Source organism: Streptomyces hawaiiensis (assembly GCF_004803895.1).
In the GTDB taxonomy this organism is placed as follows: Bacteria; Actinomycetota; Actinomycetes; order Streptomycetales; family Streptomycetaceae; genus Streptomyces; species Streptomyces hawaiiensis.
In genome coordinates this window covers 1710005-1766086 of sequence record NZ_CP021978.1, presented here as the reverse complement: position 1 = coordinate 1766086, position 56082 = coordinate 1710005, and the positions used below count along the sequence as shown (strand labels likewise).

General features: G+C 71.7%; 54 protein-coding genes and 6 tRNA genes (2 of these 60 only partly in view). 38 read left to right on the top strand and 22 right to left on the bottom strand.

Translation table 11 applies throughout. From position 1 onward, the window contains the following. Positions 1-179: the 5' end (the start) of a DUF6215 domain-containing protein gene (locus tag CEB94_RS08170; RefSeq protein ID WP_175431527.1), read on the bottom strand. 514 nt of this gene lie to the left of the window's left edge; only the first 179 of its 693 coding nucleotides appear in the window; it begins with the start codon at positions 177-179; its stop codon lies off the left edge, out of view. Between the two features lie 172 nt (positions 180-351). On the opposite strand from CEB94_RS08170, the gene argC reads away from it, so the two are divergent. Genes argC through CEB94_RS08145 form a run of 5 tightly spaced genes read left to right on the top strand, consistent with a single transcriptional unit; the run spans position 352 to position 5197 of the window. Further along, the gene (gene argC, locus CEB94_RS08165; protein WP_175431526.1) at positions 352-1380 is read left to right on the top strand and encodes an N-acetyl-gamma-glutamyl-phosphate reductase; all 1029 of its coding nucleotides are present in this window, start codon (positions 352-354) and stop codon (positions 1378-1380) included. Continuing rightward, a complete protein-coding gene (gene argJ, locus CEB94_RS08160; protein WP_175431525.1) occupies positions 1377-2528 on the top strand; it encodes a bifunctional glutamate N-acetyltransferase/amino-acid acetyltransferase ArgJ in 1152 nt (383 codons plus the stop codon). Before argC ends, argJ begins: the two co-directional genes overlap by 4 nt. Next, positions 2525-3439, top strand: a complete 915-nt coding sequence (argB, locus tag CEB94_RS08155) for an acetylglutamate kinase (RefSeq protein ID WP_175431524.1) — start codon at positions 2525-2527, stop codon at positions 3437-3439. The genes argJ and argB overlap by 4 nt, the downstream gene beginning before the upstream one ends. Then, complete coding sequence (locus tag CEB94_RS08150; protein WP_175431523.1) at positions 3436-4644, top strand: acetylornithine transaminase; 1209 nt, start codon at positions 3436-3438, stop codon at positions 4642-4644. Before argB ends, CEB94_RS08150 begins: the two co-directional genes overlap by 4 nt. 7 nt (positions 4645-4651) lie before the next feature. Then, complete coding sequence (locus tag CEB94_RS08145; protein WP_031142079.1) at positions 4652-5197, top strand: arginine repressor; 546 nt, start codon at positions 4652-4654, stop codon at positions 5195-5197. 180 nt (positions 5198-5377) lie between these two features. Here CEB94_RS08145 and CEB94_RS08140 read toward each other — a convergent pair whose 3' ends face one another. The 6 genes from CEB94_RS08140 to CEB94_RS08115 form a co-directional block, all read right to left on the bottom strand. Further along, entirely contained in the window at positions 5378-6181 is an 804-nt protein-coding gene (locus CEB94_RS08140) for an FAD:protein FMN transferase (RefSeq protein WP_381109889.1), read from the bottom strand. Then, positions 6174-7232 (bottom strand): FMN-binding protein, encoded by a 1059-nt coding sequence (locus CEB94_RS08135; protein WP_175431522.1) that lies wholly within the window; start codon positions 7230-7232, stop codon positions 6174-6176. The genes CEB94_RS08140 and CEB94_RS08135 overlap by 8 nt, the downstream gene beginning before the upstream one ends. Positions 7233-7272: 40 nt before the next feature. Continuing rightward, positions 7273-8655, bottom strand: a complete 1383-nt coding sequence (locus CEB94_RS08130; RefSeq protein WP_175431521.1) for a ferredoxin reductase family protein — start codon at positions 8653-8655, stop codon at positions 7273-7275. Between the two features lie 127 nt (positions 8656-8782). Then, positions 8783-9484 (bottom strand): L,D-transpeptidase family protein, encoded by a 702-nt coding sequence (locus CEB94_RS08125; RefSeq protein ID WP_175431520.1) that lies wholly within the window; start codon positions 9482-9484, stop codon positions 8783-8785. 3 nt (positions 9485-9487) lie between these two features. Next, positions 9488-10075, bottom strand: a complete 588-nt coding sequence (locus CEB94_RS08120; protein ID WP_175431519.1) for a pyridoxamine 5'-phosphate oxidase family protein — start codon at positions 10073-10075, stop codon at positions 9488-9490. A 140-nt stretch (positions 10076-10215) separates the two neighbouring features. After that, complete coding sequence (locus CEB94_RS08115; RefSeq protein WP_175431518.1) at positions 10216-11160, bottom strand: hypothetical protein; 945 nt, start codon at positions 11158-11160, stop codon at positions 10216-10218. Between the two features lie 284 nt (positions 11161-11444). On the opposite strand from CEB94_RS08115, the gene argH reads away from it, so the two are divergent. From argH to CEB94_RS08095, 4 genes are all read left to right on the top strand, one after another. Then, positions 11445-12878, top strand: a complete 1434-nt coding sequence (argH, locus tag CEB94_RS08110) for an argininosuccinate lyase (protein ID WP_175431517.1) — start codon at positions 11445-11447, stop codon at positions 12876-12878. 169 nt (positions 12879-13047) lie between these two features. Further along, entirely contained in the window at positions 13048-14019 is a 972-nt protein-coding gene (locus CEB94_RS08105) for an aldo/keto reductase (RefSeq protein ID WP_175431516.1), read from the top strand. An 85-nt stretch (positions 14020-14104) separates the two neighbouring features. Continuing rightward, positions 14105-14656 (top strand): TetR/AcrR family transcriptional regulator, encoded by a 552-nt coding sequence (locus CEB94_RS08100; protein ID WP_246111753.1) that lies wholly within the window; start codon positions 14105-14107, stop codon positions 14654-14656. After that, positions 14653-16188: an MFS transporter gene (locus CEB94_RS08095; protein WP_175431514.1), complete on the top strand. Its 1536-nt coding sequence runs from the start codon at positions 14653-14655 to the stop codon at positions 16186-16188. The genes CEB94_RS08100 and CEB94_RS08095 overlap by 4 nt, the downstream gene beginning before the upstream one ends. A gap of 376 nt (positions 16189-16564) precedes the next feature. On the opposite strand, the gene CEB94_RS08090 is transcribed toward CEB94_RS08095, so the two are convergent. Then, the gene (locus CEB94_RS08090) at positions 16565-17239 is read right to left on the bottom strand and encodes a lysophospholipid acyltransferase family protein (RefSeq protein WP_175436932.1); all 675 of its coding nucleotides are present in this window, start codon (positions 17237-17239) and stop codon (positions 16565-16567) included. 385 nt (positions 17240-17624) lie between these two features. On the opposite strand from CEB94_RS08090, the gene CEB94_RS08085 reads away from it, so the two are divergent. The 3 genes from CEB94_RS08085 (at position 17625) to CEB94_RS08075 (ending at position 19925) form a co-directional block, all read left to right on the top strand. After that, positions 17625-18785 (top strand): glycerophosphodiester phosphodiesterase, encoded by a 1161-nt coding sequence (locus CEB94_RS08085; protein ID WP_175431513.1) that lies wholly within the window; start codon positions 17625-17627, stop codon positions 18783-18785. A 90-nt stretch (positions 18786-18875) separates the two neighbouring features. After that, positions 18876-19370, top strand: a complete 495-nt coding sequence (locus CEB94_RS08080) for an RNA polymerase sigma factor (RefSeq protein WP_175431512.1) — start codon at positions 18876-18878, stop codon at positions 19368-19370. 57 nt (positions 19371-19427) lie between these two features. Beyond that, entirely contained in the window at positions 19428-19925 is a 498-nt protein-coding gene (locus tag CEB94_RS08075; protein WP_175436931.1) for a GNAT family N-acetyltransferase, read from the top strand. A 69-nt stretch (positions 19926-19994) separates the two neighbouring features. Here the strand turns inward: CEB94_RS08075 and CEB94_RS08070 are convergent, their stop codons facing one another. Both CEB94_RS08070 and CEB94_RS08065 read right to left on the bottom strand, forming a co-directional pair. After that, positions 19995-20423: a hypothetical protein gene (locus CEB94_RS08070; RefSeq protein WP_175431511.1), complete on the bottom strand. Its 429-nt coding sequence runs from the start codon at positions 20421-20423 to the stop codon at positions 19995-19997. After that, a complete protein-coding gene (locus CEB94_RS08065; RefSeq protein ID WP_175431510.1) occupies positions 20404-20763 on the bottom strand; it encodes a hypothetical protein in 360 nt (119 codons plus the stop codon). The genes CEB94_RS08070 and CEB94_RS08065 overlap by 20 nt, the downstream gene beginning before the upstream one ends. Before the next feature lie 69 nt (positions 20764-20832). Here CEB94_RS08065 and CEB94_RS08060 point away from each other — a divergent pair, with 69 nt between their 5' ends. From CEB94_RS08060 to CEB94_RS08015, 10 genes are all read left to right on the top strand, one after another. Further along, positions 20833-21483: an HAD family hydrolase gene (locus CEB94_RS08060; protein WP_175431509.1), complete on the top strand. Its 651-nt coding sequence runs from the start codon at positions 20833-20835 to the stop codon at positions 21481-21483. Between the two features lie 375 nt (positions 21484-21858). After that, on the top strand, positions 21859-22893 hold the full coding sequence (locus CEB94_RS08055) for a methionine ABC transporter ATP-binding protein (RefSeq protein ID WP_175431508.1): 1035 nt from the start codon (positions 21859-21861) through the stop codon (positions 22891-22893). After that, positions 22890-23597: a methionine ABC transporter permease gene (locus CEB94_RS08050; protein WP_175431507.1), complete on the top strand. Its 708-nt coding sequence runs from the start codon at positions 22890-22892 to the stop codon at positions 23595-23597. Before CEB94_RS08055 ends, CEB94_RS08050 begins: the two co-directional genes overlap by 4 nt. Positions 23598-23660: 63 nt before the next feature. Further along, positions 23661-24485, top strand: coding sequence for a MetQ/NlpA family ABC transporter substrate-binding protein (locus CEB94_RS08045; protein ID WP_175431506.1), 825 nt, complete (start codon positions 23661-23663; stop codon positions 24483-24485). Between the two features lie 139 nt (positions 24486-24624). Continuing rightward, positions 24625-25257 carry a GNAT family N-acetyltransferase gene (locus tag CEB94_RS08040; protein WP_175431505.1) on the top strand — a complete coding sequence of 211 codons (633 nt, stop codon included), beginning with the start codon at positions 24625-24627 and terminating at the stop codon, positions 25255-25257. Positions 25258-25402: 145 nt separating this feature from the next. Further along, on the top strand, positions 25403-26623 hold the full coding sequence (gene cbiE, locus CEB94_RS08035; RefSeq protein WP_175431504.1) for a precorrin-6y C5,15-methyltransferase (decarboxylating) subunit CbiE: 1221 nt from the start codon (positions 25403-25405) through the stop codon (positions 26621-26623). Between the two features lie 367 nt (positions 26624-26990). Continuing rightward, positions 26991-31247 (top strand): nicotinate-nucleotide--dimethylbenzimidazole phosphoribosyltransferase, encoded by a 4257-nt coding sequence (gene cobT, locus CEB94_RS08030; RefSeq protein ID WP_175431503.1) that lies wholly within the window; start codon positions 26991-26993, stop codon positions 31245-31247. 186 nt (positions 31248-31433) lie between these two features. Beyond that, the gene (gene cobA / locus CEB94_RS08025; RefSeq protein ID WP_175431502.1) at positions 31434-32675 is read left to right on the top strand and encodes a uroporphyrinogen-III C-methyltransferase; all 1242 of its coding nucleotides are present in this window, start codon (positions 31434-31436) and stop codon (positions 32673-32675) included. Positions 32676-32739: 64 nt separating this feature from the next. Beyond that, complete coding sequence (locus CEB94_RS08020) at positions 32740-33558, top strand: TrmH family RNA methyltransferase (RefSeq protein ID WP_175431501.1); 819 nt, start codon at positions 32740-32742, stop codon at positions 33556-33558. Between the two features lie 9 nt (positions 33559-33567). Beyond that, positions 33568-33960, top strand: a complete 393-nt coding sequence (locus CEB94_RS08015) for an NUDIX domain-containing protein (RefSeq protein ID WP_175431500.1) — start codon at positions 33568-33570, stop codon at positions 33958-33960. Positions 33961-34000: 40 nt separating this feature from the next. On the opposite strand, the gene CEB94_RS08010 is transcribed toward CEB94_RS08015, so the two are convergent. After that, a complete protein-coding gene (locus CEB94_RS08010; protein WP_175431499.1) occupies positions 34001-35464 on the bottom strand; it encodes a serine/threonine-protein kinase in 1464 nt (487 codons plus the stop codon). A gap of 195 nt (positions 35465-35659) precedes the next feature. Here CEB94_RS08010 and CEB94_RS08005 point away from each other — a divergent pair, with 195 nt between their 5' ends. From CEB94_RS08005 to CEB94_RS07990, 4 genes are all read left to right on the top strand, one after another. Beyond that, positions 35660-35899: a hypothetical protein gene (locus CEB94_RS08005; protein WP_031112035.1), complete on the top strand. Its 240-nt coding sequence runs from the start codon at positions 35660-35662 to the stop codon at positions 35897-35899. Between the two features lie 235 nt (positions 35900-36134). Then, positions 36135-36341 (top strand): hypothetical protein, encoded by a 207-nt coding sequence (locus tag CEB94_RS08000; RefSeq protein ID WP_175431498.1) that lies wholly within the window; start codon positions 36135-36137, stop codon positions 36339-36341. 647 nt (positions 36342-36988) lie between these two features. Further along, positions 36989-37924 carry a phosphotransferase family protein gene (locus CEB94_RS07995; RefSeq protein WP_175431497.1) on the top strand — a complete coding sequence of 312 codons (936 nt, stop codon included), beginning with the start codon at positions 36989-36991 and terminating at the stop codon, positions 37922-37924. 79 nt (positions 37925-38003) lie between these two features. After that, positions 38004-38303: a TFIIB-type zinc ribbon-containing protein gene (locus tag CEB94_RS07990; protein WP_175431496.1), complete on the top strand. Its 300-nt coding sequence runs from the start codon at positions 38004-38006 to the stop codon at positions 38301-38303. 55 nt (positions 38304-38358) lie between these two features. Here CEB94_RS07990 and CEB94_RS07985 read toward each other — a convergent pair. From CEB94_RS07985 to CEB94_RS07965, 5 genes are all read right to left on the bottom strand, one after another. Next, positions 38359-38430 (bottom strand) — tRNA-Val (locus CEB94_RS07985). A 43-nt stretch (positions 38431-38473) separates the two neighbouring features. Next, a tRNA-Val gene (locus tag CEB94_RS07980) sits at positions 38474-38545 on the bottom strand. A gap of 24 nt (positions 38546-38569) precedes the next feature. Beyond that, a tRNA-Val gene (locus CEB94_RS07975) sits at positions 38570-38641 on the bottom strand. Position 38642: 1 nt separating this feature from the next. Next, a tRNA-Cys gene (locus CEB94_RS07970) sits at positions 38643-38716 on the bottom strand. A 37-nt stretch (positions 38717-38753) separates the two neighbouring features. After that, positions 38754-38826, bottom strand: a tRNA-Gly gene (locus CEB94_RS07965). Positions 38827-39005: 179 nt separating this feature from the next. Here CEB94_RS07965 and CEB94_RS07960 point away from each other — a divergent pair. From CEB94_RS07960 to CEB94_RS07950, 3 genes are read left to right on the top strand one after another with little or no spacing between them, the layout of a single operon-like run. After that, a complete protein-coding gene (locus tag CEB94_RS07960) occupies positions 39006-40049 on the top strand; it encodes a chorismate-binding protein (RefSeq protein WP_175431495.1) in 1044 nt (347 codons plus the stop codon). Further along, positions 40046-40867 carry an aminotransferase class IV gene (locus tag CEB94_RS07955; protein ID WP_175431494.1) on the top strand — a complete coding sequence of 274 codons (822 nt, stop codon included), beginning with the start codon at positions 40046-40048 and terminating at the stop codon, positions 40865-40867. The genes CEB94_RS07960 and CEB94_RS07955 overlap by 4 nt, the downstream gene beginning before the upstream one ends. A 55-nt stretch (positions 40868-40922) precedes the next feature. Continuing rightward, positions 40923-41747 carry a GNAT family N-acetyltransferase gene (locus CEB94_RS07950; RefSeq protein ID WP_175431493.1) on the top strand — a complete coding sequence of 275 codons (825 nt, stop codon included), beginning with the start codon at positions 40923-40925 and terminating at the stop codon, positions 41745-41747. A gap of 31 nt (positions 41748-41778) precedes the next feature. On the opposite strand, the gene CEB94_RS07945 is transcribed toward CEB94_RS07950, so the two are convergent. Beyond that, positions 41779-42303, bottom strand: a complete 525-nt coding sequence (locus CEB94_RS07945; RefSeq protein WP_175431492.1) for a DsbA family protein — start codon at positions 42301-42303, stop codon at positions 41779-41781. 173 nt (positions 42304-42476) lie between these two features. Between CEB94_RS07945 and CEB94_RS07940 the strand changes: the two genes are divergently transcribed. After that, entirely contained in the window at positions 42477-42914 is a 438-nt protein-coding gene (locus tag CEB94_RS07940) for a hypothetical protein (protein WP_175436930.1), read from the top strand. Positions 42915-43069: 155 nt separating this feature from the next. After that, positions 43070-43267, top strand: coding sequence for a hypothetical protein (locus CEB94_RS07935; protein ID WP_175431491.1), 198 nt, complete (start codon positions 43070-43072; stop codon positions 43265-43267). Between the two features lie 83 nt (positions 43268-43350). On the opposite strand, the gene CEB94_RS07930 is transcribed toward CEB94_RS07935, so the two are convergent. Together CEB94_RS07930 and CEB94_RS07925 are read right to left on the bottom strand one after the other, a co-directional pair. Beyond that, entirely contained in the window at positions 43351-43911 is a 561-nt protein-coding gene (locus CEB94_RS07930; protein WP_175431490.1) for a CGNR zinc finger domain-containing protein, read from the bottom strand. 290 nt (positions 43912-44201) lie between these two features. Beyond that, positions 44202-44615, bottom strand: a complete 414-nt coding sequence (locus CEB94_RS07925) for an SsgA family sporulation/cell division regulator (protein WP_004002642.1) — start codon at positions 44613-44615, stop codon at positions 44202-44204. 191 nt (positions 44616-44806) lie between these two features. Here CEB94_RS07925 and CEB94_RS07920 point away from each other — a divergent pair, with 191 nt between their 5' ends. The 7 genes from CEB94_RS07920 (at position 44807) to CEB94_RS07890 (ending at position 53291) form a co-directional block, all read left to right on the top strand. Then, positions 44807-45265 (top strand): TIGR02611 family protein, encoded by a 459-nt coding sequence (locus CEB94_RS07920; protein WP_175431489.1) that lies wholly within the window; start codon positions 44807-44809, stop codon positions 45263-45265. Between the two features lie 46 nt (positions 45266-45311). Next, a tRNA-Val gene (locus CEB94_RS07915) sits at positions 45312-45383 on the top strand. Positions 45384-46669: 1286 nt separating this feature from the next. Further along, on the top strand, positions 46670-47959 hold the full coding sequence (locus tag CEB94_RS07910; protein ID WP_175431488.1) for an ABC transporter substrate-binding protein: 1290 nt from the start codon (positions 46670-46672) through the stop codon (positions 47957-47959). After that, the gene (locus CEB94_RS07905; protein WP_175431487.1) at positions 47959-48960 is read left to right on the top strand and encodes a carbohydrate ABC transporter permease; all 1002 of its coding nucleotides are present in this window, start codon (positions 47959-47961) and stop codon (positions 48958-48960) included. The genes CEB94_RS07910 and CEB94_RS07905 overlap by 1 nt, the downstream gene beginning before the upstream one ends. Continuing rightward, complete coding sequence (locus CEB94_RS07900; protein WP_175431486.1) at positions 48957-49844, top strand: carbohydrate ABC transporter permease; 888 nt, start codon at positions 48957-48959, stop codon at positions 49842-49844. Before CEB94_RS07905 ends, CEB94_RS07900 begins: the two co-directional genes overlap by 4 nt. A gap of 7 nt (positions 49845-49851) precedes the next feature. Then, positions 49852-50442 (top strand): hypothetical protein, encoded by a 591-nt coding sequence (locus CEB94_RS07895; RefSeq protein ID WP_175431485.1) that lies wholly within the window; start codon positions 49852-49854, stop codon positions 50440-50442. 113 nt (positions 50443-50555) lie between these two features. Further along, complete coding sequence (locus CEB94_RS07890; protein ID WP_175431484.1) at positions 50556-53291, top strand: exo-rhamnogalacturonan lyase family protein; 2736 nt, start codon at positions 50556-50558, stop codon at positions 53289-53291. 98 nt (positions 53292-53389) lie between these two features. Here CEB94_RS07890 and CEB94_RS07885 read toward each other — a convergent pair whose 3' ends face one another. From CEB94_RS07885 to CEB94_RS07875, 3 genes are all read right to left on the bottom strand, one after another. Further along, a complete protein-coding gene (locus tag CEB94_RS07885; protein WP_031139070.1) occupies positions 53390-53596 on the bottom strand; it encodes a hypothetical protein in 207 nt (68 codons plus the stop codon). Between the two features lie 12 nt (positions 53597-53608). After that, entirely contained in the window at positions 53609-54964 is a 1356-nt protein-coding gene (locus tag CEB94_RS07880; protein WP_175431483.1) for a type III PLP-dependent enzyme domain-containing protein, read from the bottom strand. A 249-nt stretch (positions 54965-55213) separates the two neighbouring features. Continuing rightward, positions 55214-56082, bottom strand: partial view of a helix-turn-helix domain-containing protein gene (locus tag CEB94_RS07875; protein ID WP_175431482.1) — the 3' portion only. 793 nt of this gene lie beyond the right edge of the window; only the last 869 of its 1662 coding nucleotides appear in the window; its start codon lies off the right edge, out of view; it ends in the stop codon at positions 55214-55216.

Genomic DNA, 56082 nt, shown 5'->3' with positions numbered 1-56082 from the left:
CCCTTCGGGGCCGGGCTCTCCCCGTCGGAGCAGGTGGCAGGCTTCGGCTCGCTCTCCGCGGCCGACGTCTTCGCCAGCCCCCAGAAACCGACGCTGAGCGCCCCCACCAGCGCCACGGCGGCGAGCGCCTGCCCCCACGCGCTCGCGCTCTTCATGGACGCGTCGTTTTCCTTGGCCATGTCCCCCACCCACCGTGATCCCCTGAAATGTGCCCGGGGACCTTAACCTGTGGTCATGGCCAGGACAAAGCCGGTTTCCGGGGCCGACGCCGCGGCAGTCGCGCCGCCCCTGCATGGGATTGCATAAACGTGCAGAGAAACGTATAGTCATGCCCTCTGAGGAGGAGGATCCATGGCGGTACGTGCGGCAGTGGCCGGAGCGAGTGGGTACGCGGGCGGGGAACTGCTGCGTCTGCTCCTGGCACACCCAGAGGTCGAGATCGGCGCTCTGACGGGCAACTCGAACGCGGGACAGAAGCTCGGTGCGCTCCAGCCGCACCTGCTGCCCCTGGCCGGCCGCGTGCTCCAGGAGACCACCCCGGACGTCCTCGCCGGTCACGACGTCGTCTTCCTCGCACTGCCGCACGGGCAGTCCGCCGCCGTCGCCGAGCAGCTCGGCCCGGACGTACTCGTCGTCGACATGGGCGCCGACTTCCGGCTGACGGACGCCGCCGCCTGGGAGCGCTTCTACGGCTCGCCGCACGCCGGAACCTGGCCCTACGGCCTTCCCGAACTGCCGGGCGCCCGCGCCGCGCTGGAGGGGTCCAAGCGCATCGCGGTGCCCGGCTGCTACCCGACCGCCGTCTCCCTGGCCCTCTTCCCGGCGTACGCCGCGGGCCTGGCCGGGCCCGAGGCCGTGATCGTCGCCGCGTCCGGCACGTCCGGCGCGGGCAAGGCACCCAAGCCGCACCTGCTGGGCAGCGAGGTCATGGGGTCGATGTCCCCCTACGGCGTCGGCGGCGTCCACCGGCACACGCCCGAGATCACCCAGAACCTCAGCGCGGCCGCGGGGGAGCCGGTCTCCGTGTCCTTCACGCCGACCCTCGCGCCGATGCCCCGCGGCATCCTCGCCACGTGCAGCGCCAAGGCCGCCGACGGCGTCACGGGCGAGTCCCTGCGCGCCGCCTACGACAAGGCCTTCGCCGACGAACCGTTCGTGCACCTGCTTCCCGAGGGCCAGTGGCCCGCGACAGCGTCCGTCTACGGTTCGAACGCCGTTCAGGTGCAGGTCGCGTACGACGCGGCCGCCGGCCGGATCATCGTGATCAGCGCCATCGACAACCTCACCAAGGGCACCGCGGGCGGTGCCGTCCAGAGCATGAACATCGCCCTGGGTCTCGACGAGACCACCGGACTGACGACGATCGGAGTCGCGCCGTGAGTGTGACGGCAGCAAAGGGATTCACGGCGGCGGGCATCGCCGCCGGGATCAAGGAGAACGGCAACCCGGACCTGGCCCTCGTGGTCAACACCGGGCCCCGCCGCGCCGCCGCCGGCGTCTTCACCTCCAACCGTGTCAAGGCCGCGCCGGTGCTGTGGTCCGAGCAGGTGCTGAAGAGCGGTCAGGTCTCCGCGGTCGTCCTCAACTCCGGTGGGGCCAACGCCTGTACGGGCCCGAAGGGCTTCCAGGACGCGCACGCCACGGCCGAGAAGGTCGCCGAGGTCCTCGGGCGGGGCGCCATCGAGGTCGCCGTCTGCTCGACCGGTCTGATCGGCCTCCTGCTCCCGATGGACAAGCTGCTCCCGGGCGTCGAGACGGCCGCGGCCCAGCTCTCCGAGCACGGCGGGGAGAAGGCCGCCATCGCCATCAAGACCACCGACACCGTCCACAAGACGTCCGTCGTCACCAAGGACGGCTGGACCGTCGGCGGCATGGCCAAGGGCGCGGGCATGCTCGCCCCCGGCCTCGCCACCATGCTCGTCGTCCTCACCACCGACGCCGACCTGGACAACGACGTCCTGGACAAGGCCCTGCGGGCGGCCACCCGGACGACCTTCGACCGGGTCGACTCCGACGGCTGCATGTCCACCAACGACACCGTCCTGCTGCTCGCCTCCGGCGCCGCCGGTGTCACCCCGGACCACGCCGAGTTCGCCGAGGCCGTCCGCCAGGTCTGCGACGACCTCGGCCAGCAGCTCATCCGGGACGCCGAGGGCGCCAGCAAGGACATCAAGGTCGAGGTGGTCAACGCCGCGACCGAGGACGACGCCGTCGAGGTGGGCCGCTCCATCGCCCGCAACAACCTCCTCAAGTGCGCCCTCCACGGCGAGGACCCCAACTGGGGCCGCGTCCTGTCCGCGATCGGCACCACTCGGGCCGCCTTCGAGCCCGACCGGCTCAATGTCGCCATCAACGGCGTCTGGGTCTGCAAGAACGGCGGCGTCGGCGAGGACCGCGACAAGGTCGACATGCGCTACCGCGAGGTGCACATCGTCGCCGACCTCGCCGCCGGGTCCGAGACCGCCACCATCTGGACCAACGACCTCACCGCCGACTACGTCCACGAGAACAGCGCGTACTCCTCATGAGCACCGGATCGACTCGTAAGCACACCGCGCTGCCCAAGGCGCAGATCCTCATCGAGGCGCTGCCCTGGCTGGTCCGGCACAACGGCAAGACGGTCGTCATCAAGTTCGGCGGCAACGCCATGATCGACGAGGACCTGAAGGCCGCCTTCGCCCAGGACGTGGTGTTCCTGCACCACGCCGGCCTCAAGCCCGTCGTCGTGCACGGCGGCGGACCGCAGATCAGCGCCGCCCTCGACCGGCACGGCATCGTCAGCGAGTTCAAGGCGGGCCTGAGGGTGACCACCGAGGACGCCATGGACGTCGTACGGATGGTGCTGGCCGGACAGGTCCAGCGCGAACTGGTCGGCCTGCTCAACCAGCACGGGCCGCTCGCCGTCGGCCTGACCGGCGAGGACGCGCACACCATCACCGCCACCAAGCACCAGCCCGAGATCGACGGCGAGCTCGTCGACATCGGGCGGGTCGGCGAGATCACCGCGATCGACACGGGCGCGATCCAAGCCCTGCTGGCCGACGGCCGCATTCCGGTCGTCTCGTCGATCGCCCGCTCCCAGGACGACGGACATGTCTACAACGTCAATGCTGATACGGCGGCTGCGGCACTCGCTGCTGCACTGGACGCCGAAACCCTCATGGTCCTCACGGACGTCGAGGGCCTCTACGAGGACTGGCCCCACAGCGACGAGGTGATCAGCCGCCTCACCGCCGTCGAACTGGAGCGGCTGCTGCCGGACCTGTCCTCCGGCATGGTGCCGAAGATGGAGGGCTGCCTGCACGCCGTCCGCAACGGCGTCACCACCGCCCGCGTCATCGACGGGCGGGTCCAGCACTCGATCCTGCTGGAGATCTTCACCGACGAAGGCATCGGCACGATGGTCGTGCCCGACGAGCAAGAGGGGGATGCCGTATGACCGCCCATCAGGAGTACGCCGAGCGGTGGCAGGGCGCGCTCATGAACAACTACGGCACCCCGCTGCTGCCCCTGGCACGCGGCGAGGGCACGCGCGTCTGGGACGCCGACGGCAATTCCTACCTCGACTTCGTCGGCGGCATCGCCACCAACGCCCTCGGCCACGCCCACCCGGCGGTAGTGGAGGCCGTGACCCGGCAGATCGGCTCCCTCGGCCACATCTCCAACTTCTTCATGGCCGAGCCGACCGTCGCCCTCGCCGAGCGGCTGCTGCGCCTCTTCGGCCGGGACGGCAAGGTCTTCTTCTGCAACTCCGGAGCCGAGGCCAACGAGGCCGCCTTCAAGATCGGCCGGCTGACCGGGCGGACCCACATCGTGGCCACCGAGGGCGCCTTCCACGGGCGGACCATGGGCGCCCTGGCCATGACCGGCCAGGCCGGCAAGCGCGAGCCGTTCCTGCCGCTGCCCGGCGACGTCACCCACGTGCCGTTCGGCGACGCGCAGGCTCTGGCCGCAGCGGTCACCGAGGAGACCGCGCTCGTCATCCTCGAACCGGTCCAGGGCGAGCTCGGAGTCGTCGTCCCGCCCGCCGGCTACCTCAAGGCCGCCCGGGCCATCACGGCGGCGACCGGGGCGCTCCTCGTCCTCGACGAGGTGCAGACCGGCATCGGCCGGACCGGGCACTGGTTCGAGTACCAGGCCCACGAGGGCGTCCTGCCCGACGTCGTCACGCTCGCCAAGCAGCTCGGCGGCGGGCTGCCGCTGGGCGCCACCGTCGCCTTCGGGCGCGCGGCCGACCTGCTCCAGCCCGGCCAGCACGGCACGACCTTCGGCGGCAACCCCGTCGCCTGCGCCGCCGGACTCGCCGTCCTCGACACCATCGAGAACGAGGGGTTGCTGGAGAACGTCAAGCGGCAGAGCGAGAGGTTGCGGGACGGAATCGAGGGCCTCGGCCATCAGTTGATCGATTTCGTCCGGGGTACGGGACTACTCCTGGGTATCGTGCTCACCGAGCCGCTCGCGCCCCAGGTGCGCCAGGCGGCTCAGGAGGCCGGATTCCTGGTGAACGTGCCCGCCCCCGACGTCGTCCGGCTGATGCCGCCGCTGAACCTCGGCGACGACGAGGTGGACGCGTTCCTGGGTGCACTGCCCGGCATCCTCCAGGCAGCGAGCGGGGACGGACGATCCGGGGGATCCAGGGAATGAGACGACGATGAGCCAGGCGCAGGACCACGAGCAGCCGGGGGCGAACGGGCCCGCCGTGCCGCAGACCCGCACCGCACGCCACCGCCGGATCGTGGACATCCTCAACCGGCAGCCGGTCCGGTCGCAGAGCCAGCTGGCGAAGCTGCTCGCCGACGACGGGCTGAACGTCACGCAGGCGACGCTCAGCCGGGACCTGGACGAGCTGAACGCGGTGAAGATCCGCAACGCCGACGGTGACCTGATCTACGCGGTGCCCAGCGAGGGCGGGTTCCGTACGCCCCGGGCGCCGCTGGGCGGGTCGGCGAAGGAGGAGCGGATGCGGCGGCTCTCGCAGGAGCTGCTGATCTCCGCGGAAGCCTCGGCGAATCTCGTGGTGCTGCGTACCCCTCCGGGGGCGGCGCAGTTCCTGGCCTCGGCCATCGACCAGGCCGAGCTGCACGACATCCTGGGGACGATCGCCGGTGACGACACGTTGCTGCTGATCAGCAGGGAGCCGACGGGTGGGCAGGCGCTGGCTGATCATCTGCTGAGGCTGGCGCAGAACGGGCACTGAGCGCCGTGGGCGTGCCGGTGGTGGTGTGTGCGGGTGCGCCGCGGCTGGTCGCGCAGTTCCCCGCGCCCCTGGGTCGGTTCCGCCTGGCTGCGGGCATGCGTGCCGCCAGGGGCGGCACGGGTGGGCCCAGCGGCACCCCGCTATGCCGGACTGCGGACCCCCCCGCCCTCCAGCCACATCTCACCCCAGCCGCGCCGCCAACCCCCCGGTACAGCGCACCTCGTCCCCGGCCGTGATCAGCAGCGCCTCAACACCCGGCAGCGACTCCAGCCACGCCAGGCCCTCCCGCGAGCCCATCGCGAACGCCGCGGTCGCCCAGCAGTCGACCCACGTCAGCCGGGGCCCCACCACCGTCACGGCGACCAGGTCGGTCACAGCCGAGCGCCCGGTCCTCGGGTCGACGATGTGGTCGCCCCGTTCCGCCGTACCGGACGTGGCCACGGACAGCTCCTCCACCCCGGCCGCGGAGATGACCGCCGCCAGGCCTCCCGGCCGCAGCGGGTCGGCGACCCCCACCCGCCACGGCCGCTGCGCCCCCGGCGTACCGAGGAGCTGCACGTCCCCGCCGCCGTTGAGGTTCACTCCGCACACCCCGGGCACCGCCGCCAGCCGCCGCGCCGCCCGCTCGACCGCCCAGCCCTTGACGATGCCCGTCGGATCGAGGCGGCCCCGGTACGACGTGCTGAACCAGCCGTCGCTCAACCGTTCCGCCTCGGCGGCCAGTTCCAGCACCTCGGCGACCTCGGGATCGCACTCCTCGACCGTCAGCTCCCCGCGCTGCAGCCGCGAGATCTGGCTGTCCTCGCGGTACGTGCTGAAGACTTCGTCGACCCGGTGCAGCCCGGCGACGGCCTCGTCCAGGGCCGCGCGCACGATGGCCGGTTCCCCGCCGCGGACGTCGAAGGAGAAGACGGTCCCCATCGTCTCCTCGGCATGACGTACCGCGGCGGGAGCCTGTGCGGAGTCGGCCACCGTGTCAGCCACCGGCCTGGTCCAGCGCGGACTGGAGGGACTGCTTGTAGCCGGCGCTGGTGTACGTCGCCCCGGACACGGCGTCGATCTGCGCGGTTCCGGCTGCCACGGCCGCCTGGTTGAGGCGGGGGACGGAGGAGGAGGTGATCTGGTCGCTGCGGCCGCCCTTGGGGGCCTGGACCGCCTCGGCCTTGGTGATCTTCCCGCCCGCGACGGTCACCCGTACCTGGACCGGCCCGTACTGCGTCTGCGCCACACTGCCGGTGAGCGTCTGCGTCGCGGCCTGGCCGCCCCCGGAACCCGCGGCCTGCGAGGAACCGCCCCCGGCCGGAGCCTTGTCCAGGGCCGACTGGAGGGACTTCTTGTAGCCGGCGCTGGTGTACGTGGCGCCGGAGACCGCGTCGATGTCGGCGGTTCCGGCCGCGACGGCCGCCTGGTTGAGGCGGGGGACGGAGGAGGAGGTGATCTGGTCGCTGCGGCCGCCCTTGGGGGCCTGGACCGCCTCGGCCTTGGTGATCTTCCCGCCCGCGACGGTCACCCGTACCTGGACCGGCCCGTACTGCGTCTGCGCGACATCGCCGGTCAGCGTCTGCGCGCCGCCCGAACCCTGCTGCGATCCGGCCGACGCCTTCGCCTTGTCCAGGGCCGACTGGAGGGACTTCTTGTAGCCGGCGCTGGTGTAAGTGGCGCCGGAGACCGCGTCGATGTCCGCGCTCTGCGCCGCCACCACCGCCTGGTTCAGGCGCGGCACCGAGCTGGCGGTGATCTGGTCGCTGCGGCCGCCCTTGGGCGCCTGGACCGCCTCGGCCTGGGAGATCTTGCCGTTGTTCATCGTCAGGCGGACCTGCACCGCGCCGTACTGCGTCTGCGCCGCGTCGCCGGTGACCGCGCCGTTCACGCCGCCCTGCGGGGCCTGCCCGGCAGCCGCGGGCGGCAGCTGGCCGTCCGCCGCCTGGGCGGAACCCGGGTCGGACGCCGGCTTCAGCGACAGCAGCAGCACGATCCCGGAGACGGTGGCTGCGCCGGCGAGCACGGCACGCCGGACGGGGTGAGACTTCCTCATCGTTTCCCAAACTCCTGAAGGGGCGTTGGTGTCCCGTCGCTCACATCTCGAACGACTCGTGATGGATACGGCGGGCGGGGACTCCCGCTCCGCGCAGTGCCTCGTAGACCGACTGCGCGAAGCCGGGCGGCCCGCACATGAAGACGTCGTGGTCGTCGATGTCCGGGATCTTCCGCTGGAGGGACTCCGCCGAGATGTCGGGGCGTTCCCCCTCCGGGCTGTTGACCGCGTACATCAGCCGGGCGCCGCGCTCGTCGGCGATCTTGGCGAGCTCGCCCCACAGGGCGAGGTCCTGGGTGCTGTTGGCCCGGTAGAGGAGCGTGATGTCACCGGACGCGCCCGGCAGCGTCTCGAACAGGGCCCGCATCGGGGTGATGCCCACCCCGCCCGCCACCAGCAGCACCTTGCCGCGGCTGCGGCGCTGCGCGGTCATCGCGCCGTAGGGGCCCTCCGCCCACACCTTGGTGCCGGGCGTCAGTTCGCGCAGCCGCTCGGTGTGGTCGCCGATCGCCTTGACGGTGATCCGCAGCATGTCCGGGCGGGGCGCCGCCGACAAGGAGTAGGGGTGCGAGCTGAAGCGCATGCCCGGCGCCATGAACCGCCACCGGAAGAAGTGCCCGGCCTCCGCGCCCATCCGGTGCAGCTTGCGCCCGCTGATCAGCACGGACACGATCCCGGGAGTCTCCTCGATGACCGCCTCCACCCGCATGCGGTGCCGCAGGTTCAGCCGGATCGGGGTGAGGATCCGGTACCAGACGACCAGCGCGGTCACCACGCCGTACAGCCCGTACCAGAAGGTCTTCGCGGCCGGCTCGACGGCGAACTCGTTGCCCGTCGTGATCTGGTGCCAGAACGTCATGTACACCGAGGCGTACGTGAGCAGGTGCACGTGGTACCAGGTGTCGTACCCGATCAGGCGGCGAACCCCGCCGATCGAGAGGATCCCGATGACGAACAGCAGGCCCGTGCCGATGGCGGCCTTGCCCATGTCCGGCAGCTGGTTGATGGAGTCCGTCGTCTGCTGGACGATGTCGCCCAGCCCCTTGCCCGCCTGCAGGGCATAGCCCCACATGATGAGGAAGACGTGGGCGAGGACCAGGCAGAGCGTGTAGCGGCCGGTCATGGCGTGCCAGCGCGCGACCCGGTCGGTACCCACCCGCCGCTCCAGCGCGGGCACCCTGGCCATCTGGAGCACCACCAGCGCCATGAGGTAGCCGGCGAGCAGTCCGGTGATCCGGCCCGCGGCCAGGATCTTGCTCGTGTTGTCCGCGAGGGACGGTGTGTTGTCCCACCACAGCCACAGCACAGCCGCCGCACCGGCCCACAGGGCGATCAGCAGCGGGACGGCCGGGGAGCGGCGCGGGCGGATGCGGCGCATCGTCTGGCGGCGGGCGGCACGTCCGCCTGCGAGCGTGGTGGTCACGGTTCCTCCGTGGGGACTTGACCCTTGGCCCACAGATACGTGCCGGGACACGGGAGTGTTCAGCCGCGTGCCGAGTCGGGTGCGGACAGGAGTGACCGCCGGTAACACGCACACGGCCGCCGGTCCGTCACAGGCGGGTGACGGCCGTGTTCCCGCTCTTCGTGCCGATGGCGATGTGCGGCCGCCGCGCGGGGTCGGCCCAGCCGAGGATCCGCCGCATGGCCTCCTCGGACACGGAGACACAACCTGCCGTCGCACCCCGCCCGTTGACATGGAGGAAGATGCCCGCGCCGCGCCCTCGCACGGGGCGCCCGTAGTTGAAGCCGATGACGAGCGCGTGCGCGTACTGCGCGCGGTAGGTGATCAGGTGCTCGGACTCGGCGGCCCGGCAGTCGGCCGCGCGCGGCTCGGTCCAGCGGTTGTAGGAGCGGGAGTCGTTGTCCTGGCACCACCAGGAGCCCCGGTGCACCCTGCGGTAGGTGTACGCCGTCCCGCGCGGCGCCGCCTTGATGCCGAAGGCGTACGGCAGGCCGTACAGGCCGGTGGGTGTGGTGTTCGTGCCCTGCTTGCGGAAGACGCCGGCGACGAGCCCGTTCGCTCCGAACCGGGCAGGCGTGGAGCCCCTCTTCACCCAGCGCCCGTCCGCTCCGCGGTCCCACCAGGTGACCCTGCCCGTCGTCGAGGCCCGCTTCGGGGCCACCGCGGTGATCAGCTGGGTGCCGCCGCCGGTGTCCGCCATCCGGGCCGGCAGCGGCGGCCCGGGGGCGGGCGGCCCGGCGCCGAGCGCGACCAGGGGGGAGACGGCGAGAGCGACGGCACCAAGGCGCATGCCTCAGACCGTAGAGGGCGGCAGCGGCAACGGCAGCCCGGGTAGTCCGTCCAGGCTGGTGGCGATGTGCTCCTTCTTGCCGAAGTACGCGCTGAGCGAGGCGTCGTCCTCCCGGGCGAACCGCTTGCCGTGCAGGTCCCGGTCCTCCTCGTACGCCATGAAGGGGACCGCGTAACCGCAGGTGTCGCGGACGAGTTCGGCGGTGACGACGATGATCGCGCGCAGGCCGTGCTGCGTCGGGTCGATGTCCGGGAAGTGCGCGAGCAGGTCCCCGAATCGGGGGTCGTCGCGGAAGACCGGTTCACCCCTGCCGTGCACGCGGACGATGTTCGGCGGGCCCTGGAAGGCGCACCACATCAGGGTGATCCGTCCGTTCTCCCGCAGGTGGGCGATGGTCTCGGCGTTGGAACCGGCGAAGTCGAGATAGGCCACCGTGAGCTCGTCGAGCACCGCGAAGGAGCCCGTGAGGCCCTTGGGGGAGAGGTTGACGGTGCCGTCGGCGGCCAGGGGCGCGGTGGCGGTGAAGAAGACCGGCTGCGCCTCGATGAACGTGCGGAGCCGGCCGTCTATGCGCTCGTGAGTCTTTCCCATGTCGAACGATTATGGCCGCAGGTCTTTCGACTGTCTAAGGAATTGCGGGATCCGGTCACCTCTGCCGGATCCCGCCTCCAGGCGTCGTCCGTGGCCGCCCCGGCCGGCGCTCCCACGGGGCGGCCACAGCGCCTGTCACCTCACTTGGTGAGCGTGCAGGCGGCCAGGGAGTCCAGGCCGGCCGGCTTCTCGGCCGTGCGGCCGATGGCCGTGGCGATGCGGTTGACGGTGGAGATCCGCTTGTCCTCCAGCGGGCCGAGGATGGCGTTCTGGACGAAGTTGGGTCCACCCTGGCCGACCGTGTCGACCAGGCGCTTGTTGGCCTCGGCGACCTGCGTGTCCAGCAGGGTCAGGTTCCGGTCGACCTCGGCCTGGGCCGACGCGGGGATCGCCGGCAGCTGGGAGGCGACGTCCGGGCAGCTGATCGTGCCGGCACCGGCGTTGCCCGCCTCGCCCGCACCGGCGCCGCCCTCCTGGGCACCCTCGCCGGCCTCCGCGCCGGCGCCCGCCTCGGCACCCGCGCCGCCCTCTTCGGCACCCGCGCCGGCTCCCGCCTCGGCACCCGCCTCCGCGCCGGCTCCGGCCTCCGCGCCGGCGCCCGCCTCGCCACCCGCCGCCTCGCCCGCTCCGGCGTCACCGCCGGCGTTGAGCTGGCAGGCCGCGAAGGCCTCCAGGCCCTCCGGCTTGTCGGCGGCCCGCCCGATGGCCGTCTCGATGCGGTTGAGGGCGGCGACGCGCTTGTCCTCCAGCGGGCCGAGGATGGCGTTCTGGACGAAGTTGGGCCCGCCCTGGCCGACCGTGTCGACCAGGCGCTTGTTGGCCTCCTGGATCTGCGTGTTCAGCTGGGCGAGGTTGCGGTCGACCTCCGCCTTCGCCGAGGCGGGGACCGCGGGCAGCTGGCCGGTGACGTCCGGGCACGTGATGGTGCCGGGGCCCGCCAGCGTCCGGGCGTTCGCGGCGCCGCTGTCGGGCGTCTCCCCGGCGAGGGCGAAGCCGGCGATCACCGTGCCGGACAGTGCCACCGCGGCGGCGCCGCCGATGAACGTGACGCGACGCTTGTTGTACTTCGGAAGAGCCCTGGACATGCGGATGCCTCACTAGGGGTCGGGGGTGTCGTCGGTGTTCGTAACGCGGCGCCTGCGTTCGGCGAGAGGTACGGGTAAGCGGTTTCCCGTGTTCAAGGGATCCTCAAATTCCTCTCGCCTGACCGGAAACAGTCCCTCTGCCACGGGCGGATTGACGAATCATGCAGAGGTCTGCATACTCATGCATGTCGGTGATCTGCCCTGAGCAGTAGCGTGATGACCGTCTCCATGCCCCACGGGCGGGGAGGCGGTGGCACATCCACACCCATTGAGGAGCGCAGCAGGTGAGCAGCAACAGCGGTGACGTCCGGCTCTGGGGCGGCCGTTTCGCCGACGGCCCCGCCGAGGCCCTGGCGAAGCTGTCCGCGTCCGTCCACTTCGACTGGCGGCTCGCGCCGTACGACATCGCCGGTTCGCGTGCCCACGCGCGCGTGCTGCACAAGGCGGGCCTGCTCACGGCCGACGAGCTGACCCGCATGGTCGCCGGGCTGGACCAGCTGGAGGCGGACGTCGCCGACGGCTCCTTCGTGGGCACCATCGCCGACGAGGACGTCCACACCGCACTGGAGCGCGGCCTCCTGGAGCGCCTCGGCCCCGACCTCGGCGGCAAGCTGCGCGCGGGCCGCTCCCGCAACGACCAGGTCGCGACCCTCTTCCGTATGTACCTGCGCGACCACGCCCGGATCGTCGGCGGCCTGGTCGCCGAGCTCCAGGACGCGCTGATCGGCCTCGCCGAGGCCCACCCCGACGTGGCGATGCCCGGCCGCACGCACCTCCAGCACGCCCAGCCCGTCCTCTTCGCCCACCACGTCCTGGCCCACGTCCAGTCCCTCTCCCGGGACGCGGAGCGGCTGCGTCAGTGGGACGCGCGCACGGCGGTCTCGCCCTACGGCTCGGGCGCCCTGGCGGGCTCCTCCCTCGGCCTCGACCCGGAGGCGGTGGCGAAGGACCTCGGCTTCGAGCACGGCAGCGTCGGCAACTCCATCGACGGCACGGCCTCCCGCGACTTCGTCGCCGAGTTCGCCTTCATCACCGCGATGATCGGGGTCAACCTCTCCCGGATCGCCGAGGAGGTCATCCTCTGGAACACGAAGGAGTTCTCCTTCGTGACCCTGCACGACGCGTTCTCGACGGGCTCGTCGATCATGCCGCAGAAGAAGAACCCGGACATCGCCGAGCTGGCCCGCGGCAAGTCCGGCCGTCTGATCGGCAACCTGACGGGCCTCATGGCCACCCTCAAGGCCCTCCCGCTCGCGTACAACCGCGACCTCCAGGAGGACAAGGAGCCGGTCTTCGACTCCATCGACCAGCTCGAAATCCTGCTCCCGGCCTTCACCGGCATGATGGCCACCCTCACCGTCCACCGCGAGCGCATGGAGGAACTGGCCCCGGCCGGCTTCTCCCTCGCCACGGACATCGCCGAGTGGCTGGTCAAGCAGGGCGTCCCGTTCCGCGTGGCCCACGAGGTCGCCGGCGAGTGCGTGAAGGTCGCTGAGGGCGAGGGCAAGGAACTGGACGAGCTGACGGACGAGCAGTTCGCCAAGATCTCCACCCATCTGACCCCCGAGGTCCGCACGGTCCTCAACGTCCACGGCGCCCTGGCCTCCCGCAACGGAAGGGGCGGTACGGCCCCGAGCGCGGTGGCGATCCAGCTGGCAGAGGTGAAGGCCGATGTGGCGGCCCAGCACGAGTGGGCAGTGGCCAAGAAGCAGGGCTGAGGGGAACGCCCTCAGGGGGCGGGGCTTGTATCGACGTGCGGCTCCGCCGCGTGGGCGCGACGAGCCACAGCGATCCCGCACCCGCCGAAACACCGTGAGAACCGAGCGCCGAGGCGAAGGTCATCGCGGGTTACGTTGGTCGTCAGCCGCCGACCGAACGGAGCCAGCGATGCCCTTCGCCCGCCTCGCGAACGCCACGACCCCCACCTGCCACATCGGCCTCGGCCTCGCCGCCGTCGGACGCCCCGGCTACATCAACCTCGGCCGGGACGAAGACCTCGGAGACGACCGCAGCGTCGAGACGCTGCGTACCCGCACCCACGAACTCCTGGACGCCGCCTACGCACAGGGCGTCCGCTACTTCGACGCCGCCCGCTCCTACGGCCGCTCGGAAGAGTTCCTCGCCGACTGGCTGCACACGAGGCCCGGCCTCGATGACATCGTCGTAGGCAGCAAGTGGGGCTACACCTACACCGCCGACTGGTCGACGGACGCCGAGAAGCACGAGGTCAAGGACCACACCCTCGCCACCTACGAACGGCAGCGCGCGGAGAGCGACGCCCTGCTCGGCGACCGGCTCGACCTCTACCAGATCCACTCGGTGACTCCGGACAGCCCGGCCCTCACCGACAAGGAACTGCACGCGAAGCTCGCGGAAGCCGCCGCGCAGGGCCTCACCGTCGGCTTCTCCACCAGTGGCCCCGCCCAGGCGGACGCGATCCGCGCCGCCCTCGCCGTGACGGTCGACGGCGAACCTCTCTTCCGTACCGTGCAGTCCACGTACAACGCGCTGGAGACCTCCGCCGCCCCCGCCCTCGCCGAGGCGCACGAAGCCGGGCTCACCGTGATCGTCAAGGAGGGCATGGCCAACGGCCGACTGGCCGGGCCGCACGCCCCGGCCGTGGTGAGGGACATCGCCGAGCGGACCGGGCTGGGCTGCGACGCGGTCGCCCTGGCCGTGATCCTCCGGCAGCCCTGGGCCGGTGTCGTCCTCTCCGGCGCGGCCACCGCCAACCAGCTCGCCTCGAACCTGCACGCGGCCGTCGTCGACCTCGACGACGACCAGCTGACCCGCCTCGCCACGCTCGTGGAGGAACCGCACGCGTACTGGGAGCGTCGCGCTCAGCTGCCCTGGCACTGATCACTCCGTCACCCCCGCACAGCAGCCGTGAGTCACGCATGCCCCGGATGAGACATTGATGTCTCATATGGATTATGGTTGTCTCATGGCTGTCGATCCTGAGCACGTGCTGCGCGCCGCCGCGGCCCTGCTGACCCGCAAATCCACCGCGACCATGGACGAGGTCGCCAGGGCCGCCGGAATCAGCCGGGCCACGCTGCACCGTCACTTCGCCGGACGTGACGCCCTCGTCCGGGCCCTGGAGGCGCTCGGCATCGCGGAGTGCGAGGCCGCTCTGGAGGCGGCCCGGCTCGACGAGGGCACCGCGAGCGAGGCCGTACGCCGACTGGTCGGAGCGGTCGAGCCGGCCGCCGGGCTGCTCGCGTTCCTCTACAGCGAGAACCAGCTGTTCGAGGGCGAGGAGCAGAACGCGGGCTGGGCCCTGATCGACGACCGGATCTCCGCCCTGTTCCGGCGCGGCCAGCTCGGCGGCGAGTTCCGCATCGACCTCACGCCCGCCTGGCTCACCGAGGCGCTCTACGGCCTCCTGGCCTCCGGCGCCTGGATGGTGCAGAGCGGCAAGGGCGCCCCCAAGGACTTCCAGCACATGATCGTCGAGCTGCTGCTCGGCGGCGCACTCAGGAGAGAGGAATCATGACCAGCACCCTGCAGCCGGCGGACCGCACCGAGACGGTGGAGCGCCCGGGCCGCTGGCTCGCGCTCGGCGTTCTCGTGCTGGCCGTGCTGCTGGTGGCCGTCGACGCGACCGTCCTCGGTCTCGCGACCCCCTACATCAGCGAGGACCTCAAGCCCTCCGGCACCCAGCTGCTGTGGATCGGCGACGTCTACTCGTTCGTCATCGCCGGTCTGCTCGTCTCCATGGGCAGCCTCGGTGACCGGATCGGCCGCAAGCGGATCCTGCTGGTCGGTGCCACGGCGTTCGGCGCGATATCCGTCTTCAACGCCTACGCCACGACCCCCGAGATGATGATCGTCGCGCGGGCGCTGCTCGGCGTCGCCGGAGCGACTCTGATGCCGGCCACGCTCGCCCTGATCCGCAACCTCTTCCACGACCCGCGCGAGCGCAGTCTCGCCGTCGGCATCTGGGGCGCCACCGCCTCCGCGGGTACGGCCGTCGGCCCGATCGTCGGCGGGTTCCTGCTGGAGCACTTCTGGTGGGGCTCGGTCTTCCTGATCAACCTGCCCGTGATGGCCGTGCTGGTCCTGGTGGGGATCAAGCTGCTGCCCGAGTCGCGCACCGCGAATCCCGGCCCCTGGGACCTGGTCAGCGTCGTGCTGTCGCTGGTCGGCATGATCGGCATCGTGTACGCGGTCAAGGAGGCCGCCACCCATGGCTTCGCGTGGAGCACCCTGGCCGCGGGCCTGCTGGGCGGGGCCGCCCTGTACGGGTTCGTCCGCCGTCAGCTCGGGCTGCCGACGCCGCTGCTGGACATGCGGCTGTTCCGCAACCGCGGCTTCAGCGGGGCGGTACTGGCCGATCTGCTGACCATCCTCGGCCTGTCCGGCCTGGTGTTCTTCCTGTCGCAGTACCTGCAACTCGTCCAGGGCAGGCGCCCGTTCGAGGCGGGCCTGGCCGAACTGCCCGCCGCGATCGGCGCGGTGGTGGCGGGCCTGCTCGCGGGGCGGGTGGCACGCCGCTTCTCGGTGAGGGCCGTGGTCTCCGGCGGCCTCGCGGCGATCGGCCTCGCGCTGGCCGCGCTCACGGTGATCGACCAGTCCACCGGCTATCCGCTGCTCGGGGCCGCGTTGCTGGTGGTGGGTGTCGGTGCCGGATTCTCGTTCACCGTGACCGCCGACGTGATCCTCTCCAGCGTGCCCAAGGAACACGCGGGCTCCGCGTCAGCCGTGTCCGAGACGGCGTACGAACTCGGTGCCGCGCTCGGCATCGCCGTCCTGGGCTCCATCGTGACGGGCGTCTACCGCGACTTCACCGGCCCCGCGGGCACCCCCGCCGCGGCCCACGAGTCGCTGGGCGGAGCCGTCGAGGCCGCCGCGGACATGCCCGCGCACACCGCCGCGACCATGCTGGACGCGGCCCGCACGTCCTTCGTCGACGGCCTGGCCCTCGCGGCGGGCGTCGGAGCGGCGGTCCTGCTCGCCGCCGCGGCGGCCGCGTGGTTCCTGCTGCGGGGGCAGCGGCTGGAGAGCGGCGCGGCACAGCACCCCTAGGTCGGGTCCAATGCGGGGCGGTGCGGTGCCAGGGGCGCTCACCGCAGCGCCCTCAAGCCCGTTTCGCCTTCGCCTGAAGGTCTTGGCTCGTACCCGACGTCGTTCCCCACGGCCGAAGGGAGCCACCGGCATGAGACGTCGTACGAAGAAGGCGATCGTCACCGTCTCCGTCCTGGCCGCCGCCGGGCTCGCGGGCGGGGTGCCGCGGCCGGACGAATGGTGGCCCGCCGGACGAGGCACCCCTGTCGGGCAAGCCCTCACGGACGAGGCGGCCCCTGTCGGGCAAGCCCTCACGGACGAGGCGCCCCTGTCGGGGCAAGCCCTCACGGGCGCGAGGAACCGCGCGACAGGCCCTCACCCACTCATGGCCGGCGAACTACGCGGCCTCTTTCGCCTTGCTCGCGTACATGTCCACGTACTCCTGACCGGACAGCCGCATGACCTCGGTCATCACCGAGTCGGTCACGGCCCGCAGCACATACCGGTCCCGGTCCATCCCCTCGTACCGGGAGAACTCCATCGCCTCACCGAACCGCACGGTGACCTTGCCGGGGCGGGGCAGCCCCGCCCCGCCCGGCTGGAGCTTGTCCGTTCCGATCATGGCGAAGGGCACCACGGGCGCACCCGTCATCAGGGTCAGCCGGGCGATTCCCGTCCGCCCCCGGTACAGCCGCCCGTCGGGCGACCGCGTTCCCTCCGGGTAGATGCCGAACATGCGGCCCTCCTCCAGCACCCGCCGCCCGGTCATCAGCGCGGCGACACCGCCCCGGCCGCCGTCACGGTCCACCGGGATCATGCCGACGCCCGTGAAGAACCAGGCCATCAGCCGGCCCTTGAGGCCCTTGCCGGTCACGTACTCGTCCTTGCCGATGAAGACGACCTGACGGTCGCAGACCAGAGGCAGGATCATCGAGTCGATGAAGGTCAGGTGGTTGCCGGCCAGGATGACCGGGCCATCGCCGGGAATGTGCTCCGCACCCTCCACCTGTGGGCGGAACATCAGGCGCATGGTCGGGCCGAGCACTGCCTTGATGAGCGCGAAGCGGGACAACGGACCCTCCGGTGTCAAGGGGTTCTGTATAAGTCTGTGCAGGTGAGGACGATACTCGTGGCCCCCGGCATCGCGCACATCGGGCACGGCGACTTCACCGACGCCTTACGCATTGTTGACGCGTGTTTACCTGCGGTGGCGCGCCGCCGAGGCCGCGTAACGCGGCCGACACGATGTGACGCACATCGCCCCGGGCACACCGGACGCGTTCCCAGAACGTCCTGACCGAATCGAACAGAGACGACGGACCGTCAATTCATCCTCCCCACCGGCCACTACGACATCCGACGTCACCCGCGTGTTCCGCCCGGGGTCTCCCACCCGTCATGTACGCGCCCCTACGATCGGCCCGCACCGAAGAGCCGAACGGCCAGGGAGGGCGCTCATGGGAACGCAGGAGTCGAACGAAGAAACGAGCGGTACCGGACGGCGGGCCCTGCTCGGCGCGGCGGTGCTCGGCGCCGGGGGAGCGGTCCTCGGCATGGCCGGCACGGCGCGAGCGGACGGCGCCCGGCACGGCGGCGGACCGAGGAGCCTGCCCAAGCCGACGATCATCGGCCACCGCGGCGCCAGCGGCTACCGCCCGGAGCACACCTTCGGCTCGTACCAGCTGGCCCTCGACCTGGGCGCCGACATCGTCGAGGCGGGCGACCTGGTCCCGACGAAGGACGGGCACCTGGTCTGCCGTCACGAGCCGGAGATCGGCGGCACCACGGACGTCGCCGACCACCCCGAGTTCGCCGGCCGCAAGAAGACCAAGCTGCTCGACGGCGTCTCCACCACCGGCTGGTTCACCGAGGACTTCACGCTCGCCGAGCTGAAGACGCTGCGCGCGGTCGAGCGCATTCCGGCCAACCGCCCGCACAACACGCTCTACAACGGCCGCTGGGAGATCCCCACCTTCGAGGAGGTCCTCAGGTGGCAGGACGAGCAGACCCGCAAGCGCGGCAAGCAGGTGTGGATCTACCCCGAGCTCAAGCACCCCACCTACTTCCGCGAGCAGGGCCTGCCGCTGGAGGAGCGCGTCGCCAAGCTGCTGCGCAAGTACCGCAAGGACCGGCGCACCTCCCCGGTCATCCTCCAGTCCTTCGAGCCGACCAGCATCCAGCGCCTGCACAAGCTCGTCGACAACCCGCTGGTCGTCCTGCTCTCCTCGGCGGACTCCCGCCCCTGGGACTTCGTCGAGACCGGCGACCCGCGCACCGTCGCCGACCTGGTCAAGCCGGCCGGCCTCAGGGAGATCGCCTCCTACGCGCAGGGCATCGGCCCGACCCTGGACCTGGTCGTCCCGCGCGACGCCCAGGGCAACCTCACCCGGCCGACGACGCTCGTCTCCGACGCGCACAAGGTGGGCCTGATCCTGCACCCGTACACCATGCGCAACGAGAACCCCTTCCTGCCCGCGAACTTCCGCAAGGGCACGGACGCGGACGCCTACGGTGACGTCTTCGGCGCTTACAAGGCGTACTTCGCGACCGGCATCGACGGCGTCTTCACCGACCAGCCCGACACCGGTCTGCTGGCCCGCGAGGACTTCAACGGCTGAGCTCGTCAACACCTGAGCCCACACCCCCCGGTCGAGTGGGCTTCGGCCGTCCGGGCAACCCGCCGCCCGGGCGGCCGCGTCGCTCCGCATATGACGCACGACCTGGTCACCGCCCTACGCCCGCTGCTCACCGCCGAGGCCTCCGCGGAGGCATATTCCACCGGAACCGAGCCGGGCGACCTGGAGCAGGCGGTCTGGCTCCGCCTGCTGGAACGCCTCGACACCGAGGGCCCGCCGCTCGACCCCCAGCAGTGGCTGCGCCGCGCCGTCCGCTCCGAAGCGCGCCGCACCCGCCGTACGAGCCGCCTCGAACGGCCGTACGCCGGTGAACCGGTCGACGACCCGGACCGCGACCCCGAGCAGCTCGCCCTTGCCGCGGCCCGCGGCCGGGCCCTGCGCGAGGCCGTGCGCCGCCTCCCGGGCCGGTGCCCCCGGCTCATGGAGGCCCTGCTCTCGCCGGAGGACCTGACATACCGGGAAATCGCAGGGGAGTTGGGTATCTCACAGGGGAGTCTTGGTCCGGAACGTTCCAGATGCCTGGGATGTCTCCGGAGATTGCTCGCGCCGGAGGTTGCGGCCCGCTGAGGACGGGGATAGGAGTGGGGGACAACAGGTGATCAGATGAGCGGGAGGCGTGCGCACATGGGCATGAGCGTGACCATCTCTGCGGCGACCGAGCAGGACGCGGAGCAGATCTTCAGACTGCAGTACCTGTGCTTCCAGCCGGAGGCGGCGCTGTACGGCAACTACCGCATCGACCCGCTCGTGCAAACCCTCGACTCGGTCCGCGAGGAGGTCGCCCGCGACTGCGTCTTCGTGGCCCGGCTCGGCGAGGAGGTCGTCGGCTCGGTCCGCGGCTCGGTCACCGAGGACGGCGCCGCCGCCATCGGCAAGCTCTGCGTCCACCCCCGCCTCCAGGGCCACGGCATCGGCGCCCGCCTTCTCCGAGCGGCGGAAGCGGCCCTCGCCGGCCAGCACGGCGCCACCCGCTTCCGCCTCCACACCGGCCACCGCAGCGAGGGCAACCTCCGCCTCTACCGCAAGGTCGGCTACGAGACGGTGGGTACGTCCCAGGGCTCCGACGGCGTACCGATGATCGTGCTGGAGAAGCCGGCCGGGACCTACGCGGCGACGGCTTGATGACCGGCCTTTAGGGGCGCGGGGAACTGCGCGAGCAACCACACACGGCCTGCGGCCGCCTGACGAATCTCAGGCGGCGTTCCCCTTGGGCGCACCCTTGCGCAGCCAGTAAATGGCGGACAGCGGCAAGAGCACGGGAATGAAGAGGTACCCCATCCCGAAGTCGGACCACACGGTCGCGTCCGGGAAGGCGGACGGCTCGACCAGCGTCCAGGTGCCCACGGTCAGCACACCCACCAACTCCGCGACACAGCAGACCAACGCCACCTGCCGAGCCGTCTCCCCACCCCGAACCAACGTGTACGTGATGAACCCGTACACCACACCCGCCACGGCCGACAGGGAGTACGCGAGCGGCGCCCGGTCGAACTCCGTCGCGATCTGATACGCGGACCGCGACACCGCCCCCACGACCATCACGCCGTACAGCCACACCAGCAGCGTGCCCGGCCCGCTGGTCAGCCGCCGTCGGCTCACCTCAGCCTCCCCAGATGTCATAGAGCCGCACCTCCAGCACCGCCAGCACCACACCGCTCGCGGCCACCGTCACCGAACCCCACCGGGTCCGCTCGGCCAGCGACATGAACGCCGCCGCCGGGACGCACGCGAACGCCCCCAGCAGATACGCCACGAAGATCGTCGTGCCCTGCTCCGGCTCCTCGCCGCGCGCCAGCAGTACGATGCCGGCCACCAGCTGGATCAACGACAGCAGCGTGACGACCGCCATCCCGATGAAGTGCCAGTCCTTCGTCGGCTGGTCGCGGTAGGCCGCCCAGCCGCACCAGGCGGCGAGCAGCAGCGCGGCGACACCGGTCACCAGCGTCAGGGCAGTCAGCATGCAGCGACCTTATTACGGCCGAAAAGGCCCCCTGCTTCCGGCCCTGGCCTGCACCGTAGGGTCGAGGACATGACGATCCACGCGCAGGCCCTGCTGTTCGACAACGACGGAACCCTCGTCTCCTCCCTCGCCTCGGTGGACCGCTGCTGGACGCGGTGGGCCGTGGAGTACGGGATCACGGCCGAGGCGTTCGCGCGGGTCGAGCTGCACGGGCGGCCGGCCGCCGAGATAGCCGCCGACCTGCTGCCCGCCGAGGTCGTGCCGCAGGCCGTCGCGCGGATCGAGGAGCTGGAGGTGGACGACGTACCCAACGGCGGTGTGCACCTGCTGCCGGGCACCCGGGCCTTCCTCGACGTCCTGCCGGCCGACCGCTGGGCCGTCGTCACCTCCGCCACCCGACGGCTGGCCGAGGCCCGGCTCGACGCCGTCGGCATCCTGCCCAAGACGCTCGTCGCCGCCGACGACATCACGCGCGGCAAGCCCGACCCCGAGCCCTACCTCCTGGCCGCCCGCGCGCTCGGTGTCGACCCCGCGCACTGCGTCGTCTTCGAGGACGCCCCCGCGGGCCTGGCGTCCGGCCGCGCCGCCGGCATGACCACCGTGGCGTTGACCACAACGCACCAGGCCCACGAACTCCAGGCCGATCTGGTCGTCGAGAACCTCTCGACCCTGTCCGCACTGGTCACCGAGCACGGCGTGGAAATCTCCCTCAACGCCTGACAGCGCCGACCCCGTCCACCGCTGTCCAGCATCCGGACAGCGGGGGGCCGGTAAGGACCGTACGCATGTTTTACTGACGGCATGACCACGACGAGCGACCGCATCCCCGCGACCGAGGCGACCATGACGCCCGGTGCTCGTTGTATGTGCCGAATGTGCGCCTTCTAGAGGGCCCCCGCACCACCCCCTGAGCTCGCGCCCCGAAGCGAGACCGCGGCCTGTCCGCACGCCCTGAGCGCTGCGTGACCCGGAGCCGCCCCGCGCACATGTTCTCCCGGTTCCACTTCCCAGCGAGAACCGTGTCGCGTCCCTGACCGAATGCACCTGTGCCCGGGCACACCCACGCCCCGCGTACTCGACAGTGACGGAATCCCAGTGATCACCACCTCGGGCCTGACCAAGGTCTACCGTGCACGCGGCCGCGAGGTCACCGCCCTGGACGGCGTCGACCTGCACGTCCGCGAAGGCGAGGTGTACGGCGTCATCGGCCAGTCCGGCGCCGGCAAGTCCTCGCTCATCCGCTGCGTCAACCTGCTGGAGCGACCCACCTCCGGCACCGTTACCGTCGCCGGACAGGACCTCACCGCCCTGGCCGGCCGCGGCCCGCGCGCCGGAAGGGAACTGCGGCAGGCGCGCAGCCGTATCGGCATGGTCTTCCAGCACTTCAACCTGCTGTCCTCCCGGACCGTCCAGGACAACGTCGAGCTGCCGCTGGAGATCCTCGGGAAGTCCGGGCGGGACCGCTCCCGCAAGGCGCTGGAGCTGCTCGACCTGGTCGGCCTCGCCGACAAGGCGGGGGCCTACCCCGCGCAGCTCTCCGGCGGTCAGAAGCAGCGCGTCGGCATCGCCCGCGCGCTCGCCGGCGACCCGAAGGTGCTGCTGTCCGACGAGGCCACCAGCGCCCTCGACCCGGAGACGACCCGGTCGATCCTGGCGCTGCTGCGGGACCTCAACCGGCAGCTCGGTCTGACCGTCCTGCTCATCACCCACGAGATGGACGTCGTGAAGTCGGTCTGCGACTCGGCCGCGCTGATGGAGAACGGACGCATCGTCGAGTCCGGCACGGTCACCGAACTCCTCGCGACCCCCGGCTCCGAGCTGGCCGCCGCGCTGTTCCCGCTCGGCGGCGAGGCCACCGGCGAGGACCGCACCGTCGTCGATGTCACCTTTCAGGGTGAGAGCGCCACCCAGCCCGTCATCTCGCAGCTCTCACGCACCTACAACATCGACATATCGATCCTCGGTGCCGCCATCGACACCGTCGGCGGTCTCCAGGTCGGCCGGATGCGCATCGAACTGCCCGGCCGCTACGAGGACAACGTCGTGCCGATCGGCTTCCTGCGTGAACGGGGCCTCCAGATCGACGTCCTGCGCCACGAGCCCGAACTGGTGAAGGAGAGTGCCAAGTGACCTGGTCCGAGATGCAGCCCCTGCTGGAACAGGCGTGTTGGGACACGCTCTACATGGTCGGCTGGTCCACGCTCATCGCCGTCGTCGGCGGACTGCCGCTCGGCATCCTGCTGGTCCTGACCGACCGCGGCGGCCTGCTCCAGAACCTCGCCGCGAACAAGGTCATCGGGCAGATCGTGAACATCGCCCGCTCCCTGCCCTTCATCATCCTGATGGTCGCGCTGATGACCTTCACCCGCTGGATCACCGGCACGACCATCGGCCGCGAGGCCGCCATCGTGCCCCTCGCCGTCGGCGCCATCCCCTTCTTCGCGCGCCTGGTCGAGACGGCCGTCCGCGAAGTGGACCACGGGCTCGTCGAGGCCGTGCAGTCCATGGGCGGCAACACCTGGACCATCGTCCGCAAGGTCCTCGTCCCCGAGTCCCTGCCGTCGCTGATCGCCAGCACCACCACCACGATCGTCGCCCTCATCGGCTACTCCGCCATGGCGGGCACCGTCGGCGCCGGCGGCCTCGGAGACATCGCCATCCGCTACGGCTACCAGCGCTTCGAGACCCAGCTGATGTGGATCACCGTCGCGATCCTCGCCGTCGTCATCTCGGTCATCCAGTTCGCCGGCGACTACGCGGCCCGCTCCCTGCACCGCCGCGGCGCCCACTCGGGCCCCGCCCCCAAGCTGCGGCTCCTCAAAGCCGCCTCCTGACCCCCCCCGTCCACCCACAACGGGGCCGCACCACCCGCAAGGTCACAAGGAAAGGCACTTTTCGTGCGTAACACCGCCAAGATCACCACCGCCGTCCTCGCCGCCGGAGCCCTCACCCTCGGGCTCAGCGCCTGTGGCGCGGGCAAGGACGCCTCCGACACCTCCGGTCCGCTGGTCGTCGCCGCGAGCCCTGTCCCGCACGGCGAGATCCTCAACTTCGTCAAGGACAACCTGGCGAAGAAGGAGGGCCTCGACCTGGAGGTCAGGGAGTTCACGGACTACACGTCGCAGAACCCCGCGACGCAGGACGGCTCCGTCGGCGCCAACTACTTCCAGAACAAGCCGTACCTCGACGACTACAACAAGAAGAACGGCACCGACATCGTGCCCGTCGTCACGGTTCACCTGGAGCCGCTCGGCCTCTACTCCCACAAGGTCAAGAAGGCCGACGACCTGAAGAGCGGTGCGACCGTCGCCCTTCCCAACGACACGGTCAACGAGGCCCGCGCCCTCAAGCTCCTCGCGTCCAACGGGCTCATCACCCTCAAGGCGGGCGCCGGCAACGAGGCGACCCCCTCCGACATCGCGAAGAACCCCAAGAACCTCAAGTTCAAGGAGCTGGAGGCGGCCCAGACCCCGCGCTCCCTCGGCGACGTGGACGCCGCCGTCGTCAACGGCAACTACGCCATCGAGTCCGACCTCAAGCCGTCCAAGGACGCCCTGATCCTGGAGTCCCCGAAGAACAACCCCTACGGCAACTTCCTCGCCGTGAAGAAGGGCAACGAGGACGACCCGCGCGTGAAGAAGCTCGCCAAGCTCCTCACCTCGCCCGAGGTCAAGAAGTTCATCCAGGACAAGTACGCCGGCTCCGTGCTCGCCTCCTTCTGAGCCCACCCCCGGCACTCGCGCACAGGGCCCCTCCCCCACCCGGTGGGGGGAGGGCCCGTGATGCGGATGAGTGCTTTCATGCTGCATGCTGGGCAGTTCAGCATGCCCTGAAGGTTCACCGAAGGTTACGGAGCGGCGGATGACGAGCACCTTCCCCAACATCTCCATCAGCACGGAGCGGTTGGTGCTGCGTCCCCTCGACGAAGACGACGTCGCCGCCCTGGCGGCGATGATGAACGACGAACAGGTGGCGGCCTGGACCTCCGTCCCCCAGCCGTTCACGGAAAGCGGCGCCCGCACCTGGATCACCGATTACGCCCCCGCGCAGCGCACCGAGGGACACGGAATCGACTTCGCCGTCACCGAGTTCCTCACCCAGCGCCTGGTCGGCGTCATCCAGCTCGGCAAGACCAACTGGCACGTACGCTCCACCGAGCTGTCGTACATCATCGCCCCCTGGGCCCGCGGCGAGGGGTACGCCTCCGAGGCCGCGCTGGCCACCGCCCAGTGGCTCCTGGGGGACCAGAAGTTCGAGCGCATCGAACTGCGCACGGCGGCCGACAACACCGCCTCACAGCAGGTCGCCCAGAAGATCGGCTGTATCAGCGAGGGCGTGCTGCGCAACGCCTGTATAGCCCGGGCCCGTGCCGAGGACGGCACGTGGAGCGACGTACGCACCGACTTCATCGTCTGGAGCCTGCTCCCCGAGGACCTGGAAGGCGTGGGCGACCAGCTCCGCGACGGCTTCACGTCCTTCGGCGACTGGAACTGACCACCACCACCCGGAGGACGACGGCGGCGACGACACCGGCGCCCCCTCCGGCACCTCCACCGGGTACCCTCACGGAGCCCGCCCCCGGGCTGCTCCCCACAACGCCACGCAGACGACCTGCGAAAACCCCTGGAGACTGACGACGATGGCCGACCGGGTCACGGTGATCGGCTGGGACGGTTCGCCGCTGACCGCCGCGGCGAGCGCCGCCCTGGGTGCCGCCACGCTCGTGGCCGGTGCCGCCCACCACCTGGCGCTGCCCGAGGTCCCCGCCGGCGCCGAGCGCATCCGCCTCGGCAGTGTCGCCCTCGCCGCCCGCCGCATCGCCGGCCACCGCGGCACGGCCGTCGTGCTCGCCGACGGCGACCCCGGCTTCTTCGGCGTCGTACGCACCCTGCGCGCCCCCGAGTTCGGCCTGGAGGTGGAGGTCGTCCCCGCCGTCTCCTCCGTCGCCGCCGCCTTCGCCCGCGCCGGTATGCCCTGGGACGACGCACAGGTGGTCGTCGCCCACCCCCGCACCCTGCGACGCGCGGTGAACGTGTGCCGCGCCCACACCAAGGTGGCGGTCCTCACCTCACCCGGCGCCGGCCCCGCCGAACTCGGGCTGCTCCTCGAAGGAGTCCACCGCTCCTTCGTCATCTGCGAGGAACTCGGCACCGCCCGCGAACGCGTCTCGATCGTCACCTCCGACAAGGCCGCCGACCACACCTGGCGCGACCCCAACGTCGTCATCGTCCTCGGCGGCCCGGCCGGACCCGGCACCGCGGGGGAGGCCGGCGGCTGGATCTCCGGCCGCGACCCGTCCGCCGGACCGCGCGGCTGGACCCTGCCCGCCGACGCGTACGGCGCGGACCTCGGCGAGGGCGAGACCCAGCTGCTGCGCGCCTCCCAACTCGCCCGCCTCGGGCCCCGCGTCGGCGACCTCGTGTGGGACATCGGCTGCGGCAGCGGCGCCTTCGCCGTCGAGGCCGCCCGCGCCGGCGCCGCCGTCCTCGCCGTCGACGGCGACTGGGCCGCCTGCGCCCGCACCGACGCCGCCGCCCGCCGCCTCGGCGTCCAGCTCCAGATCGTGCACGGCACCGCCCCGTACATCCTGGAGAACCTCCCCGAACCGGACGTCGTCCGCGTCGGCGCCGGGGGAGCGGCCGTCGTCTCGGCGGTCGCCGACCGCCGCCCGCAGCGCATCGTCACGCACGCCGCCACCCGCGACGCCGCCGAACTCATCGGCCGCGACCTGAACGAGCACGGCTACGACGTCGAATGCGCCCTGCTGCAGGCCGTCGAACTCGACACCCGGGCCTGGACGGAGAAGGAGCGGAGCGTCGCGTTCCTGCTCAGCGGCGTGCTGCCGCGCCGCGGTGCCTGATCCCGCCGCAGTCCCCGTGATCGGGTTGTCGTACTGCGCGCGGTAGGCTGGCCGATCGCTGCACCGCACAAGGACGCCCGGCGCTTCGTCGGTCAATGTCCGGAAAACCCGCCCGTTTTGGGGTGTGTGTGGTACGGCAGAACCGGAGGACGCGCAACGTGGCGCAGTCCACAGCGGAACCCTCGCGGATCAAGCTGCCGAGAGGGTGGTACGGCCGCAACAATGCCAGTGAATGGCTTTGTCGCCTTTTCCGGGCGGACCGTTCGTGCCGCTGGGGACGCACGCTCGTTCTTCACTGCGGGGCGGTCGGTGCGCCGTTCCGGGCGAGCTGGTCGTAGGAGCACTAACCGATGGGCGAGGGGTACGCATGACCGACACCGGCCAGGTCCCGGGCGAGGGACTGCCGGAGAGCGCAGGCATGGTGGAGCAGCCGGGCGCCCCCGCGCACGGTGCGTACACCTACCTCTCCGAGACCACCGCCGAGGACGAAGACCTGCTGCTGTTGCCGGGCGCCCAGGGCGCCTGGGGCAACGAGGTCCCTCCGCCCGCGCCGGAGCCGGTCCTCGAGACCGTGCACCAGCCGGGCCCGCACGAGATCTCCGGCCGCGACAGCGGCTCGGTCGACCTCGGCGGCGTCCGTCTGCCGGACCCGCCGCCGATCCCGCCCATCACCCCGCGCCGGCCCCTGCACCTCGGCCCGCCGCTGCCCGACAGCTCCGCCAGCCCGGTCCGCTCCCTCGCCGACCGAGGCCCCGCGGACGCGCCCGTGCGCCAGCCGGCACCGTCCGCGGCGGGCCCCGAGTACCTCGACGGTCCCCGCGCCCCCGAGATGCCCTCGCCGCCCGCCGCCCCCTGGGGCGCACCGGTCACGCCCCCGGGCCCGGTGAGCGCCGGGGCGGCGCCTGCGGAAACGGTTGTTCCGGCAACGGAACCGATGGGCACGGCCCAGGCGGTCGCGACCCGCGTGACGGCGGAGACCAGCCACACGACACCCCCGGCACCGGCCGAGGCCGGGCAGGCCGCGGTGGGTGCCCCTGTGGGGCCGGGTGTTGTCCCCGCAGAAGTTCAGGCAGCCGCAGCCGGCGCCGTTCAGCCCCCTGCGGACCCCGCGGGTGCGGGCGTCGGCCCGGGCGGAGCCCACGTGGCCGCCGCAGGGGTGGCCGCCGTGGAGCAGGTCATGCCCGCGGCACAGGGGGAAGACCCCGCGGACGTGGGTGTGGACGCGGCAGAGGGCCGGGTGGCCGCCGCCCAGGCCGGACTCGCCGCTGCCGGTGACGCCCCTGGTGTGGTCGAGGCCCAGGCGGCCGAGGCCGGGTATGCGGTTCCCGGGCAGGGTGCGGCGGTTGCGGACTACCCCGCTGAGGCCGGGGCCGGTCCGGACACGGGCCAGGTGGATGCCGCCGAGATCGCGGCCGCAGCCGCCCCGGCACCGGTTGCGCCGTCGGCTTCGCAACCCGGGCCGGTCATGGACGGCTCCGCGCAGGGCGGTGAGCCGGCCGGTGCTTCTGCTGAGCCTTCCGTGCCGGATGCCTCCGGCGGACAGGGCCCGGCGGTGGCCGCCGAGCAGACCGTGGCGTCGGCTCCTGCTGTGGAGGCCGGCCAGGTTCCTGAGGCGGTCCCGTTCCCCGAGGCCGCCGCCGGCCCGGAGTTCGCCGTCGTCGCTCCAGTCGAGGCCGCCGGTGGAGAGGCTCCCGCTCCCGCCCAGGTACCGGACGCTGCCGTTCACGCGCCCGACGCTGCCACTTACGCGCCCGACGTACCGGCCCCGGAGGCCGTTGCGCAGATGCCGGCCGCCGGCGTTGCCCCGGAGGCCGCCGCGCCGGGCCCAGCGGTGTCCGCCCCCGAGGCCGTCGCGCCTGAGCCGGACGCCACCGCCGACGACACTGCGCCCCAGCCCCCGACGGCAACTGATGCCGCGCCAGTCACGCAGGAGCCCGAGGTGACGGTTCCACAACCCGCCACTCCTGGCCCTGAGGCGCCCGGCCAGGCCACGGTTGCCCCGGCCGCTGAACCGGTCGGTCAGGAAGCGGTCGCTCCGTCCGCCGAGGCCGTCGCCGCTCCTGAGCCCGCCCCGGCCACCGAGCCGGTCGATCAGGAAGCGGTCGCTCCGTCCGCCGAGGCCGTCGCCGCTCCTGAGCCCGCCCCGGCTGCTGAGTCCGTCGCCACTCCGACCCCGGCTGCTGAGTCCGTCGCCACTCCGACCCCGGCTGCTGAGTCCGTCGCTGCCCCTGCCCCTGCCCCGGTCGCCGAGGCTGTCGCCGCCCCGGCCCCGGCCCCGGATCCGGTAGCGCAGGCCGCCGTGCCTGCCGACGACGCACCTGACCCCGCCGCGCCCGCCGAGCCGGAGGCCGCCCCGGAGGCGACCGCCCCGGATCAGCCCACCGCGGCGACGGCGCACCCCGAGGCCCCGGCACCCGCTCAAGCACCCGAGGCCACGGCGCACCCCGAGGCCCCCGTACCCGCTCAAGCACCCGAGGCCCTCGTGCCCCACCCCGCCACCGAAGCGGCAGCTCCGGTTCAGGCGGCCCCCGAGGCGGTCACAGCCGCCCCCGCCGCCGAAGCCGTCGAGCCCGGCCCCGCCCCCCAGGGAACCGCCCCCGACCCCCCGGCACCCGCCGAGGACGTCACCGTCGTACTCCCCGCCCCGGCCGCGGACGAGCAGGCCGGGCAGCCCGTGCAGGGCCCGCAGCAGTCCCAGCCGGCGCAGCCCGAGGAGCTGGAGCCTCCCGCACCCGCGGTCACCGTCCCGGCTCCTCGCGACGGCGACGCCGAACTCGCCCAGAACGCCGACGACCTGGACACCCGGGCCGCCGAACAGGAAGACCTGGCGGACCAGGAACGTCGAGACGAAGAGAGCGCGGCCGCAGTGGCAGAAGCACGACAGTCCACCGGTCCCGCCGCCCCCGGCTACGACCCCGCCGAGCGCGAGGCCGTCCTGAAGGTCATGCGTGAACGCCGCGACATCCGCAACGGCTTCCGCAGCGACCCCATCCCGCACGAGGTGCTGTTGCGCGTCCTGGAGGCCGCCCACCACGCTCCCTCCGTCGGCCACTCGCAGCCGTGGGACTTCGTCGTCATCCGCTCCGCCGACACCCGGCGCGCGATGCACGAACTGGCCATGCGCCAGCGCGACGCGTACGCGAAGTCCCTCCCCAAGGGCCGGGCGAAGCAGTTCAAGGAACTGAAGATCGAGGCCATCCTCGACACGCCGGTGAACATCGTCGTCACCGCCGACCCCACCCGCGGCGGCCGTCACACCCTCGGCCGTCACACCCAGCCCCAGATGGCCCCGTACTCGGCCGCCCTGGCCGTGGAGAACCTCTGGCTCGCCGCCCGCGCCGAAGGCCTCGGCGTCGGCTGGGTCAGCTTCTTCGACGAGCGCGAGATGGTCCGCGCCCTCGGTCTGCCCGAGCACCTGGAGATCATCGCCTACCTGTGCGTCGGCTACGTCGACGAGTTCCCGGACGAGCCCGAGCTGTTGCAGGCCGGCTGGTCCAAGCGCCGCCCGCTGTCCTGGGTCGTGCACGAAGAGACATACGGCCGCCGTGCCCTGCCCGGAGAGGAGCCCCACGACCTGCTCGCCGAGACCGTCGCGCAGATCCGCCCGCTGGACGCCAAGGCGCTCGGCGAGGCGTGGGAGCGCCAGAAGCGTATGACCAAGCCGGCCGGTGCGCTGGGCATGCTGGAGATCATCTCCGCGCAGCTGTCCGGCCTGTCCCGTCAGTGCCCGCCGCCCATCCCGGAGCCCGCGGCCGTCGCGATCTTCGCGGGCGACCACGGTGTGCACGCCCAGGGCGTCACCCCCTGGCCGCAGGAGGTCACGGCCCAGATGGTGGCCAACTTCCTCGGCGGCGGTGCGGTCTGCAACGCCTTCGCCACCCAGGTCGGTGCCGAGGTCTGCATCGTGGACGTGGGCGTCGCCGCCGACCTCCCGGCCACCCCGGGCCTGCTGCCCCGCAAGATCCGTGCCGGTACGTCCGACCTGACGACCGGCCCCGCGATGACCCGCGAGGAGGCCAGGCAGGCCATCGAGGTCGGCATCGAGACCGCCCGCGACCTGGTCGCCGCCGGCAACAAGGCCCTGCTGACCGGCGAGATGGGCATCGCGAACACCACCGCGTCCGCCGCCCTGATCTCCGTCTTCACCGGTGCGGACCCGGCCGAGGTCACGGGCCGGGGCACCGGCATCAACGACGAGACCCTCGCCCGCAAGACCGAGGTCGTCCGCCGCGCCCTGGAACTCCACCAGCCGGACCCGGCCGACCCGATCGGCGTGCTCGCCGCGATCGGCGGCTTCGAGCACGCCGCCATCGTCGGCCTCCTCCTCGGCGGCGCCTCCCTGCGTACGCCGGTGATCCTGGACGGCGTCAGCGCCGGGGCCGCCGCCCTGGTCGCCCGCGCGATCGCCCCCGAGGTCCTGGCCGCGTGCATCGCGGGCCACCGCAGCGCCGAGCCGGGCCACGTCGCCGCCCTCAACAAGCTGGGTCTGCGCCCCCTGGTCGACCTCGACCTCCGCCTCGGCGAGGGCACCGGCGCCCTGCTCGCCCTCCCGCTGGTCCAGAGCACGGCCAGGGCGATGCACGAGGTGGCGACGTTCGATTCGGCAGGAGTGACGGAGAAGTAGGGCTTCCGTCGTCCACGTGGATCCGGGGGCGGGCGTTCCGCATGACGGAAATGCCCGCCCATCGGTCGCCCACCGGCTGACGGGCGGGATGCCCAGCCACCGGACCACCCGCGCCGCCCGCCCTCCTGCCCATTAAAATCCGCACGTCAGGGCACTGAACCACCGCCGCAACAGGAGCCGCACCTCATGGCCGAACACCCCGCCTACCCCGTAGGCCTCCGCCTCACCGGCCGCCGCGTGGTCGTCCTCGGCGGCGGCCAGGTCGCCCAGCGCCGCCTCCCGGCACTGCTCGCGGCAGGCGCGGACATCCTTCTCGTGTCTCCCGAGGCCACCCCCTCGGTCGAGGCCATGGCGGACGCCGGCGAGATCACCTGGCAGCGGCGCTCGTACGAGGAGGGCGACCTCGCGGACGCCTGGTACGCCCTCATCGCCACCAGCGACCCCGAGGCCAACACCGCCGCCTCGGCCGAAGCGGAGCGGCACCGCGTCTGGTGCGTCCGCTCCGACGACGCCGACCGGGCCACCGCCTGGACCCCGGCCACCGGTCACAGCGAGGGCGTCACGGTCGCCGTCCTCACCACCGACGCCAAGGGCCGCGACCCCCGCCACACCGCCGCCATCCGCGACGCGGTCGTCGAGGGCCTGCGCGACGGCACCCTCGTCGCCCCGCACCACCGCACCCGCACACCCGGAGTCGCCCTGGTCGGCGGCGGCCCCGGCGACCCGGACCTGATCACCGTGCGCGGCCGCCGCCTGCTCGCCGAGGCCGACGTGGTCATCACCGACCACCTCGGCCCGCGCGACCTGCTCGCCGAACTGTCCCCGAGCGTCGAGGTGATCGACGCGGCGAAGCTGCCCTTCGGCAGGTTCATGGCCCAGGAAGCCATCAACGACGCCCTGATCGAGCACGCGCGCAAGGGCAAGTCGGTCGTCCGGCTCAAGGGCGGCGACCCCTTCGTCTACGGGCGCGGCATGGAGGAGGTCCAGGCGCTGGCCGAGGCCGGCATCCCGTGCACGGTCGTGCCGGGCATCTCCAGCTCCATCTCGGTCCCGGGCGCCGCCGGCATCCCCGTCACCCACCGGGGTGTCGCCCATGAGTTCACCGTGGTCAGCGGCCACATCGCCCCCGACGACGAGCGCTCCCTGGTCGACTGGCCGTCCCTGGCCAAGCTGACCGGCACGCTGGTGATCCTCATGGGGGTCAGCACGATCGGCAAGGTCGCCGAGACGCTCATCGCCCACGGCAAGTCCCCGGACGCGCCCGTCGCCCTGGTCCAGGAGGGCACGACGGCCGGCCAGCGCCGCGTCGACGCCACTCTCGCGACGGTCGCGGAGACCGTGCGGACCGAAGACGTGAAGCCCCCGGCGGTCATCGTCATCGGCGAGGTCGTGAAAGTCGGCCCCACGGCCCCCGCGCCCCGAAAGTAACCCCGGGTAACACAACCCGTACCGAGCCGTTGGCACCGCACCCAGGACAAGGCAGTATCACCCTGTGGCCGATCTCATCACCGTCGAGGATCCCGACGACCCGCGTCTGCGCGACTACACCGGCCTGACCGACGTGGAGCTGCGCCGCAAGCGCGAACCCGCCGAGGGCCTGTTCATCGCCGAGGGCGAGAAGGTCATCAGAAGGGCCAAGGAAGCCGGGTACGAGATGCGGTCCATGCTGCTCTCGGCCAAGTGGGTCGACGTCATGCGCGACGTCATCGACGAACTCCCCGCCCCGGTCTACGCCGTCAGCCCGGAGCTCGCCGAGCAGGTCACCGGCTACCACGTGCACCGCGGCGCGCTCGCCTCCATGCAGCGCAAACCCCTGCCCACCGCCGCCGGCCTCCTCCACAGCGCCCGCCGCGTCGTCATCATGGAGTCGGTCAACGACCACACCAACATCGGCGCCATCTTCCGCTCGGCCGCCGCCCTCGGCATGGACGCGGTCCTGCTCTCCCCGGACTGCGCCGACCCCCTCTACCGCCGCAGCGTGAAGGTCTCCATGGGCGCGGTCTTCTCCGTCCCGTACGCCCGTCTGGACACCTGGCCCAAGGGCCTGGACTCGGTCCGCGAGGCGGGCTTCACCCTCCTCGCCCTCACCCCTGACGAGAAGGCCCGCCCCCTCGACGAGGCCGCCCCGCACACCATGGACCGGGTGGCCCTCATGCTCGGCGCCGAGGGCGACGGCCTGTCCACTCAGGCCCTGGTCGCCGCCGACGAGTGGGTCCGCATCCCCATGTCCCACGGCGTCGACTCCCTCAACGTGGGCGCGGCGGCTGCCGTGGCCTTCTACGCCGTGGCCACCGGCCGGCCCCAGGCCTAGGGGCGCCACGTGGAGCAGCGCCAAGCCGTCGTCGCCGTGCTCCTGCGCGGCGAGCGCCTGCTCGCGATCCGGCGCGGCCCGGCGGTCGTCCGCCCCGGCTACTGGCAGCCGCTCAGCGGCAAGATCGAGCCGGGGGAGTCCCAGGAGCAGGCGGTCGTCCGGGAGGTCCGCGAGGAGGTCGGTCTCACCGTCGTACCGGAGGCGAAGGTCTGGGAGTCGGAGACCGACGACCACCTCTTCCGCCTCCACTGGTGGACCGCCCGCGCCGACACGGGAGAAGTGGTCCCCGACCCGCGCGAGGTCGCCGAGACCCGCTGGGTCACCCCGCAGGAGTTCCTGGCCCTGGACCCGGTCTTCGACGGTGACCGCGAGTTCTTCGAACGGATCCTGCAGGAGCTGTGACGCCCCGCTGAACAGCCGGCCGTCGCCTGCGGCCGGAGTCCTACGGCTCGAAATCCCGCGGGTCGTGGCCCTGCTGGACGCGCTCCTGCCGGGCCCCGCCCCCGTCGCCGCCGAACCCCCGCGCCGGGCCCTGACAGCCCTGCACCAGGGCGATACCGACCGCCACCAGCAGCGTCACCACGACGAACACGAACAGCCGCTGCCGCAGCAACCGCGGATTGGCGGGCCGCAGCCCGGTCCCCGTGTTCCTGGACGCCGGACGCCCGGTGCCGCTGTGCGGGGCGGGGCGGCTGCCGCCGCCCGACCGCGTCCCGTTGCGCCCGGTGGGCGTCGGCCGCGACCCGGACCGCGGCGGGTTGCCGCCGCGCGAGGCACCGGACCCGCGCACCGGAGTCCTGCCACGGTTCGCGCCCCCCGTCGACCGGTTCCCGCCCCCGGTCGCCCGGGCTCCGCCCCGGGCCCCGGGCCCGCTCTGGGAAGCCGGACCGTCCTGCGACGGCTGGCCGTCCCGGGACGGAGCGGAACCCCGCGGCGGGGGAGTGCCCCGGCCCCGCTGCGCCCCGGACGTCCCGGCACCCTGCTGTCCCTGCGGACGCCGGGTGCGCTCGGGGTAGGTGTCGGCGAGCCGTTCGGTGTCGGAACCACGCGGGGCGGGCGGCCGGACGCCGGCGAGGTCCTGCGACTCCCGGGCCGCGATCTCCTTGAGCCGCAGCGACAGTTGGAGCGTGCTGGGCCGCTCCTCGGGGTCCTTCGCCAGACATGCCCGGACGAGAGGGGCCAGCGCGTCGGGCACGCCGTGCAGCTGCGGCTCCTCGTGCACCACGCGGTACAGCATCACCTCGGAACTGCCGTGCCCGAAGGGCGAGTCGCCCATCGAGGAGTACGCGAGCGTGGCACCGAGCGAGAAGACGTCCGTGGCCGGTGTGACGGTGGCCCCGCGCACCTGCTCCGGCGCGAGGAAGCCGGGGGAGCCGACCGCCGTGCCGACGTGGGTGAGCGTCGACGCGCCGGTGGCCCAGGCGATGCCGAAGTCGATGATCCGCGGCCCCTTCGGGGACAGCAGGATGTTGGACGGCTTCAGGTCCCGGTGCACCACCCCGGCCTCGTGCACCGCGACCAGGCCCTCCGACAGGGCGGCGCCGACGGCCGCGACGTCCGCCGCGCCGAGCGGTCCCTCTGCCGCGACCTTGTCGTGCAGGGAGGGGCCGGGCACGTACTGCGTGGCGAACCAGGGGCGCTCCGCGTCGAGGTCGGCGGCCACCAGCCGGGCCGTGCAGCCGCCGCGGATCCGCCGGGCCGCCGAGACCTCTCGGGCGAACCGTGAGCGAAACTCCTGATCCTCCGCCAGGTCGGGCCGGATGACCTTGAGCGCGACCCGCTGCCCCTTCTTGTCGGAGCCCAGGTAGACCACGCCCATCCCGCCCGCGCCGAGCCGTCTGTGAAGCTTGAACGAGCCGACGACGCGCGGGTCCTCGCGCCTCAGGCGCATCATCGCCATGTTCATCCCCGCTGCCCGGTCCTGTGACGAGCCACAGCTTACGTTTCCACGGCCGCCCGCGCGCAGAGGCCGCGCCCTCTCACAGTGATGGATTGTCAGTGGTGGGTGGGAGACTTGAAAGGTGGTCAGGGAGGGCGCGAAGAGGCGGACTTCGCGCGGCGAGTGATCCCAACCACCCGTCGCAGAAGGGGGATTGGTCCTGTGAAGGGTGATCGCGTGGAGATAGTCGTGGACGCGGGAGACACGACGCGCACGTATGAGGTGGTGGCGAGCAGGGCGGGCCGCAGGGTGGAGACGGCGGTACGCCGAGGTGTCGTGGAAGTGAGCGAAGTCACCCGTAGCGGAACGGTCGTACGTACCGCCCGCTTCATGGCGAATCGGGTGCTGGCCCTGGTGGAACAGCCGATTCCGCGGGAGGAGAGCTCGGACAAAGAGGGCTGATCCGGGCGCCCCGTCGGGGAAGACCCTGAGACCTGCGTCCCCGTCTCCACCCAGGGGAGTACGTCGTAGGTGGCGGCTCATCCTCCGGGAGGCCCGGCAATCGGTACGAGGGCATGACGCCGGGGGAGGGCCGGACGCCTAGATTTGGGGTCAAGCGGCGGGTGCAGCACTCGTCCCCCGAGGTCAGACGCCCGCCGCTTGCCGACGACAACCGATAACGGTCAGGAGAGGGACCATGGCCCAGACGGCTCCGCGGACGCTGCTCCGCGAGGAGGGACGCAAGGTGTACGCCGCCGCGTTCCGCCGCCGCCAGGGCCGTCGCCACCCGGTGGTGGCGACGCTGATGGCCCTTCCCCTGGCGGCCCTGCTCCTTCTCGTCTTCGACGGGTGGGAGACAGTGGCCACACAGGCGTCGTCCGTGGGAGAGATGCTGGGGCGCTGAGCGGCGACCCCAGGCCCGGAAGAGCGGTCCGGGCGGGGACATCCCGACCATGAAACCCCGTGGGGACGGGGGTGCGGCGGACGGCAAAAGATGCCGGCGCAGCTGGGGAGCTGCGCCGGCATTGCTTTGCCTGCAGCCGTCCTCCGCCGCGCGCGGGTGCCTGCGGCGGCCTGTAGCTGCTTGGGTGGGGGTGGACGTAGCGCCTTACGCCGGGTGGGGTCGGGGCCGTGTCGGGGGGTGTCCGTCCTCGGAACGGCGCGATGGGGTCTCACGCCGACTGACTGTCCGTTGACGCGCCAACCAGCTGCGGGCGGACACCCCCCGACACGTCCCCTTGCGTACGACGGCGGGTGCGGGCGCGTCCCACCTGACGTCACCGACGCACAGTTGCGGGTCGCCCTGCCCGCCCTAGGCGCAGGGCCCGCCCCGCCCTAGCCGCGGGCGCCCGTCCCGCCCCAGCTGCGGGCATGCGTGCCGCTGGGGGCGGCACGGGTGGGCGCAGCGGCGCCTCGTCGCGCCGAGTTGCATAACGCCCCGGCCTCAGCAACAACGCCGAGCACCTGAGTACGACAGCTACCAACGCGCCGCCCCGCCCTGCCCGGCTCCGCCACGTACGCTCACCCCAGACCGACCCCCCATGGAGCCCCGTGAACCCCACCCCGCTCATACCTGCCCTCACCGCCAAGGCCCGAGCCACAGCCCACGCACGCACATCGACCTGCCCGTGCGGCACAGCCACCCTCGCGGACAGCCCGGACGCCACCGTCGTACGCCACGCGAACACCGTCGCGAAGGCCCACCCCCCGGACACCACTCCCACCGAACTGGCCCGTCGTCTCGCCGTCGCCGCCGGCCACCCCGAGGTCCTCCTCCCTCCACTCGACCCGGCGCCGGTCGACCTGCACGGCCGCCTCGTGACGTTCTGGCCGTACGGCACGCCAGTGGACCCCGCCGATCCCGACAGCGCACCCTGGGAAGCCGCCGCCACCCTTCTCGCCCGCCTCCACCGCACCCCGGCTTCGGAGGACCTGCCCGTCATGCGCGGCCCGGCTAAGGCGGCTCGGGCCATCGCCCGGCTCCGCGAGGCCGGCCCGCACCCCGCGGTCGCCCCCGTCCTGCGGGCCTGGGCCACCCTCCCGCCCTGGGCCCGGGCCGAGACCCCGATGCCGCACACCGGCACCTTGTGCCACGGCGACCTTCACCTCGGCCAGCTCGTACGTCACCCCGCCGACGACGGCCCCTGGCTGCTGATAGACGTGGACGACCTCGGCGTCGGCGTTCCCGCCTGGGACCTCGCCCGGCCCGCCGCCTGGTACGCCTGCGGCCTGCTCCCACCCGGCGAATGGACCCGGTTCCTCACCGCCTACCGGGAGGCCGGCGGCCCAGCCGTCCCCGTCGAGGGCGACCCCTGGCCCGCCCTCGACGTCCCCGCCCGCGCCCTCACCGCGCAGACCGCGGCCCGGGCCGTCGCCAAGGCGGCAGCGGCCGGCCGTCCCCTGGACGAGGTGGAGCAGTCGGTCGTGGACGCCTGTGACCGAATGGCGGCCGTCCCGCCGCAGTTGGCGCAGGAGCACGCGAAGTAGGGTGCAACCGACCACAGCGGGACAGAGTCTGTCCTGGCGAGATGTGAAGCAGGACCGACCGGCGAGGAGTTGAACGACCATGCAGTGTCCGAAGTGCCGTGCGCCGATGCACACGTACAACCGCAACGGTGTCCAGATCGAGCAGTGCAGCGGCTGCCGCGGGATCTTTCTCGACTACGGCGAGCTGGAGTCGCTGACCCGTCTGGAGGCCCAGTGGTCCCAGACCGCCCCGCCGCCCCCGGCGGCCCCGCAGGCCTACCCGGCCCCGCAGGCCTACCCCGTCCCTCCGGCCCCCGCATGGGGTGCCCCGCACGGCGGCCACGGCCATCACGGTCACCACCGCAACAAGAGCTTCGGCCGCATGCTGTTCTCGTCCTGAGCCGTGACATCACAGGAGCCCCCGGCCGCGAACGGCCGGGGGCTCCTGTGTGGTGTGGACGATACTGGGATTGAACCAGTGACCTCTTCCGTGTCAGGGAAGCGCTCTCCCGCTGAGCTAATCGTCCTCGGGACCATGACCACCGAGTGCAGCGGATCATGGGCATTGCGTGCGCGATACTGGGATTGAACCAGTGACCTCTTCCGTGTCAGGGAAGCGCTCTCCCGCTGAGCTAATCGCGCGGGTCGGGATCTTGAGAGATCCAGTGGACGATACTGGGATTGAACCAGTGACCTCTTCCGTGTCAGGGAAGCGCTCTCCCGCTGAGCTAATCGTCCTTGGAGGTGGAGACGGGATTTGAACCCGTGTAGACGGCTTTGCAGGCCGTTGCCTCGCCTCTCGGCCACTCCACCAGGAGTGTAGGGGGCCGGGAAGCCCCCTCTTCCTTCGAGCGGACGACGAGGTTCGAACTCGCGACCTCAACCTTGGCAAGGTTGCGCTCTACCAACTGAGCTACGTCCGCCTGTCGTTTCGGTTCCGCTCGCGCGGCCCGGCGACGTGTTGAACTCTAGCGGATTCCGCGGCCAGCACAAAAACGCGTTTGTGCAGCGTGCTGCGCCTGCCCTGCTCAGGGAGGTCGCAGTGCCCGCTGAAGGGACATCCCCCGGTCACCCGCGGGACACCCGCCATAGACTCGACCGCGTGCTCGACCTCCCTGCCCTCGCCCGCTTCGGCGACCGTGTCGCCACCGGGCTCCTCGACGTCACCGACGATCCCGAGGCCCTGGAGTCCAGCGGCTTCTGGGCCGTCTGCGCCGACTTCGAGGGCCGTCTGACCTGCGCCCGCTTCGCGCACGTCCGGACGGCGGACGTGCGGGCTTACGTGCCCGGCGCATGGCGGGGACCGGCTGCCGGTGACTGGACGTCCTCGCTCGATCGCGCCGCGTACACGGCCGCGGTACAGCGGATCCGTGATCACATCGCGGCCGGCGACGTCTACCAGGCGAACCTGTGCCGGGTGCTCTCCGCGCCCGTCCCGCCGGACGCCGACGTGGACGCCCTCACCGCGCTGCTGGCCCGCGGCAACCCGGCGCCGTACGCAGGAACGATTCGGCTCCCCGGGCACGGAGTGGAGATCGCCACCGCCTCCCCCGAACTGTTCCTGCGGCGCGACGGCCGGGTCGTCGAGTCCGGGCCGATCAAGGGCACCGGCCGTACCGAGGCGGACCTGCTGGAGAAGGACTACGCCGAGAACGTGATGATCGTGGACCTCGTCCGCAACGACATCGGTCGGGTGTGCGCCACGGGCAGTGTGACGGTGCCCGACCTGTGTGCCCTCGAGAAACACCCGGGGCTGGTCCACCTCGTCTCGACGGTTCGAGGCGAGCTGGCGGACGGGGCCGGCTGGGCCGAGCTGCTCGGCGCCGCCTTCCCGCCCGGCTCGGTCACCGGCGCACCCAAGTCCAGCGCGCTGCGGATCATCGACGCGCTGGAGACGGCGCCCCGAGGGCCGTACTGCGGCGGGATCGGCTGGGTCGACGCCGACCGGGGGGCCGGAGAGCTGGCCGTCGGCATCCGCACCTTCTGGATCGACCGGGCGGACGGCATGCTGCGCTTCGGCACCGGCGCGGGCATCACCTGGGGCTCCGATCCGGAGGGGGAGTGGCGGGAGACCGAGCTGAAGGCGTCCCGGCTGCTCGCGATAGCGTCGGGAGCGTATGAGGTGAGTGGAGAGGACCTGACGTGAAGATCTGGCTCGACGGCGGGCTGCAGGACACCGAGTCCGCCCGCGTCTCCGTCTTCGATCACGGGCTGACCGTGGGCGACGGCATCTTCGAGACCGTGAAGGCCGTGGACGGCCGGGCGTTCGCGCTCACCCGGCACCTCGACCGGCTGACCCTCTCGGCGCGCGGCCTCGGCCTGCCCGACCCGGATCACGACGAGGTGCGCCGCGCCTGCGCCGCCGTCCTCGACGCCAACCCCGTACCGCTCGGCCGCCTCCGTATCACCTACACCGGCGGCCACGGCCCCCTCGGCTCCGACCGCGGCGAGCACGGCCCGACCCTCGTGGTCGCCCTCGGTGAGACGACCCGCCGCCCCGACTCCACCGCCGTCATCACGGTGCCCTGGACCCGCAACGAGCGCGGCGCGCTCACCGGCCTGAAGACCACCTCGTACGCCGAGAACGTCGTCGCTCTCGCCCGCGCCCGTGAACAGGGCGCTTCCGAAGCCCTGTTCGGCAACACGGTGGGGCGGCTGTGCGAGGGCACCGGGTCGAACGTCTTCGTCGTCCTCGACGGCGAGATCCACACGCCGCCGCTCGCCTCGGGCTGCCTCGCGGGCATCACGCGCGCACTGACGGCCGAATGGACCGGCGCCAGGGAGACCGACCTGCCGCTGGACGTCCTGGAGCGGGCCGACGAGATCTTCCTGACGTCCACCCTGCGGGACGTGCAGGCCGTGCACCGCGTCGACGGCCGTGAGCTGCCCGGCGCGCCGGGCCCGGTGACCGCCAAGGCCATGCGGATCTTCGAGGAGCGGGCCGGGAACGACCTCGACCCCTGACAGCCCCCGCAAAAGTCGGCTGACCAAAGCCGTGGTTGCGGGTAGAACACCCCTGATGACCACGACCCTGCGGCCGACCGAGCCGCTTCAGCAGAACGCCGACGGGACGCGCTCACGCCGCTTCCAGGTGTGTGTGAACAGCCGTTCCGTGGGGGCGATACACCTCGGCACACATCCCGTGTTCGGCACCGGGGTGGCCCGGATCACGAAGCTGCACATCGACGAAGCGGACCGCAGGCGCGGCCGGGGCACGGTCGCCGCGCTCGCCGCGGAGGAGGTGGCGCGCGGCTGGGGGTGCCGCCGTATCGAGGCGGTGGTCCCCGCCGCGTCCGAGGCAGGCCTCCGGCTCGCCACCGCGCTCGGCTACGTCGTCCGCAACCGCGGGATGGAGAAGGCGCTCGCCGACACCCCGCCGGACCTGCCGGAGGGCAGCCGGGCCCGGCCCATGACCGAGGCGGAGTTCGGCCCCTGGCTGGAGAAGGGCAAGGAGGACTACGCCCGCAGCTGGGTCGAGCGGGGCGTCCCGGAGGCCGAGGCCCGGGCCAAGTCGGAGCGCGACCACGCCACCCTGCTGCCCAACGGCCCCGCCACCCCCGGCATGCTCATCAGCGTCGTCGAACACCGGGGGACACCGGTGGGCACGCTGTGGCTGGCGGTGCGCGAGAGCAGCGCCTTCGTCTTCGACGTCGAGACCGACCCCGCCCACCGGGGGAAGGGGCACGGCCGGACCCTGATGCTGCTGGCCGAGGCCCAGACCATCGCCGAGGGCAGGCGGACCCTCGGCCTCAACGTCTTCGCCGGCAACGCCCCGGCCGAACGGCTCTACGCCTCACTCGGCTACGAGACCGAGCAGTACGCCATGTACAAGCCGCTGCTGTAACACCCTGGGACCGGAAGCCGGGCAAGGGTGATCAGTGCCCTTGCCCGGCCAGCAGCCGGTCCGCGATCTCCTCGATCCGCTCGCGCAGCCCCTCCTGGCTCTTGCCGCCGTCGAGCCGCTCACCGCCGATGACGTACGTCGGGGTGCCGGTGACACCGATCGCCTTGCCCTCGGCCTGGTCGGCGTCCACGATCAGGATGTGCCGGCCGTCGACCAGCGCGGTGTCGAACTCCTCGGCGTCCAGGCCCAGTTCCCGGGCCAGCTCGACCAGGAAGGGTTCACCCGCACGGGCCAGCTCCTCGACCCGCCCCAGCAGGGCCTCCGCGTACGGCCATCCCCGGCCCTGCTCCCACGCCTCCTCCGCGGCCTGGGCGGCGGCGAAGGCGTGCTTGTTCTTCTCCAGCGGGAAGTGCCGCAGTCGCAGCTCCAGCCGGTCGCCGTAGCGGGCGCGCAGGGCACGGAGATCGTCCAGCGCGGTGCGGCAGTCCGGGCACTGGAGGTCGCACCAGACCTCGAGGACGGGGGCGGCGGAACGGTCGGGGGTGGAGTCGCTCATGCCGACAGTCTTCCAGCAGTCGTGGCCGGGGGCGGCCCGCACCGGCACCTGCGGAGGAGGTGACCCGGAGATGTCCCTGATGTCGGGCCGGGGCATGGCCCGCCGGGGGACGGCGGGTGCAGGATGGAAGGGACGAAGTGCCCGACCCGACCGCGCCACGCCTGGAGGACCGGATGATTGCCGAGACCGTCTGCTCCGCCGTGTCCGCGGCAGGCCTGGGCATTGCGGTCGTCACGGCGTACCGCAAGCGCTACCTCGCCGCGGTCCGTGTCGCGGCGTACTCCCTCGTCCCGATCGGCCTGGTGATGACGGGGGTCGTCGAGTGGCTGGCCGACACCGCCTTCAGCCCGACGGCCTGGGCCGGGTTCGGGGTGCTCGGCGTCGCGTGGGTGCTCTTCATGACCACACGAACCGTGGAGCGCCGCCGCGGCGGCACTCGCAAGGAGCGCCGGGCGGCGGCCCGCGCGGCCGACCGGCCCGACGCGGTGGCCCCCGCTGCCTCGGCGCCCTCCCTGGGCCAGGGCTCCCGCCCGGCGACCAGGCCCGCGCCGGCGTCCCGCGGCGACGACTTCAGCGACATCGAGGCCATCCTCAAGAAGCACGGCATATGACGACCGCCCCCCCGGGGCTGAATCGTCACAGTGGGTCCTCCGGTGCGCGGAAGTGATCACAACCTGAACCGGACCTCACGGAATCGGTGCACTCCCGCACGGAACGAGGGCACTGATCGCGTGCGGCGGGGCGACTGCGTCATCATCGCGGCGAGATGCTGGACACGACGAATCAGAGCGACCCCGCACCGCCGCGGGACGGGCTATGTCCCCCGCTGGACGAGCCACTTCCCCGGCAGCACGAGCCGCGCGGCTGCCTCTTCGCCCTATCCCAGCCACCGCTGATGATCTTCCTGGCGGTGATCGGGAGTCTGCTGCTCATGGCCTCGCTGCACGACCTGCTGCTGCTGTGAGCCTTACCCGCGGCACCCGGCGCCATCCGCCGGGGCCGCGTCGGCATCGACGCCCTCCCGAGCCAGCGCCCCGGCGACGGCTGTCAGCCCGCGGCCTCCTTGCGGCGCGCCCGGTACGCGGCCACGTGCAGGCGGTTTCCGCAGGTGCGGCTGTCGCAGTACCGCCGCGAGCGGTTGCGGGACAGGTCGACGAAGGCGCGCCGGCAGTCGGGCGCCTCGCACCGCCGCAACCGCTCCTGCTCCCCGGCCACCACGAAGAACGCCAGCGCCATCCCGCAGTCGGCGGCCAGATGATCGGCGACGGAGGCACCGGGCGCGAAGTAGTGCACATGCCAGTCGTAGCCGTCGTGGTCCGTGAGCCGGGGGGTGGTGCCGGCCGCCGCGACGAGCTCGTTGATCTGGTGGGCGGCGGCCCGGGCGTCGGGGGCGGCGAAGACGGCGGCGAAGCGCCCGCGGATCTTGCGCACCGCCGAGAGGTCGAACTCCGAGAGCACCCCGACATCGCTGATCTCGTGGTTCCGCACGAAGTCCGCGAGGGTCGCCAGGTCCGGCAGCCCGTCCGCCGCCGTGTCGTCCTCCGGTGCGGTGTTCACCAGATCGACCACGGTGTCGAGGGCGCACCGGGTGTCGTGGGTGATCAGCACGATTCGCTCCCTGGCCTGAGGGTCGGGCGGGCGCCCGCCGATGCTGGCCGATGGTAACGGCTCCACCACCGCCGGACCGCCCACATGCCCGCACATGGCTTCGAATACAACGCTGCCGGGTCCGCCGGGGTTCCCGCGCGGCGACAGCGGGGGAGGGGCGCCCGCACGCGAACCGGCGCCGTACCGCGTGAGCCGCGGTACCGGCGCCGGTGTCATCCCGTATGCGGTTGTCCAAGCCCGAGCCGTCTCCCCGAGTCGACGGCGCCGGGCGGCTTTGTGAGGGCCTCGCCCTAGCTTTCCGCCAGGATGTGCGAGAGCTCCTGGTCGAGGTCGAAGTGCCGGTGTTCCGTGCCGGGCGGCACGGCGGCGTCGGTCCGCTTCAGGAAGGACTCCAGGGCCCGTGCCGGGGCCTCGAGCAGGGCCTCGCCCTCCGGCGAGCTCAGGGCGATGCACACGACGCCCTGACCGTGGCTGCGCGACGGCCAGACGCGGACGTCGCCGGTGCCCGTAGGGCGGTGAAGTCCCTCGGCGAGGAGGTCGCGGGCGAACACCCACTCGACGGTTTCCTCGGCTCCGGTGTGGAAGGTGGCGTGCACGGCGTAGGGGTCGGCCGTGTCGTACCGCAGGCCTGCGGGGACAGGCAGGGAGGACTCGCTCGACACAACGAGGCGCAGGTGCAGCTCGCAGCTGACCGTGGTGTTCATAAGCGCCAGGGCCTTTCGCTCAGTGTGCGCTCGGGGATTCGCACGTCGGCGAAATCGACATGCCACCTACGGTGCCGTTGTAAACCCCTCTGAGTGTTTTGCGTGCGTTTACGTAACTCTTCCGGCCGAGAGATCGTTCGCGTCGTGCGTCCATTCCGGTGACTGGTTTCGCTCGGGTAGTGTTTGCCCGTATGAATGCGGGGAGTAGCGAGCCGGGCGAGGTGGCCGTGGCGTCGAACGAGACGGGGACGGGCGAGGTGCGCGGCGAGCAGGACCGTGGGCTCGGATCACGGGCGCCGGAATTCATCAAGGCCCGTCGCGTGCTGCACCTGAGCTGGCAGGTCGGCGTTTTCATCCTCGGGCTCGCGGTCGTCGTGGCCGGCATCATCATGCTGCCCCTGCCCGGACCGGGCTGGGTCGTGATCTTCTGCGGTATGGCGATCTGGGCGACGGAGTTCGTCTGGGCCCAGCTGGTGCTCCGCTGGACCAAGCGGAAGGTAACCGAGGCGGCGCAGCGCGCCCTCGATCCCAAGGTGCGGCGTCGCAACATCATCCTGACGTCGATCGGGCTGGTGATCGTGGGCGTCCTGATCGGCATCTACCTGTGGAAGTTCGGCATCGTCATGCCGTGGAAGATCGAGGACCAGTGAGCGTCACAGGCACCCGCTGACATGGGGTAATGTTCTTCCTGCGTCCGGGCGATTAGCTCAGTGGGAGAGCGCTTCGTTCACACCGAAGAGGTCACTGGTTCGAACCCAGTATCGCCCACCCGGACCGGCGGCCCACCTGCGATTGAGCAGGTGGGCCGCCGTTGTTGTATCCCCCAGTGGCCGTCGGGCCGGGGCCTCCGGTGCGGGTGCGGGTGCCGATGCCTGTGCCGGCACCGGAGGGCGGTCCGCCGGGTGCTCGCCTCCGTCCGACGGCGCCCGGGCCGCTGGAACGCCGAGAATCGTGCAGGTGCGGGGCGGGACGGGGCGGGGCGGGGCGTGCCGGGAACTCTGCGTAGCGGGCCGCTCGCGTGACCCCGTCGGGCCCGGCAGGTGCCGAGGTCCGCCATCAGGCCGATTTCGCCACCGGTCCGCCACCGGTCCGCCGCCGGACCGACCCTGTCCGCCAGGGCGCCCACGGCGCTCCTGACCTTCCGCCCGTGCGGTCGCCAGGATCTGGCGTCGGGCCGCTCGTACCATCGCCCTCTCGGTCGGCTCGTGCGGTCGTCGGGTTCTGGACGTGGGCTCGCCCGGCGGGTGTCTTCTCGGTCGGCTCGTGCGTCGTCAGGTTCTGGCCAATCGGGCCACCCGCACCGGCACGCCTCGGCCGGCTTGTGCGGGCGCCGAGCCCTGGAGGGTTCCGGGCGTCGGGCCCGCCCGTGCCGCCGCGCCTCGGCCAGCCCGCACGGCCGCTGTCCCGGACGCCGGGCAGCCAGTACCGCCACCCCCTCGACCAGCCCGCACGTCGCTGTCCCGGACGCCGGGCCACCCGTGCCGCCGCCCCCGCCGTAGCGTCGTACGGCGGCCGCCGTCGATCCTGGACAGCGCCCCACCCGCGCCGCGAGCCCCCGCCCGCCGAACCAGCCGTCGCGAGCCCCGCCTCCGGGCTGTCCACCCGCGGACCCCCCAGCAGGCCCACCCGCCCTCATCCAGCCCTCTCCGCCGCCCCGAGCCGCGGCCGTCCCGAGTCGCTGCACCGCGGCTGCGCGCCGCCCTCAGCGCAACCCCGCACCCGCAACGCCCCCCCACCCCAACGCCACATGGCCAAAACCGGCCCCCACCGCCCCCAATCCCCTCCCTCCACCCCACCGTCGTCTTTCGGTCGCGCCCGAAATCAGCCCGGCTCGTCCCTCTCCGTTCGGCGCTTCGGCCACGCGGCTGTCACCAGCGACGTCGTCCGAGCCCGCCCCCGGTTCCACCCCCTCGGTCCGCTCCGCCGCCCGGCTCCTCGGTAAGAAAATCTTGTCCGAATCATTGACGCACCCTCAGCCCCTCCGTACCTTGTGCCAGCAAGCGCTTACTTGAAACGATTCATGCGAGCGGGACGACGTGCGGGGAGGTCCAACCGTGGTGAACGGCAGGAATGTTGAGAGACGTACCGTCCTGAAGGCGGCCGGAGCCACGGCAGCCACGCTGGGGCTGGCCGCGACGACCGGCTGCGGTGGTGACGGAGGGACCTCCGCGGACGGGACGGTGACGATCCGTTACGCGTGGTGGGGTGCGGAGGACCGCGCCCAGAGAATCAACAAGACCATCGCGCTCTTCGAGAAGAAGTACCCGAAGATCAAGGTGAAAACGGACTTCCAGCCTTATCTCGACTTCTGGAAGAAGTTCAACACTCAGGCCTCCGGCGGAAATCCGCCGGACGTGTTCCAGAATGCGATCGGCTTCCTCCGGAAATACGACGCGAAGAACGTGCTGCTCGATCTCAGCGAGCAGGCCAAGGCCGGCAACCTCCGGATGGAGGGATTCCGCGCGGGCCTGGAGAAGTTCGGCGAGATCGACGGCAAGCTCCTCGGCGTTCCGGTCGGTTCGAACTCGATGGCTCTGGTCATCGACAAGCCCGTCTACACCCGTGCCGGCGTGAAGCCGGAGCAGGGCTGGACGTGGGACGACTTCGAAGCGGGCATGAAGAAGATCCGGGACAAGACCGGGCGCGCCGGCGACAGCGGCATGTACGGCACGATGTACCTCTACGACCTGTACCTGCGCCAGAACGGCAAGGCGTTCTTCACCGAGGACGGACTCGGCTTCACCGAGGCCGATCTGACGGACTGGTGGACGCGGGCCAGGAAGGGCGTCGAGGAGGGTCTCTACTCCGACCCCAAGAAGGTCGCCCAGATCAAGCCCAAGTCCGCGCTCGCCGCGGAGCTCTCGGCCGGCGAGTACACCTGGGACAACTTCACCGTCCGCTACACCTCCGAGGGCAAGAGCGAGTACGGCCTGGCTCCCATCCCGACGACGGACGGCAAGAAGACCGGGCAGTACCTCGGCTCCCTCATGCTGAGCGCCTCCAAGCGCACCCAGCACCCCAAGGAAGTCGCCCAGTTCATCGACTTCATGGTGCACGACCCCGAGGTCGCCAAGATCATGGGCTACGACCGCGGTGTACCCGCGACCCAGGCCCAGTTCGACGCGTACAAGCCGACCGACCCGGTCAACCAGGCGATAGCCGCCTACGAGGAGTCCCTCGTCAAGGCGGGTGTCCTGGAGCCCATCACCCCGCACCCGAACGGCGCGGACATCTGCGAGTCGGCGTTCCTGCGCATCGCCGAGGAGATGGGCCTGGGCAAGAGGTCGGTGGCGGAAGCCGTCAAGCAGTTCTTCAACGAGTCGAAGACGGCTCTCGGCACCTGATGGGAACCACCGTGACACACGCCCCTGCGATGGAGGGCCTGTCCCAGGACTCCGAGCCGCGGCACGGTCCGGTGAAGCCCGCGCGCCCCGCCGCCCTCAAGCGGCGGCGGCGCCGGGAGAACCTGGCCGGCTATCTCTTCATGTCCCCCTGGATCGCCGGGTTCCTGCTCCTCACAGCGGGCCCGATGGTCGCCTCGCTCTACTTCGCCTTCACCGATTACAACCTGTTCGACGCCCCCAAGTGGATCGGCCTCGACAACTTCTCCGAGATGTTCGGCGATCCGCGCTGGCGCCATTCGGTGCAGGTGACGCTCTGGTACGTCGTCGTCGGTACGCCGCTGAAGCTGCTCGCGGCCCTCGGCGTGGCGCTGCTGCTCGCCCAGAGCCGGCGGGGGCAGGCCTTCTACCGGGCCGCCTTCTACGCGCCGTCGCTCATCGGTGCGAGTGTCTCGGTCGCGATCGTGTGGAAGGCGATCTTCTCGGACGACGCGGTCGTCGACCGTACCCAGAAGATCTTCGGGATCAATGTCGGCGGCTGGACCGGCGACCCGGACATGATCATCTACAGCCTGGTGGCGCTCACCGTCTGGCAGTTCGGCGCCCCCATGGTCATCTTCCTGGCCGGCCTCAAGCAGGTCCCGCGTGAGCTGTACGAGGCGGCCGAGGTCGACGGGGCGGGCAAGATGCGGCGGTTCTGGAACATCACGCTGCCGATGATCTCTCCCGTCCTCTTCTTCAACGTGCTGCTCGAGACGATCCACTCCTTCCAGATCTTCAGCTCGGCGTACATCGTCGGCGGCGGCGCCGGGAGCAACGCCTGCGGTCCGGCCGACGGCTCGATGGTCTACACCTGCTACCTCTACGTCCAGGGCTTCGAGAACAGCCGCATGGGTCTGGCCTCCGCGATGGCCTGGCTCCTGCTGATCGCGGTCGCCCTGGTGACGGCGGTGCTGTTCTGGTCCCAGAAGCGCTGGGTGCACTACGAGGAGGGCGCCCGATGAGCGCGCAGGCCACCGACATCAAGCCCTCCGCCGGAGGCGGGGCGCTGCGTCACAAGCTGCCCGGCTCCCTCGCCTGGCACATCGGGTCCCTGCTGATCCTCGCGGTGATCCTCTACCCGGTGATCTGGGTCATCGGCGGGTCCTTCAAGAAGAGCGAGGACATCGTCGGCAGCCTGGACCTCTTCCCGGGGGACCCGGTCGTCGAGAACTACAAGAGCCTCGCCGACGGCATCGCCGACATCGCGATCTCCACGTTCTTCTTCAACTCGCTGTTCCTCGCGGTCGGCTCGGTCATCGGCATCCTGGTGTCCTGTTCGCTGACGGCCTACGCCTTCGCGAGGATCAGGTTCGCGGGCCGCAATCTGCTGTTCACGCTGATGATCGGTACCCTCCTGCTGCCGTACCACGTGCTGCTGATCCCGCAGTACGTGCTGTTCCGCAACATGGAGATGATCAACACCTACACGCCGCTGCTGCTCGGGAAGTACCTGGCCACCGAGGCGTTCTTCGTCTTCCTGATGGTGCAGTTCATGCGCAACATGCCCAAGGAACTGGACGAGGCGGCCCGCCTCGACGGCTGCGGGCACTTCCGGATCTACTGGTCGATCGTGCTGCCGCTGAGCAGGCCGGCCCTGATCACCAGCGCGATCTTCACCTTCATCAACTCCTGGAACGACTTCATGGGGCCGCTGATCTACCTCAACGAGCCCGACAAGTACACGGTCTCGCTCGGCCTGAAGATGTTCGTCGACCAGGAAGGCCTGGCCAACTACGGCGGCATGATCGCCATGTCGCTGGTCGCGCTGCTGCCGGTCCTCGCCTTCTTCCTGGCCTTCCAGCGCTATCTGATCGACGGCATGGCCACGTCGGGTCTGAAGGGCTGAGGCGGGCATGGCCGGGACCCGAGTGAAGGCACGGGGCGAGTCGGCACTGGCCGAGCGGTTCGCTGTGTTCGCCGAGTGTCTGCTGACCGGTGTGTGGATCGCGGTGGCTTCCCTGGGTGTCGTCACGTATCCCGCGGCCTTCGCCGCCGGGGCGCGGCATCTGCGGCGCCGTACCGCCCATGAGGACGGTGGCTGGCGGGAGTTCGTCTCCGACTTCCGGACGGCCGTGCGCGGCGGGTGGCTCGCCGGGCTCGCCGGATGGGCGGCGGGGGCCGCCGTGTGGGTGGACGTCCAGGCGGCCCGGGCGGGGATTCCCGGCGGGCCGCTCGTCGGGGCCGTCGGGGTCGTCGCGCTGATCGGGCTCGTCGTGACCGGGCTGCGCGCGGCGGCGGTCTGGCAGCCGGGCGCCCGCTGGCGGACGCTGCTGGCCGCCGCCGGGCGGCGGACGGTGCTCGATCCGGCCGGATCCTTCCTGATCGTCGGCGGGCTGGCCGTGGTGGCCCTGTCCGCCTGGTTCGCCGCACCATTGGCGATCGCCGTCCTCGGTGCCGTGGCGGCGGCCGCCGTCGCCGTGGAGGAGCGGTACCGGCACCGCTGAACGGCGGTGCCCCCTTCCAGGCCGGCGCCCCCGCACCGCACCTCTCTCAGTCATGCCCCTGACCACAGCGTACGGATTTGCTTCCCGCACGGACGAGGAAAGGCAGCATCGCCATGTCTCCCATCCCCCGCAGGTCCCTCCTCAAAGCGGCCGCTGTCGCCGGAGCCGCCGCACAGTTCAGCTGGGCGCTAGGGGCGCAGGACGCGCAGGCCGCCCCCAGAGCCGAACCCGCCGACGCCGACCCCGTGACCCTCGACTGGCTGGAGGACGGCGGCCTCGGCGCCGCACCCGGCTCCACCGTCGGTGTGCCCTGGCCCAAGGGCGCGTACCAGAAGGACCAGACCTTCGCGCTGACGGACGCCGGCGGCAAGTCCGTGCCCGTGCAGTCCTGGCCGATCGCCTACTGGCCCGACGGCTCCCTCAAGTGGACCGCGCACGCGGTCGCCTCGGGCGACGGCAAGCTCACCCTCGCCGCCGGGACGCCCACCGCACCCGAGAAGAAGGTCACCGTCGAGAAGCGCGGCGGAACCATCGACATCTCCACCGGCGTCATCACCGCGAAGATCGGCAAGTCCGGCTCCACCCTCGTCAAGTCCGTCACCCGCGGCTCCACGGAGATCGCGAAGAACGGCCGGCTCGTCCTGATCCGCCAGCCCGAGATCGAGGACGAGGACCAGGGCGCGGTCAAGACCGAGCGCTTCGACGGCGCGATCTCCAAGGTCGAGGTCGAGCAGGCGGGCCCGGTCCGCGCGGTCGTCCGCATCGACGGCAAGCACCGCAAGGGCGGACGCAGCTGGCTGCCCTTCTCCATCAGGCTCTACTTCTACGCGGGCGCCGACTCCTTCCGCATGGTGCACACCATCACCTACGACGGCAAGCAGGAGCCGGGCAAGGCCAGCGGCGACTTCGTCCGCGGCCTCGGAGTCCGCTTCACCGTGCCCCTGCGGGACGAGTCGTACGACCGCCACATCCGCATCGGCGGCGACGGCACCGGACTGCTGCGCGAGGCCGTCAAGGGCATCACCGGACTGCGCCGGGACCCGGGCGCGGCCGTGCAGGCGGCCCAGTTCGAGGGCAAGAAGCTGCCCGACCCCGCCACCTGGGACCAGCGGGTGACGACCCGGCTGCAGTACATCCCCGAGTGGGGCGACTACACCCTCTCCCAGCTCTCCGCCGACGGCTACACGCTGCGCAAGCGCACCAAGAAGGGGCACGGCTGGGTCGCCGCGGGCGGCGGCCGGCGCGCCTCCGGCTTCGGCTACGTCGGCGGGGCGAGCGGCGGGTTCTCCTTCGGGCTGCGCGACTTCTGGGAGAAGTTCCCCGCCCAGCTCGACATCCGGGACGCCCACACCGACGAGGCCGAGGTCACCCTCTGGCTCTGGTCGCCCGAGGCGCAGCCCATGGACATGCGCTTCTACCACGACGGCATGGGCCAGGACACCTTCCCGGAACAGATCGAAGGCCTCAACATCACGTACGAGGACTACGAGCCGGAGTTCGGCACCCCGTACGGCATCGCCCGCACCTCCGAACTCCTCTTCTGGGCCAACGACTCGACCCCGAGCCCCGACCGGTTCGCCGAGCAGGTCGAGGCCGTCCGCGTGCTGCCCCAGCTGGCCGCCCCACCCAAGCAGCTCATCAAGGCCAAGGTCTTCGGGCCGAACCTGTACGCCGAGCCCGACCGCTCCACCCCGGCCAAGGCCAAGATCGAGGACCACCTCGACTTCCTCTTCACCTACTACAAGGACCAGGTGGAGCAGCGCCGCTGGTACGGCTTCTGGGACTACGGCGACATCATGCACACCTACGACACGTTCCGGCACCAGTGGCGGTACGACATCGGCGGCTACGCCTGGGACAACTCCGAGCTGTCGCCGGACCTGTGGCTCTGGTTCGCCTACCTGCGCTCCGGCCGCGCCGACATCTTCCGCTTCGCCGAGGCGATGACCCGGCACACCGGCGAGGTCGACGTCTACCACCTGGGCAAATGGGCGGGCCTGGGCACCCGGCACGGTGTGCAGCACTTCGCCGACAGCGCCAAGCAGCAGCGCATCGCCAACACCACCTACCGGCGCTACTACTACTTCCTCACGGCGGACGAACGGGTCGGCGACCTCATGCACGCCAACGTCGACTCCGACGAGACCTTCCTCGCCCTCGATCCGCTCCGCAAGATCCGCACCGAGCCCTACACGCCCGACCGGCACGCCCTGTCGATCGGCTTCGGCACGGACTGGAGCGGCCTGGTGTCGGCCTGGCTGACGGAGTGGGAACGCAAGGGCCCCAAGTGGGAGAAGGCCAAGGCGCGCGTGTTGTCCACGATGGAGACCATCGCCGCCCAGCCCAACGGCTTCGTCCAGGGCAGTGGCCTGTACGACCTGGACACCGGCAAGTTCGCCGTCGCCGGGGCACCCAAGGTGGAGGTCTCGCACCTGTCGGCCGTCTTCGGCCTCAACGAACTGTGCGCCGAGCTCATCGACCTGGTCGACATGCCGAAGTTCAACGAGGCGTACTTCGACTACTGCCGCTACTTCAACGCCACCAAGGCCGAACAGGCGGCCCGCTACGGCTCCAACTTCGGCAACCTGCTGCTCTTCCAGGGCCACTCGCGCCTCGACGCCTACGCGGCCGTCAAGACCGGCGACGAGAAGCTCGCCAAGCGGGCGTGGGAGAAGTTCTACAACTCCGACGGCTACAAGGAGTCGGCGCCCTGGCGGACGGAGAAGCTGAGCGGCCCGGTCGCGCTGGTGCCGGGCAGCGAGGCCACCTGGGTGTCCACGAACGACACCGCGCTGTACGGCCTCGCCGCCATCGAGAACCTGGCACTGCTCGGGGACAAGATGCCGTAACGGGGACTGGACGAGCGGATCCCGTGGCGAGGCATCGGGATCCGCTCGTCCGTGGCCTGTCGCGACAGCGGCGCCTGCCGTGCGATGCCCGGCACGCCCTAGTCGATGATCTGGTTGAAGAACAGGACGGCCGGGGCCACCACCCCGCCTCCGACGCTCACCGCGACCGGCCACACATTGCCGGCCAGCGCAGCCAGGACAGTGGCACCGATGCCGACCAGGGCTGCGAGCAGGAAGACGATCGCGGCGCGCTGACTGAGGAGCGGCCCGTCCCGGCCGGGCCCCCGGCGGTCGGCCTGTGCCACCTCGGTGCTCCCTTACCCGACGCCGTGAACGGGCTCGTGCGCCGGTTGCCGCAAGGGCGCGGCGTAGCCTTCCGAGCCCGGCACGTCCCACGGATCCTGCGCGGGACGCAGGAGTTCGAAGCGGACACCGCCGCCGTCACCGCCCGTCCGGACCCCGTGCACGGCGGGCTCCGGCAGGCTGTTGTAGTGGAAGGGCGTCGAGAAGTAGTAGGCGCCGGTGTCCGGGACGGTGATGATGTCGCCGGGCTCCAGGAGCGGCAACCCCCGGTCACGCGCCAGCAGGTCCCCGGCGAAGCAGGCGGGTCCCGCGATGTCCTGGCGGACCGGCCCGCCCCGCTTGGCCCTGCCGCTTGCGTCGTGCGCCTCGATCCGCAGGGGCCAGGCGTCGGGGTTGAACACCGTCCGGGTGGCCACCTGTACACCGGCGTGGGTGACCGCGATCGGCCGGCCGCCCATGCTCTTCGTGTACTCGACGTACGCGGCGGTGAACCCGTTCTTCGCGAGGACCGAACGCCCGAACTCGGTGACGATCTCGTACCCGCCGGAGAACAGCGCGGGCGCCTGGGCGCGCAGCTGCTGGACGTACGTGCCGAAGGTCGGCGCTGTCTCGTCGTCGGCGAAGTTGACGGGCAGTCCGCCGCCGATGTCGATGCCGACGACCTGGCGCCGGCCGAGCGAGGCGTTGACCTCCTCGGCGAACGCCACGGCCCGCGCGACCCCGCCGGCCATGAGGTCGAGCGGGCAGCCCTGCGAACCGGCGTGGGTGTGCACCCAGGTCAGCCACGGGTGGTCGTGGTAGGCGCGCAGGAGCCGCCGTCGGCTTCCCGGGTCCGCCAGGGGAACGCCGAATTTCGAGGTGCTCGTCGCCGTGCTCATCGCGGCGATGCTGCCGCCGCCGAGCTGGGAGTTGACGCGCACCCCGATCCGCGACACCGGGGCGCGATCGCCCAACGCCCGGTCGATCCGGGCCAGTTCCTGGTAGTTGTCGGCGTTGACGGTCACACCCAGGTCGAGGGCGTACCGAAGTTCGGCCTCCGTCTTGGCCGGAGAGTCGAACACGATCCGGTCCGGTGCGAATCCGGCGGCCAGCGCACGCGCCAGCTCACCCGCGGTGGCCACCTCGCAGCCCATGCCGAGCCGCCGCAGCTCCGCCAGCACCGGTACCAGGCAGTTGGCCTTGGCGGCGAACGCGTGCAGCACGCGCGGGGGAGAGGGGAAGGCGCGGTGCAGGGACCCGACGGTCGCGGCGACGCCGTCGAGGTCGACGAAGGCGGCCAGCGGGGACCGCCCGGCGTCCAGCAGTCCCTGCCGCACCGCTTCCTGGAGGATCCGTTCGCGCCGCTCGGCGGCGGCTGTCAGTCCGGTCATGGTGAGCCTTCCGGTGTCGTACGCGCAGCGCCCGGGACCGCCCCGGGGTGGAGTACCAGGCTGCTGTCCGCACCGGGACGGCGTCTTCGTCGAGTCGGCAAAGACGCGGGCCTCGCCCACGGCGGTCGAACGCAACAACCCCCGTGCCGGGCAGAGGCGTTGTGCGGTACGACGAAGAAGCGGCCCTGCGATGGTGGCCGCGGCTGAACGGCGGACGCCACGCCCGCGGCCCGCCTCGGCGCCGGTCGCTCAGGGGCGGGCGCCGTCGGCGTCCCCACCCAGACGCAACTGCACCTGGGCGAGCAGCCGGGCGTCGGAACTCTCCAGGTTCAGCCCCGACACCTGCGTGATCCGCCGCAACCGGTAGCGGAGGCTGTTGGAGTGCACGCCCAGCGCGCGCGAGGCGGCTGACACGTCACCGAAGTGGTCGAGGTAGGCGCGCAGGGTCTCCACCAGGCAACTGCCGCTGTGACCGGCGTCGAACTCCCTCAGCCGGGCCACCGAGGTCCGCGGTGGCAGCGCCACCTCTCGCAGCGCGTCGACGACTTGAAGGATGCCCACGGTGTCCGCGACGTCCTCGCTCCGCGCGACGGTGCGTGGCCCGGCGGCCGCGATGAGCGCCTGCAGGGTCCGCTCGGCCGACCGACGTGACGCGGGCGCCCCCGCCAGGCCTTGGACCACGTCGCCGAGCCCCACTTTCACCACCGGGCCGATCGTCGCCGACAGTTGATCGGCCAGTGCTTCCCCGAGCCGCCTCACCTGGTCGTCGGCCCGCCCCGCGTCGCGCTCCAGCCCGCTCAGCAGCACCAGGATCCTGCCGCCCGCCGGGACCACCACGACTCTGTGGCCCAGGGCCGCGCAGTGCAGGGTGAGCAGCCCGTGCAGCCCGGACGGGTCATCGTCCCCGGGGCGGCCGGACCCGGTTCCCACCGCCAGGACGGCACAGGGCTGCCGGGGCGGAAGCGAGGCCCGCTCCGCGAGCACCTCGACGGATCCACGGTCCTCCAGCAGCGCCCGAGCCGCGTCCTCCACCAGGCGGCCGTCCGAGCTGTGGGTCCGGTGGTGCAGCAGGTGGGCGGCGGCGGCCCGGACCGCCGCGCGCAGTGTCTCCGCGGCGT

What these genes read in the sequence shown, in the direction of transcription:
- argC (WP_175431526.1), top strand. Translation starts at nt 352, where the DNA reads ATGGCGGTACGTGCGGCAGTGGCCGGAGCGAGTGGGTACGCGGGCGGG.
- argB (WP_175431524.1), top strand. Translation starts at nt 2,525, where the DNA reads ATGAGCACCGGATCGACTCGTAAGCACACCGCGCTGCCCAAGGCGCAG.
- CEB94_RS08150 (WP_175431523.1), top strand. Translation starts at nt 3,436, where the DNA reads ATGACCGCCCATCAGGAGTACGCCGAGCGGTGGCAGGGCGCGCTCATG.
- CEB94_RS08145 (WP_031142079.1), top strand. Translation starts at nt 4,652, where the DNA reads ATGAGCCAGGCGCAGGACCACGAGCAGCCGGGGGCGAACGGGCCCGCC.
- CEB94_RS08135 (WP_175431522.1), bottom strand. Translation starts at nt 7,232, where the DNA reads ATGAGGAAGTCTCACCCCGTCCGGCGTGCCGTGCTCGCCGGCGCAGCC.
- CEB94_RS08125 (WP_175431520.1), bottom strand. Translation starts at nt 9,484, where the DNA reads ATGCGCCTTGGTGCCGTCGCTCTCGCCGTCTCCCCCCTGGTCGCGCTC.
- CEB94_RS08120 (WP_175431519.1), bottom strand. Translation starts at nt 10,075, where the DNA reads ATGGGAAAGACTCACGAGCGCATAGACGGCCGGCTCCGCACGTTCATC.
- CEB94_RS08115 (WP_175431518.1), bottom strand. Translation starts at nt 11,160, where the DNA reads ATGTCCAGGGCTCTTCCGAAGTACAACAAGCGTCGCGTCACGTTCATC.
- CEB94_RS08105 (WP_175431516.1), top strand. Translation starts at nt 13,048, where the DNA reads ATGCCCTTCGCCCGCCTCGCGAACGCCACGACCCCCACCTGCCACATC.
- CEB94_RS08100 (WP_246111753.1), top strand. Translation starts at nt 14,105, where the DNA reads ATGGCTGTCGATCCTGAGCACGTGCTGCGCGCCGCCGCGGCCCTGCTG.
- CEB94_RS08095 (WP_175431514.1), top strand. Translation starts at nt 14,653, where the DNA reads ATGACCAGCACCCTGCAGCCGGCGGACCGCACCGAGACGGTGGAGCGC.
- CEB94_RS08085 (WP_175431513.1), top strand. Translation starts at nt 17,625, where the DNA reads ATGGGAACGCAGGAGTCGAACGAAGAAACGAGCGGTACCGGACGGCGG.
- CEB94_RS08080 (WP_175431512.1), top strand. Translation starts at nt 18,876, where the DNA reads ATGACGCACGACCTGGTCACCGCCCTACGCCCGCTGCTCACCGCCGAG.
- CEB94_RS08075 (WP_175436931.1), top strand. Translation starts at nt 19,428, where the DNA reads ATGGGCATGAGCGTGACCATCTCTGCGGCGACCGAGCAGGACGCGGAG.
- CEB94_RS08070 (WP_175431511.1), bottom strand. Translation starts at nt 20,423, where the DNA reads ATGACATCTGGGGAGGCTGAGGTGAGCCGACGGCGGCTGACCAGCGGG.
- CEB94_RS08065 (WP_175431510.1), bottom strand. Translation starts at nt 20,763, where the DNA reads ATGCTGACTGCCCTGACGCTGGTGACCGGTGTCGCCGCGCTGCTGCTC.
- CEB94_RS08060 (WP_175431509.1), top strand. Translation starts at nt 20,833, where the DNA reads ATGACGATCCACGCGCAGGCCCTGCTGTTCGACAACGACGGAACCCTC.
- CEB94_RS08040 (WP_175431505.1), top strand. Translation starts at nt 24,625, where the DNA reads ATGACGAGCACCTTCCCCAACATCTCCATCAGCACGGAGCGGTTGGTG.
- cbiE (WP_175431504.1), top strand. Translation starts at nt 25,403, where the DNA reads ATGGCCGACCGGGTCACGGTGATCGGCTGGGACGGTTCGCCGCTGACC.
- cobT (WP_175431503.1), top strand. Translation starts at nt 26,991, where the DNA reads ATGACCGACACCGGCCAGGTCCCGGGCGAGGGACTGCCGGAGAGCGCA.
- cobA (WP_175431502.1), top strand. Translation starts at nt 31,434, where the DNA reads ATGGCCGAACACCCCGCCTACCCCGTAGGCCTCCGCCTCACCGGCCGC.
- CEB94_RS08010 (WP_175431499.1), bottom strand. Translation starts at nt 35,464, where the DNA reads ATGAACATGGCGATGATGCGCCTGAGGCGCGAGGACCCGCGCGTCGTC.
- CEB94_RS08000 (WP_175431498.1), top strand. Translation starts at nt 36,135, where the DNA reads ATGGCCCAGACGGCTCCGCGGACGCTGCTCCGCGAGGAGGGACGCAAG.
- CEB94_RS07990 (WP_175431496.1), top strand. Translation starts at nt 38,004, where the DNA reads ATGCAGTGTCCGAAGTGCCGTGCGCCGATGCACACGTACAACCGCAAC.
- CEB94_RS07950 (WP_175431493.1), top strand. Translation starts at nt 40,923, where the DNA reads ATGACCACGACCCTGCGGCCGACCGAGCCGCTTCAGCAGAACGCCGAC.
- CEB94_RS07945 (WP_175431492.1), bottom strand. Translation starts at nt 42,303, where the DNA reads ATGAGCGACTCCACCCCCGACCGTTCCGCCGCCCCCGTCCTCGAGGTC.
- CEB94_RS07940 (WP_175436930.1), top strand. Translation starts at nt 42,477, where the DNA reads ATGATTGCCGAGACCGTCTGCTCCGCCGTGTCCGCGGCAGGCCTGGGC.
- CEB94_RS07935 (WP_175431491.1), top strand. Translation starts at nt 43,070, where the DNA reads ATGCTGGACACGACGAATCAGAGCGACCCCGCACCGCCGCGGGACGGG.
- CEB94_RS07925 (WP_004002642.1), bottom strand. Translation starts at nt 44,615, where the DNA reads ATGAACACCACGGTCAGCTGCGAGCTGCACCTGCGCCTCGTTGTGTCG.
- CEB94_RS07920 (WP_175431489.1), top strand. Translation starts at nt 44,807, where the DNA reads ATGAATGCGGGGAGTAGCGAGCCGGGCGAGGTGGCCGTGGCGTCGAAC.
- CEB94_RS07905 (WP_175431487.1), top strand. Translation starts at nt 47,959, where the DNA reads ATGGGAACCACCGTGACACACGCCCCTGCGATGGAGGGCCTGTCCCAG.
- CEB94_RS07900 (WP_175431486.1), top strand. Translation starts at nt 48,957, where the DNA reads ATGAGCGCGCAGGCCACCGACATCAAGCCCTCCGCCGGAGGCGGGGCG.
- CEB94_RS07895 (WP_175431485.1), top strand. Translation starts at nt 49,852, where the DNA reads ATGGCCGGGACCCGAGTGAAGGCACGGGGCGAGTCGGCACTGGCCGAG.
- CEB94_RS07890 (WP_175431484.1), top strand. Translation starts at nt 50,556, where the DNA reads ATGTCTCCCATCCCCCGCAGGTCCCTCCTCAAAGCGGCCGCTGTCGCC.
- CEB94_RS07880 (WP_175431483.1), bottom strand. Translation starts at nt 54,964, where the DNA reads ATGACCGGACTGACAGCCGCCGCCGAGCGGCGCGAACGGATCCTCCAG.